Annotated in this window: 54 protein-coding genes, 3 tRNA genes and 1 pseudogene (2 of these 58 cut by a window edge); 27 read left to right on the top strand and 31 right to left on the bottom strand. The window is 69.7% G+C overall.

Annotation, left to right across the window (positions count from 1 at the left end; all coding sequences use genetic code 11):
* Window positions 1-551: the 3' portion of a nucleoside/nucleotide kinase family protein gene (locus M2266_RS10795; protein WP_277437989.1), read on the top strand. It extends 76 nt beyond the left edge of the window; 551 of the gene's 627 nt are visible here — the last part of the coding sequence; its start codon lies beyond the left edge, outside the window; the stop codon is at window positions 549-551.
* 36 nt (window positions 552-587) lie between these two features.
* On the opposite strand, the gene M2266_RS10800 is transcribed toward M2266_RS10795, so the two are convergent.
* The 3 genes from M2266_RS10800 to M2266_RS10810 form a co-directional block, all read right to left on the bottom strand.
* Complete coding sequence (locus M2266_RS10800; protein WP_277437990.1) at window positions 588-1,433, bottom strand: HAD family hydrolase; 846 nt, start codon at window positions 1,431-1,433, stop codon at window positions 588-590.
* Window positions 1,430-3,907 carry a phosphoribosyltransferase gene (locus tag M2266_RS10805; protein WP_277437991.1) on the bottom strand — a complete coding sequence of 826 codons (2,478 nt, stop codon included), beginning with the start codon at window positions 3,905-3,907 and terminating at the stop codon, window positions 1,430-1,432. The genes M2266_RS10800 and M2266_RS10805 overlap by 4 nt, the downstream gene beginning before the upstream one ends.
* 129 nt (window positions 3,908-4,036) lie before the next feature.
* Window positions 4,037-5,203: an HpcH/HpaI aldolase/citrate lyase family protein gene (locus tag M2266_RS10810; protein ID WP_277437992.1), complete on the bottom strand. Its 1,167-nt coding sequence runs from the start codon at window positions 5,201-5,203 to the stop codon at window positions 4,037-4,039.
* A 177-nt stretch (window positions 5,204-5,380) separates the two neighbouring features.
* On the opposite strand from M2266_RS10810, the gene M2266_RS10815 reads away from it, so the two are divergent.
* The gene (locus M2266_RS10815) at window positions 5,381-6,211 is read left to right on the top strand and encodes a TerD family protein (RefSeq protein ID WP_277437993.1); all 831 of its coding nucleotides are present in this window, start codon (window positions 5,381-5,383) and stop codon (window positions 6,209-6,211) included.
* A 25-nt stretch (window positions 6,212-6,236) separates the two neighbouring features.
* Here M2266_RS10815 and M2266_RS10820 read toward each other — a convergent pair whose 3' ends face one another.
* From M2266_RS10820 to M2266_RS10835, 4 genes are all read right to left on the bottom strand, one after another.
* Window positions 6,237-6,971, bottom strand: a complete 735-nt coding sequence (locus tag M2266_RS10820) for a Tellurium resistance (RefSeq protein WP_277437994.1) — start codon at window positions 6,969-6,971, stop codon at window positions 6,237-6,239.
* 88 nt (window positions 6,972-7,059) lie between these two features.
* The gene (locus tag M2266_RS10825; protein ID WP_277437995.1) at window positions 7,060-8,205 is read right to left on the bottom strand and encodes a DUF475 domain-containing protein; all 1,146 of its coding nucleotides are present in this window, start codon (window positions 8,203-8,205) and stop codon (window positions 7,060-7,062) included.
* A 263-nt stretch (window positions 8,206-8,468) separates the two neighbouring features.
* Window positions 8,469-9,005 carry a hypothetical protein gene (locus M2266_RS10830; protein ID WP_277437996.1) on the bottom strand — a complete coding sequence of 179 codons (537 nt, stop codon included), beginning with the start codon at window positions 9,003-9,005 and terminating at the stop codon, window positions 8,469-8,471.
* A gap of 196 nt (window positions 9,006-9,201) precedes the next feature.
* Window positions 9,202-9,597 (bottom strand): MmcQ/YjbR family DNA-binding protein, encoded by a 396-nt coding sequence (locus M2266_RS10835; RefSeq protein WP_277437997.1) that lies wholly within the window; start codon window positions 9,595-9,597, stop codon window positions 9,202-9,204.
* A gap of 88 nt (window positions 9,598-9,685) precedes the next feature.
* Between M2266_RS10835 and M2266_RS10840 the strand changes: the two genes are divergently transcribed.
* Window positions 9,686-10,618 carry an AraC family transcriptional regulator gene (locus M2266_RS10840; protein ID WP_277437998.1) on the top strand — a complete coding sequence of 311 codons (933 nt, stop codon included), beginning with the start codon at window positions 9,686-9,688 and terminating at the stop codon, window positions 10,616-10,618.
* Window positions 10,619-10,795: 177 nt separating this feature from the next.
* Here the strand turns inward: M2266_RS10840 and M2266_RS10845 are convergent, their stop codons facing one another.
* The 6 genes from M2266_RS10845 to M2266_RS10870 all read right to left on the bottom strand — a co-directional run bounded on the left by M2266_RS10845 (window position 10,796) and on the right by M2266_RS10870 (window position 16,858).
* Window positions 10,796-11,818, bottom strand: coding sequence for a zinc-binding dehydrogenase (locus tag M2266_RS10845; protein WP_277437999.1), 1,023 nt, complete (start codon window positions 11,816-11,818; stop codon window positions 10,796-10,798).
* A 190-nt stretch (window positions 11,819-12,008) separates the two neighbouring features.
* Window positions 12,009-13,733 (bottom strand): IS1634 family transposase, encoded by a 1,725-nt coding sequence (locus M2266_RS10850; protein ID WP_277438000.1) that lies wholly within the window; start codon window positions 13,731-13,733, stop codon window positions 12,009-12,011.
* 729 nt (window positions 13,734-14,462) lie between these two features.
* Window positions 14,463-15,038, bottom strand: coding sequence for a TerD family protein (locus M2266_RS10855; RefSeq protein WP_277438001.1), 576 nt, complete (start codon window positions 15,036-15,038; stop codon window positions 14,463-14,465).
* 85 nt (window positions 15,039-15,123) lie between these two features.
* On the bottom strand, window positions 15,124-15,699 hold the full coding sequence (locus tag M2266_RS10860; RefSeq protein WP_138356774.1) for a TerD family protein: 576 nt from the start codon (window positions 15,697-15,699) through the stop codon (window positions 15,124-15,126).
* A 114-nt stretch (window positions 15,700-15,813) separates the two neighbouring features.
* Entirely contained in the window at window positions 15,814-16,272 is a 459-nt protein-coding gene (locus M2266_RS10865; RefSeq protein ID WP_277438002.1) for a peroxiredoxin, read from the bottom strand.
* 145 nt (window positions 16,273-16,417) lie between these two features.
* Window positions 16,418-16,858: a DUF3052 domain-containing protein gene (locus M2266_RS10870; protein WP_138356772.1), complete on the bottom strand. Its 441-nt coding sequence runs from the start codon at window positions 16,856-16,858 to the stop codon at window positions 16,418-16,420.
* Between the two features lie 381 nt (window positions 16,859-17,239).
* Here M2266_RS10870 and aceE point away from each other — a divergent pair, with 381 nt between their 5' ends.
* Window positions 17,240-19,972, top strand: a complete 2,733-nt coding sequence (gene aceE, locus M2266_RS10875; RefSeq protein WP_277438003.1) for a pyruvate dehydrogenase (acetyl-transferring), homodimeric type — start codon at window positions 17,240-17,242, stop codon at window positions 19,970-19,972.
* 88 nt (window positions 19,973-20,060) lie between these two features.
* On the opposite strand, the gene M2266_RS10880 is transcribed toward aceE, so the two are convergent.
* Both M2266_RS10880 and M2266_RS10885 read right to left on the bottom strand, forming a co-directional pair.
* Window positions 20,061-20,306, bottom strand: coding sequence for a small hydrophobic protein (locus M2266_RS10880; RefSeq protein WP_277441154.1), 246 nt, complete (start codon window positions 20,304-20,306; stop codon window positions 20,061-20,063).
* 105 nt (window positions 20,307-20,411) lie between these two features.
* Window positions 20,412-20,834: a peptidase inhibitor family I36 protein gene (locus M2266_RS10885; RefSeq protein WP_277438004.1), complete on the bottom strand. Its 423-nt coding sequence runs from the start codon at window positions 20,832-20,834 to the stop codon at window positions 20,412-20,414.
* Window positions 20,835-21,138: 304 nt separating this feature from the next.
* Here M2266_RS10885 and M2266_RS10890 point away from each other — a divergent pair, with 304 nt between their 5' ends.
* Window positions 21,139-22,344, top strand: a complete 1,206-nt coding sequence (locus tag M2266_RS10890) for an alpha/beta hydrolase (RefSeq protein WP_277438005.1) — start codon at window positions 21,139-21,141, stop codon at window positions 22,342-22,344.
* Window positions 22,345-22,503: 159 nt separating this feature from the next.
* Window positions 22,504-23,238, top strand: coding sequence for a DUF4429 domain-containing protein (locus tag M2266_RS10895; RefSeq protein ID WP_277438006.1), 735 nt, complete (start codon window positions 22,504-22,506; stop codon window positions 23,236-23,238).
* On the opposite strand, the gene M2266_RS10900 is transcribed toward M2266_RS10895, so the two are convergent.
* Window positions 23,216-24,244, bottom strand: coding sequence for an aldo/keto reductase (locus M2266_RS10900; RefSeq protein WP_277438007.1), 1,029 nt, complete (start codon window positions 24,242-24,244; stop codon window positions 23,216-23,218). The two genes, M2266_RS10895 and M2266_RS10900, sit on opposite strands and share 23 nt — an antisense overlap.
* A 5-nt stretch (window positions 24,245-24,249) precedes the next feature.
* Window positions 24,250-24,726 carry a MerR family transcriptional regulator gene (locus M2266_RS10905; RefSeq protein WP_277438008.1) on the bottom strand — a complete coding sequence of 159 codons (477 nt, stop codon included), beginning with the start codon at window positions 24,724-24,726 and terminating at the stop codon, window positions 24,250-24,252.
* Between the two features lie 78 nt (window positions 24,727-24,804).
* Here M2266_RS10905 and M2266_RS10910 point away from each other — a divergent pair, with 78 nt between their 5' ends.
* The gene (locus tag M2266_RS10910) at window positions 24,805-25,620 is read left to right on the top strand and encodes a serine hydrolase domain-containing protein (protein ID WP_277438009.1); all 816 of its coding nucleotides are present in this window, start codon (window positions 24,805-24,807) and stop codon (window positions 25,618-25,620) included.
* Here M2266_RS10910 and M2266_RS10915 read toward each other — a convergent pair.
* Window positions 25,617-26,270, bottom strand: coding sequence for a pirin family protein (locus tag M2266_RS10915; protein ID WP_277438010.1), 654 nt, complete (start codon window positions 26,268-26,270; stop codon window positions 25,617-25,619). The genes M2266_RS10910 and M2266_RS10915 overlap by 4 nt on opposite strands.
* Window positions 26,271-26,476: 206 nt before the next feature.
* Here M2266_RS10915 and M2266_RS10920 point away from each other — a divergent pair, with 206 nt between their 5' ends.
* From M2266_RS10920 to M2266_RS10940, 5 genes are all read left to right on the top strand, one after another.
* Window positions 26,477-27,673 carry a helix-turn-helix domain-containing protein gene (locus M2266_RS10920; RefSeq protein ID WP_277438011.1) on the top strand — a complete coding sequence of 399 codons (1,197 nt, stop codon included), beginning with the start codon at window positions 26,477-26,479 and terminating at the stop codon, window positions 27,671-27,673.
* Between the two features lie 89 nt (window positions 27,674-27,762).
* Window positions 27,763-28,755 (top strand): ACP S-malonyltransferase, encoded by a 993-nt coding sequence (locus tag M2266_RS10925; RefSeq protein ID WP_277438012.1) that lies wholly within the window; start codon window positions 27,763-27,765, stop codon window positions 28,753-28,755.
* On the top strand, window positions 28,752-29,765 hold the full coding sequence (locus M2266_RS10930; RefSeq protein WP_277438013.1) for a ketoacyl-ACP synthase III: 1,014 nt from the start codon (window positions 28,752-28,754) through the stop codon (window positions 29,763-29,765). The genes M2266_RS10925 and M2266_RS10930 overlap by 4 nt, the downstream gene beginning before the upstream one ends.
* Window positions 29,766-29,833: 68 nt before the next feature.
* Complete coding sequence (locus tag M2266_RS10935; RefSeq protein WP_138356760.1) at window positions 29,834-30,082, top strand: acyl carrier protein; 249 nt, start codon at window positions 29,834-29,836, stop codon at window positions 30,080-30,082.
* A 60-nt stretch (window positions 30,083-30,142) separates the two neighbouring features.
* Window positions 30,143-31,405, top strand: a complete 1,263-nt coding sequence (locus M2266_RS10940) for a beta-ketoacyl-[acyl-carrier-protein] synthase family protein (RefSeq protein ID WP_277438014.1) — start codon at window positions 30,143-30,145, stop codon at window positions 31,403-31,405.
* A 284-nt stretch (window positions 31,406-31,689) separates the two neighbouring features.
* Here M2266_RS10940 and M2266_RS10945 read toward each other — a convergent pair.
* Both M2266_RS10945 and M2266_RS10950 read right to left on the bottom strand, forming a co-directional pair.
* A pseudogene (locus tag M2266_RS10945) lies at window positions 31,690-32,566 on the bottom strand (NAD(P)-dependent oxidoreductase).
* Between the two features lie 66 nt (window positions 32,567-32,632).
* On the bottom strand, window positions 32,633-33,127 hold the full coding sequence (locus M2266_RS10950) for a DUF3145 domain-containing protein (RefSeq protein WP_277438015.1): 495 nt from the start codon (window positions 33,125-33,127) through the stop codon (window positions 32,633-32,635).
* A 257-nt stretch (window positions 33,128-33,384) separates the two neighbouring features.
* On the opposite strand from M2266_RS10950, the gene M2266_RS10955 reads away from it, so the two are divergent.
* Both M2266_RS10955 and M2266_RS10960 read left to right on the top strand, forming a co-directional pair.
* The gene (locus M2266_RS10955) at window positions 33,385-34,263 is read left to right on the top strand and encodes an SGNH/GDSL hydrolase family protein (RefSeq protein ID WP_277438016.1); all 879 of its coding nucleotides are present in this window, start codon (window positions 33,385-33,387) and stop codon (window positions 34,261-34,263) included.
* 78 nt (window positions 34,264-34,341) lie between these two features.
* Window positions 34,342-35,835: an MFS transporter gene (locus M2266_RS10960; protein WP_277438017.1), complete on the top strand. Its 1,494-nt coding sequence runs from the start codon at window positions 34,342-34,344 to the stop codon at window positions 35,833-35,835.
* 227 nt (window positions 35,836-36,062) lie between these two features.
* Here the strand turns inward: M2266_RS10960 and M2266_RS10965 are convergent, their stop codons facing one another.
* From M2266_RS10965 to M2266_RS10975, 3 genes are all read right to left on the bottom strand, one after another.
* On the bottom strand, window positions 36,063-36,884 hold the full coding sequence (locus M2266_RS10965; protein ID WP_277438018.1) for an EI24 domain-containing protein: 822 nt from the start codon (window positions 36,882-36,884) through the stop codon (window positions 36,063-36,065).
* Between the two features lie 193 nt (window positions 36,885-37,077).
* Window positions 37,078-37,506 carry an organic hydroperoxide resistance protein gene (locus M2266_RS10970; RefSeq protein ID WP_277438019.1) on the bottom strand — a complete coding sequence of 143 codons (429 nt, stop codon included), beginning with the start codon at window positions 37,504-37,506 and terminating at the stop codon, window positions 37,078-37,080.
* Window positions 37,507-37,584: 78 nt separating this feature from the next.
* Window positions 37,585-38,592, bottom strand: coding sequence for an NADP-dependent oxidoreductase (locus M2266_RS10975; protein WP_277438020.1), 1,008 nt, complete (start codon window positions 38,590-38,592; stop codon window positions 37,585-37,587).
* A 110-nt stretch (window positions 38,593-38,702) separates the two neighbouring features.
* Between M2266_RS10975 and M2266_RS10980 the strand changes: the two genes are divergently transcribed.
* Complete coding sequence (locus M2266_RS10980; RefSeq protein ID WP_277438021.1) at window positions 38,703-39,143, top strand: MarR family transcriptional regulator; 441 nt, start codon at window positions 38,703-38,705, stop codon at window positions 39,141-39,143.
* A 50-nt stretch (window positions 39,144-39,193) separates the two neighbouring features.
* A complete protein-coding gene (locus M2266_RS10985; protein WP_277438022.1) occupies window positions 39,194-39,760 on the top strand; it encodes a hypothetical protein in 567 nt (188 codons plus the stop codon).
* 186 nt (window positions 39,761-39,946) lie between these two features.
* Here the strand turns inward: M2266_RS10985 and M2266_RS10990 are convergent, their stop codons facing one another.
* The 4 genes from M2266_RS10990 to M2266_RS11005 all read right to left on the bottom strand — a co-directional run bounded on the left by M2266_RS10990 (window position 39,947) and on the right by M2266_RS11005 (window position 45,495).
* Window positions 39,947-41,866 carry an ABC transporter ATP-binding protein gene (locus M2266_RS10990; protein ID WP_277441155.1) on the bottom strand — a complete coding sequence of 640 codons (1,920 nt, stop codon included), beginning with the start codon at window positions 41,864-41,866 and terminating at the stop codon, window positions 39,947-39,949.
* A gap of 41 nt (window positions 41,867-41,907) precedes the next feature.
* Window positions 41,908-43,641 carry an ABC transporter ATP-binding protein gene (locus M2266_RS10995; RefSeq protein ID WP_277438023.1) on the bottom strand — a complete coding sequence of 578 codons (1,734 nt, stop codon included), beginning with the start codon at window positions 43,639-43,641 and terminating at the stop codon, window positions 41,908-41,910.
* 72 nt (window positions 43,642-43,713) lie between these two features.
* Entirely contained in the window at window positions 43,714-45,171 is a 1,458-nt protein-coding gene (locus M2266_RS11000; protein ID WP_277438024.1) for an FGGY family carbohydrate kinase, read from the bottom strand.
* A 27-nt stretch (window positions 45,172-45,198) separates the two neighbouring features.
* Complete coding sequence (locus tag M2266_RS11005; protein WP_277438025.1) at window positions 45,199-45,495, bottom strand: YtxH domain-containing protein; 297 nt, start codon at window positions 45,493-45,495, stop codon at window positions 45,199-45,201.
* A gap of 209 nt (window positions 45,496-45,704) precedes the next feature.
* On the opposite strand from M2266_RS11005, the gene M2266_RS11010 reads away from it, so the two are divergent.
* The 3 genes from M2266_RS11010 to M2266_RS11020 all read left to right on the top strand — a co-directional run bounded on the left by M2266_RS11010 (window position 45,705) and on the right by M2266_RS11020 (window position 46,085).
* Window positions 45,705-45,777: transfer RNA gene (locus M2266_RS11010), tRNA-Asn, on the top strand.
* Window positions 45,778-45,782: 5 nt separating this feature from the next.
* Window positions 45,783-45,858 (top strand) — tRNA-Asn (locus M2266_RS11015).
* A gap of 153 nt (window positions 45,859-46,011) precedes the next feature.
* Window positions 46,012-46,085, top strand: a tRNA-Ile gene (locus M2266_RS11020).
* Window positions 46,086-46,211: 126 nt separating this feature from the next.
* Here the strand turns inward: M2266_RS11020 and M2266_RS11025 are convergent.
* Window positions 46,212-46,628: a tyrosine-type recombinase/integrase gene (locus M2266_RS11025; protein WP_277438026.1), complete on the bottom strand. Its 417-nt coding sequence runs from the start codon at window positions 46,626-46,628 to the stop codon at window positions 46,212-46,214.
* Complete coding sequence (locus M2266_RS11030; RefSeq protein WP_277438027.1) at window positions 46,576-47,802, bottom strand: Arm DNA-binding domain-containing protein; 1,227 nt, start codon at window positions 47,800-47,802, stop codon at window positions 46,576-46,578. The genes M2266_RS11025 and M2266_RS11030 overlap by 53 nt, the downstream gene beginning before the upstream one ends.
* A gap of 500 nt (window positions 47,803-48,302) precedes the next feature.
* On the opposite strand from M2266_RS11030, the gene M2266_RS11035 reads away from it, so the two are divergent.
* The gene (locus M2266_RS11035; protein ID WP_277438028.1) at window positions 48,303-49,265 is read left to right on the top strand and encodes a recombinase family protein; all 963 of its coding nucleotides are present in this window, start codon (window positions 48,303-48,305) and stop codon (window positions 49,263-49,265) included.
* On the opposite strand, the gene M2266_RS11040 is transcribed toward M2266_RS11035, so the two are convergent.
* Window positions 49,251-50,027, bottom strand: a complete 777-nt coding sequence (locus M2266_RS11040; protein WP_277438029.1) for a hypothetical protein — start codon at window positions 50,025-50,027, stop codon at window positions 49,251-49,253. The genes M2266_RS11035 and M2266_RS11040 overlap by 15 nt on opposite strands.
* 5 nt (window positions 50,028-50,032) lie before the next feature.
* A complete protein-coding gene (locus tag M2266_RS11045; protein WP_277438030.1) occupies window positions 50,033-50,560 on the bottom strand; it encodes a hypothetical protein in 528 nt (175 codons plus the stop codon).
* Window positions 50,561-50,904: 344 nt separating this feature from the next.
* Between M2266_RS11045 and M2266_RS11050 the strand changes: the two genes are divergently transcribed.
* The 7 genes from M2266_RS11050 to M2266_RS11080 form a co-directional block, all read left to right on the top strand.
* Entirely contained in the window at window positions 50,905-51,075 is a 171-nt protein-coding gene (locus M2266_RS11050) for a hypothetical protein (protein ID WP_269286918.1), read from the top strand.
* Window positions 51,076-51,242: 167 nt separating this feature from the next.
* On the top strand, window positions 51,243-52,412 hold the full coding sequence (locus tag M2266_RS11055; protein WP_277438031.1) for a ParB/RepB/Spo0J family partition protein: 1,170 nt from the start codon (window positions 51,243-51,245) through the stop codon (window positions 52,410-52,412).
* Window positions 52,413-52,479: 67 nt separating this feature from the next.
* On the top strand, window positions 52,480-52,818 hold the full coding sequence (locus M2266_RS11060; RefSeq protein ID WP_277438032.1) for a hypothetical protein: 339 nt from the start codon (window positions 52,480-52,482) through the stop codon (window positions 52,816-52,818).
* The gene (locus M2266_RS11065) at window positions 52,815-53,066 is read left to right on the top strand and encodes a hypothetical protein (protein WP_277438033.1); all 252 of its coding nucleotides are present in this window, start codon (window positions 52,815-52,817) and stop codon (window positions 53,064-53,066) included. The genes M2266_RS11060 and M2266_RS11065 overlap by 4 nt, the downstream gene beginning before the upstream one ends.
* Window positions 53,067-53,081: 15 nt before the next feature.
* Complete coding sequence (locus tag M2266_RS11070) at window positions 53,082-53,228, top strand: hypothetical protein (protein ID WP_277438034.1); 147 nt, start codon at window positions 53,082-53,084, stop codon at window positions 53,226-53,228.
* 66 nt (window positions 53,229-53,294) lie between these two features.
* Window positions 53,295-53,996 carry a methyltransferase gene (locus M2266_RS11075; RefSeq protein WP_277438035.1) on the top strand — a complete coding sequence of 234 codons (702 nt, stop codon included), beginning with the start codon at window positions 53,295-53,297 and terminating at the stop codon, window positions 53,994-53,996.
* Between the two features lie 1,130 nt (window positions 53,997-55,126).
* Window positions 55,127-55,752, top strand: the 5' portion of a protein-coding gene (locus M2266_RS11080) for a hypothetical protein (protein ID WP_277438036.1). 61 nt of this gene lie beyond the right edge of the window; the window shows 626 of its 687 coding nt (coding positions 1-626); its start codon is at window positions 55,127-55,129; its stop codon lies off the right edge, out of view.

The raw sequence follows: 55,752 nt of genomic DNA on the forward strand, positions 1-55,752 counted from the left end.
CCGCCGCGGGCAAGTCCACGCTCGCCCGCCGGCTGGTCGACGGCGTCAACGCGCGGCTCGGCGCGGACACGGCGGCGTACGTCCCGATGGACGGCTTCCATCTGTCCAACGCCCAGTTGGCACGGCTGGGCCGGGCCGACCGCAAGGGCGCGCCCGACACCTTCGACGTGGACGGCTACGTCCACCTGCTGCGCCGGCTGCGGTCCCGCCCCGAACGGCCCGTCTACGTGCCCGAGTTCGACCGCCGACTGGAGGAGCCGATCGCCGCGGGCCTGGTCGTGCTCCCCCAGGTGCGGCTGATCGTCACGGAGGGGAACTACCTCGCCGACGACGGGCCCGGCTGGGAGGCGGTACGCGACCTGCTCGACGAGGTGTGGTTCGTCGACGCCCCGCGGGCGGTGCGCGAGCGGCGGTTGCTGCGCCGCCACATCCGCGGCGGGCGCAGCGAATCCGAGGCGCACGCCTTCATAGCGTCCAGCGAGCGCCCCAACGCCGACCGGGTCGAGGCCGCCCGCGCCAACTGCACGCGCGTGGTGACCACCGGGGACTGACCCACGCCTCGGGGTCGGACAGACCACTCACCCGCGTCACGCGGCCGCGGCACCGTCCTGCGCGCCGGCCGCCACCCGCGCGAGCATCCGCCGCAGGATCTCCTCGCCCGCGGCGACACCCAGCGTGGCCAGCGCTGTCACGTGCGGCGCCGTCCAGCCGCTGTCCGCCAGCTCGCCGTGCCCCGGCTGCCAGCCCGCGTCGGCGGCGAGCAGCAGGTCGGCGTCGAGGAGGGAGTCGCCCGCGGCCAGCACCTCGGTGGCACCGGTACGCCGGACGACCTCCTCCAGTGCCGCGCTCTTGCGCAGCGGCTTGGGGACCGTGTAGATCTTCCGGCCCTGCAGCGACACCGTCCAGCCGCGCCCGTCGGCCCACTCGGCCAGGTCCTTCACGAAGTTCTCCGGCAGCAGCGACCGCTCCACCACGAGATACGCGAACAGGTCCTCGGCCACCCGCTCCTTGCGCAGCCACGCCGGGTCCGTCACCCGCGCCAGGTGCGCGCGCACCTCCGCCAGCGGCACCGAACCGTCCGCGAGACGCCGACGCATCTCGGCGTTCCAGTCCTGGTCGGTGCGGCCGTCGACCAGCAGATGCCCGCCGTTGGCACAGATCGCGAAGCGCGGCACCGGCCCCGGCAGGCTGATCCGTCGGTACTGCTTGCGGGTCCGGGTGGTGGCCGGCACGAACTCCGCCTCGGCGGCCAGCCGCTGCACCAGCGTGGCCGCCGTCTCCGTCATGAACGACAGCGGCTTCGCCTCGTGCACCTCGACGCAGAGCAGCCGCGGGGCGTGCTCGTCGGGCATGCCGAGCGCGAGCGCGGCGGAGGAGTAGATCAGCGTCCGGTCCAGGTCGCTGGCGGCGAGGGTACGGTGTGCGGTGCTCATCGGGCGTCCGCCTTTCCGTCGGTGGCGGTGGCGGTGGCGGTATCGGTCGAGGTGGCGGGGGTGGTGGCCGCCAGGCCGTCGGCCCCCGTGGCCCCCCGGGTGAAGCGCGGGTGGATCAGACCGACGCACGAGTACGGCAGCCCGTCCACCTCCTCCACCGGCACCCCGCGCTGCTCGGCGAGCAGCCGCACATGGTCCAGGTCCGCGCCCGCGCCGCGCTGCGCCAGGATCTTCCAGGGGACGCGGCGCAGCAGCACCCGCGTCGTCTCGCCGACACCGGGCTTGACGAGGTTCACGTCCCCGATGCCGTACTCCTCGCTGATCCGCTCGACGGCGGCCCAGCCCTCCCAGGTCGGGCTGCGGTCCTGCGACCGCAGCTCCTTCACGTCCGCGGCGACCGCGTCGGCGACCTCGTCGAAGCGGGCCGTCACCGTGTCCAGGAAGAGCCCGGAGACGTCCGACCCGGCCAGCTCCCGGTAGAACTTCCCGCCGTGGAACTCGTCGGGCCCGATCAGGTCCGCGCGCAGCACGGTGCGCGAGATGAGCCCGGAGACGGTGGAGTTGAGGCAGGCGGAGGGGATGAGGAAGTCGTCCCGGGTGCCGTAGGTGCCCACGCAACCGCCCGGGTCGGCGAGCACCGCGATGTCGGGGTTGAACTTCCCGAACGGCTTGACCGCCTCGGCCAGCTCGCGGGTGATCGCGCCCTTGCCGGTCCAGCCGTCGACGAAGACGACCTGCTCCGGGTCGTGGTGCTCGGCCAGCCAGCGCAGCGCGGTGGTGTCGATGCCCCGGCCGCGCACGATCGAGACGGCGTAGTGCGGCAGCTCCAGGCCGTGCGCGTGCCGCGCCCAGCGGCGCATCAGCACCCCGACCGGCGTGCCGGCCCGCGCCAGCGAGACGAGGACGACGTCCGGGCCGCGCTCGGTCAGCACCAGCTCGGTGACCGCGCCCACCGCCCTGGCGATCCGGTCGGCGGACGTCTCCAGCGCGGCACGGAACAGCGCCTGGTACGCCTCGCTCGGCTGGTACTCCACCGGCAGCGACTCCGCGTAGTGCGCCCCGCCGCTCTGTATTGCCTCCTCGCGCTCCTCGGTCGGCGCCTCCAGCTCGACGTCCGACAGGTCCTTCAGCAGCCACCCGACCTCGTCCGCCGCGTACGACGAGAACGCCGGACCGCGCAGGGGGGAGGGGAGCGTGGTGGTCTGGGCCATCTGCTGAACCTGTCCGTTCGGTTGGTACGCGGGCACGACCGCGAGCAGTACCCGCCCGGTGTGGGCGGCGAGGTGCGCGAGCAGCCCGTCGGGCGCGTGCAGCGCCGGGGTGTCCCCCGCCGAGTCCACGACGGCGACGATCACGTCGAAGTCGCCGCCCGCCACGTTGTAGGCGTAGCGCGGGCCGGGCCCGTCGGAGGGGTCGTCGTGGGCGGGGAAGACGATCCGGCTGCGGATCGCGTAGCCGGGGTCGTCCACGGCCAGTACGGGCGAGCGGGTGGTGGTGGAGAACCGGACGTCGGCGCCGATACCGTCCTGGATCTCCTGGGCGAGCCGCAGCGGCGCGTACATCAGCTCCTCGTTGCCGAGGACGAGGACGCGGCGCGCGTCGTCCGGGAGCGCCAGGCGCACCGCCTCGGCCATCGACGGCACCGCCGCCTCCAGCCGCTCCCGGTGCGCGGGCGTGAAACCGTGCCGCCCGCCGTCCGGCAGTCCCTCGGGCCAGCCGAGGTCCACCCGGACCACGTCGTACGCCGTCGCGGGCGCGGGCGGCGGCGTCACGCTCGCCCTGACGAGCGCCTGGCCGCGTTCCAGCACGCCCTCCGGCAGCCGGACCGTGCCGGACGCCAGCGACAGCAGGTCGATGCGCGCGCCGAGCCCGGCGGCGAACTCCGTCAGCCGCTCCCGGTCCGCCTCCGACCGCATGTCCACGAGCGCGACGACCACGTAGTGGGCGCGCGGGTGGCGGGCGTGCAGGTCCCTGATCGTGTTGAGGACGGTCTGGCCCGTCGAGAACTCGTCGTCGACCAGCACCAGCGGCCCGGCCCCGGTCAGCAGCTCCGGATCCTCCGGCAGCAGCAGATGGCCGGTCGCGTGGCTGTGCTCCTCCTCGAAACCGCCGGCCGCCGCGACCCCGGCGACCGCACGCCGCGTCGAGTGCAGATACGGGGTGAGGGCGAGCCCGTCGGCCACCGCGTGCCCGAGGCCCGTCGCGGTCTCCGCGTAACCGAGGACGACGGACCGCGCGGCCTCGTCGTCACCGAGCAGCTCCCGCACCCGGCGGCCGAGCCCGTACCCGGCGGCGTGGACGTCGAAGGGGTGCCGGGGGACGTGCTTGCCCAGCACGTTCGACACCAGCAGGTGCGCGCGCTTCGGGTTGTCCCGCAGCGCGAGCCCGAGCAGATCGGTCAGTCCCTCGCCCTCCAGGGCGATGTCCAGCCGGTCCGCGACCCACTGGCCGGTCCATGTCGGTGTTGCTGCCATGCGGTGCTTCTCACTTCTGTGCGTCGATGCGTCGATCAGACGCGGTGTGGATCAGGCGCGGTGGCGATCAGGCGCGGCGTGGCCGGGCGCGCTGCGATCGGACGCGACGTGGGTCAGACGCCCCGTGGATCAGGACGGCAGACAGGCCGCGAGCAGTTCCACGAAGCCGATGTCGGCGCGGGCCACCCCGAAGATCTCGGCGCGGCGCATGGTGCGCTCGGCCCAGGCCCGGTGCGGCTTCACCTCGTTCATCTTGTTCGTGTAGGCGGAGCGCAGGACCCCGCCGCCCGTGCGGTCCTCGTGCAGGATGTCGGCGGCGTCGCAGAACTCCTCGTGCGTGACCACGTTCAGCGCGTGCACGGGGAAGACATGGGTGGGGTGGATGCACGTCTTGCCCTGCAGGCCGTTGGCCCGGTCCAGCTCGATCTCGCGCAGCAGCCCGTCCATGTCGTGCTCGATGAGCGCGGTGCGCAGGTCCTCCGCCTCCGGGGTGAAGGGGCTGCGCCGCAGCTGCGGCTTGAACATCCGCTCGTGGTGCCGGAAGTACTCCCAGACCGGCCCGGTCACCGTGAACCCGGTCCCGTCGGCCCGCCCGAAGACGTTGACGACGTCCGCGATGACCGAGGCGACGATCTGGACGTCGTACGCCGTCATCGCGGGCGCCCTGCGCAGCGCGTACGAGGAGCAGAAGTCCGTCACGCCCAGCCTGAGGGCCAGCACCCGGTCCCGGTACTTGTCGACCGTGCGGTAGATCCCGGAGAGCGTCTCGACACGGCTCTCCAGGTGCATCAGCTGCGGGGACTCCAGGACCGGCATGGCGAAGAGCCGGTGGCCGCACGCGATCTCCGCGGCGGCGAGCGCCTCCAGGAAGGGGACGCCGCTCTCCTCGGTGAACTTCGGCAGCACGAATCCGGACAGCAGTCGCACCGTGTCACCGAGTCGTCGCACCAGGTCGACGATCTGCGCCGGGGTGCGGACCCGGACGAACAGCAGCGGCGGGTCGCCCGCGCTCTTCCGCCGGTCCAGGTCGGCGAACTGGCGGACCAGATTGGCCTCGGCGTCGACCACCTCGCGGTCGTCGATCGAGTCCTCCAGGCACAGCACCATGGACACGACACCGTGCGCGGCCTGCTTCAGTACGTCGTCGGCCAAGCGCGGCCGGGTCGCCGGACTGTAGAGGGTCGCGCCCAGGGCGACCGAGAGCGTGCGGGCGGACGAGTCCGCGGTGAATTCCTGCGGCTCGCGGTGGAACAGTTCGCTCCGCACGTCTGTCGCAAGGTGTCCGAAGTGGCGCATACGCCCCCTTCTGTACATGGCTGACCGAATAGCATCTGGCGGATTATCGTACGTGCGCGCACCCGACCGACGTTCCCCCCGTGCGTGAAAATCAGGTAACCCCCGCACGTCCGTCGTATGACCGGTCCCGGCGCGTCCAGTCCCCTGCGTTGTGGCCCGCCCACCGGGGAAGGCAGGATGACCGCCATGACGCACGCGATGGTGAAGGGCTCGAACATCCCCCTGGACGTCCTGGGGATCAGGGCGGTGCTGCGCTGGAGCCCCCGCGTGGGCGTCCCCGACGTCGACGCCTCGGCCCTGCTGCTGGGCTCGGACGGCCGGGTCCGCTCGGACGCGGACTTCGTCTTCTACAACGAGCCGAGGCATCCCTCGGGATTCGCCCGGCACCTGCCGAAGAAGCGCGTCCCCGAAGGGCTCACGGACACCGTCGAGGTGGACCTGACGTCCCTCGACCCCACCGTGGAGCGCGTCGTCATCGCCGCGTCCGCCGACGGCGGCTCCTTCAGCCAGGTCCCTGACCTGCACGTCCTGCTCTTCGACACCGGCGCCCCGGTCGGCTCGGCCCCGCTGGCGACCTTCGACGTCACCCCCGACACCGGCGACGAGACGGCGCTGATCTGCGGCGAGCTCTACCGCCGCGACACGACGTGGAAGTTCCGCGCCCTCGGCCAGGGCTACGCGACCGGCCTGGTCGGCCTCGCCACCGAATTCGGCATCGCCGTCGACGACGAGGCGGACTCCGGCACGGACCCCGCCGCGGGCTCCCGCGAGCCCGCCCACGCGCCGCCCGCCGTTCCGGAGCCCGAGGCCACCTCCGCGTACGGCTACCCGCTCCCGGACCCCGCCCCCGGCCACGTACCGGCCCAGCCCGCCTACGGGTACCCCCAGCCGCCGCAGCAGCGCCCCCAGCCGGCCGCACCGGCCTACGGGTACCCGCAGCCGGTGGCGGGCCCCCCGGGATTCGTGCTGCCACCCCAGGGGCCCCAGTTCCAGCGGGGTCGCCGCTAGGTCGTGTCCGTCTGCGGTCGGGCCGTCACACCTTGGTCTTGTACCCCCGGCCCCACTGCAGGCCCCAGCCGTACAGCCGGTCGATCTCGGCCTGGAACCCGTAGACGTACCTCACCTCGCGCCGCACGATCAGCTCGCCCTTGCGGTTCTCGATCAGCACCACCGCGCAGGACCGCGCCTGCGGCTCGCGCTCGCTCAGCGGGATCTCGATCCGCGGGCCCGAGCTGGGGAAGAGCGTGACCATGGCGTGGGTGCGGTCGAACGCCGGCGTGCCGTCGTAGATGTAGACGAAGACCAGCAGCCGGACGAACTCGTCCCGCTTGTCGAAGTTGATGTGCATCGTCTCGCCCGACGTGCCACCGAACCGGTCGTCGCCGCTGAGCTTGATGTACGGCGCCTCGTTCAGGTCGCCGAGGAAGTTGCCGAGCGGCTGGACGACGCCCTTCGTCCCGTCGGCGAGCTCGTACATGCACGCCAGGTCCAGGTCCACGTTGACCATGGCCGGCCCCGCGGCCTGCACGATCTCCGGCTTGAACAGGTGCATCCCGCGGCTGAGCAACCCGCCTGCGCCCTGTTTGTTCCAGCCGCCGGTGTCCGACGTGCGCATCTGCCAGCTGAGGTTGATCCGCAGGTTGCCGACGGCCGCGCCCTGTTTGCTCAGCGAGACCATGGGGTGCCGCTTCGTGAGCTCCACGGTGTGCGCGTTCGCCACGTCGAACTGCGAGGCCCCACTGGGCCGCAGGAACTTCCACCAGGCCATGACTACCCCTCCCCTGAACGGACACCGCCCCCCGCCGGATCGGCGGGGGGCGGGACTTCTCGCTCCGGGGTTCAGAGTGCCAGAGCTCTCAGACCCCGGAAGAGACTTCCGCCGTATCGTTCGACCCCTCTGAGTTTTCCCCGATCCGCCGGTTTCGCACCACCGACGACCAGTAGGAGGCCGCGATCAGCACGACGCCGACGAGGCCGGTGATGACCTCGTTGATCTCGTACTTGATCGTGACGAGCAGGATGACCGCCAGCGCGCCGATCGCGTAGTGCGCGCCGTGCTCCAGGTACACGTAGTCGTCCAGGGTGCCCTTGCGGACCAGGTACACCGTCAGCGACCGGATGTACATGGCGCCGATACCGAGGCCGAGCGCCATCTCGAAGATGTCGTTGGTGATCGCGAACGCGCCGATGACACCGTCGAACGAGAACGACGCGTCGATGACCTCGAGGTACAGGAACATGAAGAACGCGGCCTTGCCGGCCAGCCCGACGACCGCGGCCGTGTTGCCCTTCGACGAGGCCTCGGCCTCGGCCTCCTCGGCGGCGTCGTCCTCCGCCTCCTCCAACTGGTCCTCGAAGTAACCGGAGATCCCGCCGACGACCAGGTACGTGATGAGCCCGGCGACCCCCGACAGCAGCACCGTCGCGGTCTTGTCGATCGTGCCTTCGCCGCCGTGCACCGGAACGGCGGTGGCGACGGTGGTCGCGGCGATGAGCAGCACGACCATGGCGATCACGACGGAGAGCATGTCCAGCTTGCCGAGCTTGCCCAGCGGCTTCTCCAGCCAGCCGAGCCACCGGATGTCCCGCTCCTCGAAGATGAAGTCGAGGAAGATCATGAGCAGGAACATCCCGCCGAACGCCGCGATGGCCGGGTGCGCACCGGTGACCAGCGCCTCGTAGCGGTCGTGGTCGTTGATCGCGACGTTGACCGCTTCGATCGGGCTGAGCTTGGCGGTGATGGCGACGATGACGACCGGGAACACCAGTCGCATACCGAAGACGGCGATCAGGATGCCGACGGTCAGGAACATCTTCTGCCAGAAGGCGTTCATCTTCCGGAGGATCCCGGCGTTGATCACCGCGTTGTCGAACGACAGTGAGATCTCCAGGACCGAAAGGATCGCGACCACCGCGAGCCCCTCCACCCCCCAGAGGTACCCAGCCAGGGCAAGGCCGGCGACAGTGATGCCGAACGACCAGCCGAATGTCTTGAGGAGCACGGGCTACCCAGTCCTTCTCTACGAGAGATCCCCCGCGTAGTCCGCGGCTTTGCCAAGACTCTACCGACCCGCTTCGTCACCACCCAGTCGGTACGCCCCTTCCGAATCACGTCCTACGAGGGCACATATCACCATCATGACGAAACGTGTCGAACTTCCCGCCATTTCATGCCAACTCGGTCGTTGAGCAGGAAGTGACGTTCGATGTGCAGTTCCTCGGCGACGCGGGGCACGAGCTGGAGCGGGCGGGTGCGGTACTTCGGTCAGTCGCGTTGCCGGTGAGCGCGCAGGGCGCCCCAGTGGCGCAGGCGTTCGGTGATCTGGGCTTCGTAGCCGTTGCGGGTGGGCTGGTAGTACGTCTCGTAGTCCATGTCGTCGGGGAAGTAGTCGGCGCCGGAGAAGCCGTCGGTGGTGTCGGGGTCGTACTGGTAGTCCTTGCCATAGCCGAGGTTCTTCATGAGCCGGGTCGGGGCGTTGAGGATGTGGGCGGGTGGCATGAGTGAGCCGGTGCGGTGGGCGGCTCGGTGTGCGGCGTTGAAGCCGCGGTAGACGGCGATGGACTTGGGGGCGGTGGCGAGGTAGACGACGGCCTGGGCGATCGCCAACTCGCCCTCGGGGGAGCCGAGTCGTTCGTACACGTCCCAGGCGGCGAGCGCCTGCTGGATGGCGTGCGGGTCGGCGATACCGATGTCCTCGCTCGCGAAGCGAACCAGGCGGCGGGCCACGAACAGGGGGTCCTCGCCGCCGTCGAGCATGCGGGCGAGCCAGTACAGGGCCGCGTCCGGGTCGGAGCCGCGCATCGACTTGTGGAGCGCGGAGATGAGATTGTAGTGGCCCTCCTGCGCCTTGTCGTAGAGCCGTCGGTGACGATCAGGAACACCTTGCCCGCGACCTTGTACACGTCGAGTTGGGGGGTGAAGGGGTGTCCGTGGCTGACGTCGGGCAGCGCCGAGGCGGTCTGGCGGGCGGTGTCCTGGAGCCGGTCGCCGGCCGCGCTCACGAGGCTGCCCGCGTGCGGCTGCCGTAGGTGTGCGGGTCGACGGGCCGCTCGGCCTTGGGCAGGCGGGCGACCACGAGCCGGTAGGAGTCGGTGACGAGCTCCTTGACCAACTCCTTGTCGACGCCTTCCCCGCCCTCCAGCGTGATCCAGTGCTTCTTGTTCATGTGGTAGCCGGGGGTGATGTGGCGGTACTGCTCCCGCAGGGCGTGGGCCTCACCGGGGTCCGCCTTGAGGATCACCACGGGACGCCCCGGGACCTCGGTCATCAGCATGAACACCTTGCCGCGCACCTTGAAGACCTCCCAGCCGTCGCCGAAGGGATGCTCCAACTCGGCTCCGGGAAGCTCCTCTGCGCAGTCGGCGGCGGTCTTGTGCAGGGTCGTTCCGTTCATGGGGCGTTGCCTTCCTCACGGGGTGGTCGCGGCGGCACATCCCATCCTTCCCTCGAAGCCGACAAAAAGGGCAGTAGACTACGGACACGTGATGGTCGACAAGCGACGCCCCGGCCCGAGCAGGCAGTCCGGACCGGCCGCGGTCCCGCTCTACGGTTTCCAGCCCCCGGTCGGCACCCCGTACGGGCTGGAGGTGAGCACCGTCGAGGACTTCTTCGCCCGGCACGACGACTGGCCGTGGAACCCGCCCCGTCCGGGCCGCGCCACCTTCCACTACCTCATCGCCGTCACCGAGGGCGAGCTGCGGCACGACGTCGACCACCTCACGCGGACCGTCACCCCCGGCCAGTGGCTGTGGGTGCGACCCGGGCACACGCAGTGCTGGCATCCGCCCGGCGCCGCCCGCGGCCCGTTCATCCTGTTCGAACCGGACGTACTGCGGCCCGACCTCGCCCGCCTGCTGGCCCCACTCACCTCACACGACGCCCCGGCCGTACTGAGCCCACACCCCGACGACGCCGGCTGGCTCCACCAGACGGCACTCCAGCTCCTGGACGAACACCGCGCACTGGGGCGCCGACCCCTCGACGTCCACCACGCCCTGCGCCGCAGCCTGCTCGAATCCCTGCTGCTGCGCCTCGCCAACGCCCCCGGGATCACCCCCGCCGACACGAGTGCCGGCACGAGCCGTGGTGACACCTACGGACGATTCACGGACGCCCTGGAGCTGCACTTCCGCGAACTGCACCAGGCCGCCGATTACGCCGAGCTGCTCGGCCGCTCGGTCCGCACCCTCAGCCGCGCCGCCCGGGAAGCCACTGGCAAGGGAGTGCGTGAGCTCATCGACGAGCGGCGCCTGCTCGAGGCCCGGCGCCTGCTGGAAAGCGCCCAGTGGGACGCCCGGTCCGTGGCCGACCACCTCGGCTTCACCGATCCCGCGAACTTCGGCCGCTTCTTCCGCGACCGCACCGGCCTTACCCCGGCCGCCTTCGCGGCCCGCGACACCACGACCGGCCCGTGAGGGCGGCCGGGCTCCGGATGTTCATGCGGCGGCGGTCCGTCATCTGTTCTCGCCTTCGGAAACGACGGGAAGTGGCGGCGCTCACCGCCGGGCTGAGTACTCACTGCGCACGATGCGCGGGTGCGAGCAGCTCGAGTCGATGTGTGCGAGGGCCTGATCGCGTCCCGCGACCCGTTCTCAGTCGTCCAGGACGACGACGTGCTTGCCCGGCGTGGTGCCGGATTCGAGGTCGGCCTGGGCGTCTCGGACCTGTTCCAGGCCGCGGTAGATCTTCGCGACCGGGACCTTGAGGCGTCCTTCGGCGATGGCCTGGAGCTGGTGGGCGAAGACGTCGGCCGGAAGGTCGGCGGCCTGACCGCCGTAGGACGTCAGCCGTACCCCGCCCGGGATCATGAACGGGGTGAAGTCGGGGATCGTCCACTGGCCTGCCAGGGCTCCGGTGAAGCAGACGGTGCCGTGGCGACGGACGGTTCGGAGGGTGTCGGCGAGGACCGAGCAGCCCACCAGTTCCAGTGCGGCGTCGACGCCGTCCGGCAGCAGCTCGCGCACCTGGTCGGCGAGGGTGCCGTTGTCGACGAGGGGATGGTCGACGCCCGCGGCCCGCAGTTCCCTCGCCCTCTGTGGGCTGCGGGTGGTGGACAGCACGGTCGCTCCGAGGTCCTTCGCGATCGTGGCCGCGCTCAGCCCGACCGTGGAGGTGCCGCCGCGGATCAGCAGCGTCTGCCCGGGCTTGAGGTCCAGGCCGCGGGTCAGGGATCCATACGCGGTCTGGAACATCTCCGGGAGCGCGCCGACCACGTCCCACGGCAGGCTGGTCTCGAACGGGATGACCTGCTCCGCGGGGACGGTGACGTACTGGGCATACGCGCCGTCGTACGAGCGGCCCATGTTCCCCATCATGGTCGCCACCTGCCGGCCCGGGCGCAGCCCGCTGTCCTCGTCGGCCTCATCGACCACCCCGACACCCTCGATGCCGGGCACGCGCGGGTAGGTGACCTCCGCGTCCGACTCACCCTTGCGGGTGGTGACCTCTGACTCGTTGACGCCGAACGCCTTCACCTTGATCCGCACCCAGCCTGGCTTGCGGACGGGCACCGGCACATCCTTGATCTGAAGTGCGTCCAGGCCGCCGGGCCGGGTGACGACGACGGCCCGCATCGTCACCGGTGCGGCGTCGCCCACTGCAATGGATTGGCTCATGCCGCCTTCCTCACTCTGTGTCGCTCCCGTGGTGCGCTGTTCCATCGTTCCCCGGGATCCGACACATCGCCCTTCGGCCTGGGTTCCGCATAATTCGCGGTGCATAGAGTGTTGATTCGTGCTGTGACCTGGGGAAACACGTCTGGACACGCCGTGGGGGCGTGTCTCTAGGCGTGGGGGTTGTGGCTGGTCAGTGGGGTTCTGGGGTGAGCTCGACGATCTTCTTGGGGGCGGGGATGTCGAGCTTGTTCAGCAGGTCGCGCTGGGTGCGGGTGAGTTCGGTGAGCTGGCGGAAGGTGCCGGCGGGGCCGGTGAAGGTCCCAAGGTGGAGCCGGTCGAGTTCGCGGCGGATGGTGGGCCAGGTCGCCCGGGTGGTGGTCTCGGTGATGCGGATCAGCAGCAGGGCGAGCCAGCACAGGATGACGTGGGCGCGGATGCGTTCTTCGAGGCGGTGGTAGACCGGGCGGAGGTCGAGGATCTGCTTCATGTCGCGCCAGCCGCGCTCGACTTCGAGGAGTTGCTTGTAGCCCAGCGCGATGTCCTCGGCCGAGAGTTTCGGGTCGCTGCAGCGCAGGAGGTACTTGCCGTCCAGGTTCGCCTCGGTCTTGGCCTTGGTGGCGTCGATACGGAGCTTGCCGGCCGGGGTGGTCCGGAGGTAGCGGTTCAGGCCGGGCTTCGCGGTGATCTTGCCGCGCAGTTCGCCGCGCTTGTAGTCCGAGAGGGTGTCGCTGCCCTCGATCAGCTCGGTGAGCTGGGCGATCAGTTGGGTGCGGATCGCCGCGTCCCGGGTGGCGCCTTCGGGGTTGTGGCAGATCACGAAGCGTTCGTTCTCGGAGACCTTCACTTCCTTGACGCGCATGTTGTGCGCGATGTCCTGGTAACGGCCCTGTCGGGAGAGCGCGGCCTTGATCTCGGGGGAGTTGGAGCGGAGCTTCTCGCCGATGATGTAGTGGTGGTCGCCGGAGCGGAGGTAGCGGCGGTTGGCCGCGGAGGCGAAGCCCCGGTCGGCGACCCATACGATCTTGGACAGGGTCCAGTCCCGCATCTCGTCCTTGACCTGGCGGATCAACGCGGAATCGGCGGTGTTGCCGGGCCAGCACCACACCCGCACGGGGATCCCGTCACGGGTCACCGCCATCCCGATCACGATCTGTGGCAGGTCGTCGCGGGAGTCCTTCGACTTCCCCCAGGTCCGGAACCCGCCCTTGCTCCCGCCGTCGCCGTCGCCGTCGCCGGTTTCGGGGAGGGGGAGGCCGTGTTCGTCGCGGGCGACGGGCAGGTCGGCGTCCTCGAGTTCGAAGTAGGTGCTGGTGGTGTCGAAGAACAGCAGGTCGACTTCGAGGTTCAGCAGGTGGGCGGCCGAATCGAAGACCCGCTGTTCCAGTTTCTCGCGTATCTGGTGCAGCCAGTCCATCGACCGGTAGCAGGCGTCGTCGTCGATGCGGTCCAGGCCGTCAATGTGCACGTCGTGGTTGACCCACTCGGCGGCCGCCAGTTTCGAGGACGGGGCCAGTGCGCGGTTGGCGACCAGTGCGAACAGGACGCGTTCGGTGGCCTCGACGTTCCGTGGACGGCCTCGCCCCCGGGTGCCCAACGAGGCCACGATGCGGGGGAGTTCCAGTCGCTGCCACAGGTGGTCCAGGAGATACGCACCGCCGAAGGGACGGGACTCGACGAAGTCCAGCTCCGTGCTCGCCTCGGCGGTGGCCGCCAGCGCGGCAGCCGGATCGAGGAGCTTGGACAGTGAGCCGACCAAGCGGCGCACCGCATCGGTGTCCAGCTGGTCCTCGCGGCCGAAACCGTACAGCAGCTTCGGCACCGACCGACCCGCCGACGCGTCCCAGGTGTTGTGGGCCAGGTGCAGGTAGCGGACCGTGCCGCTCTTGGTCTTCCGGCTCGTCGTCTTCACATACATCGCTCTAGACAATACACGCCTGAGCCATGCAGTTATTGGAGAGTAAGCCAAAAGCGTTTCTCTAGGTGATTCCAGCCCGTTCGGCACCAACGAGTCTACTGACCAGGCACTTCACCGCATCGGACCCTCTAGACCCGCCGAATTACGCGGAACGCAGGTTCGGGCAGCGGTCACCCGATGGTCACCAGGCGACACTTCTCTGCAACCCTTCGTCGCGTGGCCCAGGTCGCCGCGGGCAGGCTGGGGCGACCTGCCACCCTCGCCCTGGGCGCCCGGCAGCTGGGACGCGCCTTTACCAGGTCAGCCTGGCCCGCCGGGGCAATTCGCCGGCCCCCGTGCCCGCTGTGCACCGGCACCTGGCCGTTGCGAACCTCATGCGGTCCGCCTCCGGCACTGCGGACAAGCCGGGTCGGCGGGTGCGGCAGAAGGCGGGCCTGAACCGCGCCGTCGCGGACGCCTCATGGGGAGAATTGATCCGCGCTCGGGAAGAATCCGCCGGTCGTGATCCGGCACTCCACGGATCCGCCGGTCGCTTGAGCCGTCATCGCCTCGAGTACGGACCGGCGGGCCGCCGGCCGTGCCGCCCGTGGAGCTCCGGCAGGACCGGCGAGGGTAGGGCGACCCGCACTTCGTCGACGCGGAGCGCGACCCGTCTCGTTCAGGGGCGGAGGAAGCAGGAAACCCCACCCGCGAGGGCAGGGAATCCCGGTCGGTCACGGCGGGGAGAAGTCAAGAAACGTTGACTCCGAAGTCCAGGGCGATGCCTCGCAGTCCTGACGCGTACCCCTGGCCTACTGCACGGAATTTCCACTCGCCGTTGTAGCGGTAGAGCTCTCCGAAGATCATCGCGGTTTCGCTGGAGGCGTCCTCGGAGAGGTCGTAGCGGGCCAACTCGGCCTGGTCGAACTGGTTGACGACGCGGATGTACGCGTTGCTGACCTGGCCGAAGGTCTGGCCGCGGCTGTCGGCCTCGTGGATGGAGACGGGGAAGACGACCTTGTCGACGCGCTCGGGGACCTTGGTGAGATCGACGAGAATCTCCTCGTCGTCGCCTTCGCCCTCGCCGGTGAGGTTGTCACCGGTGTGCTCGACGGAGCCCTCGGGGCTCTTGAGGTTGTTGTAGAAGACGAAGTGCTCGTCGCCGAGTACCCGGCCGTTGGCGCACAGCAGGGCGCTGGCGTCGAGGTCGAACGGCGCTCCTGTGGTGGAGCGCGCGTCCCAGCCGAGACCGATCATCACCTGGGTGAGATTCGGTGCGGCTTTGCTGAGGGAGACATTGCCCCCCTTGGCGAGCGTGACGCCCATGGTTTTCGCTTCCTCCCCGTGCGTGCTGAGGTCGGTACGTGCGCGGCGCCGCACGCCCTGCCGGGTGTGCGGCGCCGCGAGGTCGTCAGACGTTGACGCCGAAGTCCTGCGCGATGCCGCGCAGTCCGGAGGCGTAGCCCTGGCCGATGGCGCGGAACTTCCACTCCGCGCCGTTGCGGTAGAGCTCACCGAAGACCATGGCGGTCTCGGTGGAGGCGTCCTCGGTGAGGTCGTAGCGCGCCAGTTCGTTGTTGTCGGCCTGGTTCACGACGCGGATGTACGCGTTGCGGACCTGGCCGAAGCTCTGCTGGCGGCTCTCGGCCTCGTAGATCGAGACCGGGAAGACGATCTTGGCGACATCGGCCGGGACACCGGCCAGGTTCACCTTGATGACCTCGTCGTCGCCGTCGCCCGAGCCGGTGAGGTTGTCACCGAGGTGCTCGACCGAGCCGTCCGGGCTCTTGAGGTTGTTGAAGAAGACGAAGTGCGCGTCCGAGATGACCTTGCCCTCGGGGCTGGCCAGCAGCGCGCTCGCGTCCAGGTCGAAATCGGCGCCTGTGGTGGTCCGGGCGTCCCATCCCAGGGCGACGATGACGGCCGTGAGGTTCGGCGCCTCCTTCGTCAGTGAGACGTTGCCACCTTTGCTGAGGCTGACTCCCACGAGTCCCTCCCATACGGTCGTGGGGTATCAGGCAGAACCCTCGCCCCCGTCGTGCGGTACACAGATCAACGCCTTGAGCTTAGTGAGCAGTTCCCCAAGACTGCAGCCCGTCGACTACAGGTCTTCGAGGGCCTTCGCGTAGTCATTGAGGTCCCGGGCGTCCGGGAGACCGTTCACGACGGTCCAGCGGACGATGCCGTCCTTGTCGATGACGAAGGTGCCGCGGACCGCGCAGCCCTTCTCCTCGTCGAAGACGCCGTAGGCGCGGGATGCCTCGCCGTGCGGCCAGAAGTCGGAGAGCAGCGGGTAGCCGAGGCCCTCCTGGTCGGCGAAGACGCGCAGCGAGAAGGGCGCGTCGTTGGAAACCGCGAGGAGCTGGACGTCGTCGTTCTGGAACGTCGGCAGTTCGTCGCGCAGGGCGCAGAGCTCGCCGGTGCAGACGCCGGTGAAGGCGTACGGGTAGAAGAGCAGGACGACGTTCTTCTCGCCGCGGAAGTCGGAGAGCCGCACGGTCTGCCCGTGCTGGTTCTTCAGCTCGAAGTCCGGGGCCTCGCTGCCGACCTCGATCGCCATGCGGACACATCCTCGTCTCGGTACCGGAAAGGTCACGCACAGTCTGTCACCCGGGCCGGCGGCGAAACGCACCCGGATCCGGGTGAACGCACCGTGCCCCCGGCGACCGAGGTCGCCGGGGGCACGGTGCACGAGTCCGGTAGGGCTACCGCTTCGCGGCCCTGGCCGTCTTCGGGGTGACCAGGCGGCTGCCCGACCAGTCCTTGGCGGCATTGACGGTGCTGGTCTGGGCCAGCCCCGCGGTCTGCGCGGCCTCGCCGATCTCACTCGGCTCGACGTGGCCCTCACGGCCGGTCTTGGGGGTCATCAGCCAGATCGGGGCGCCGTCGTCGATCGTCGACGTGGCGTCGACCAAGGTGTCGGTGAGGTCGCCGTCGTCCTCCCTGAACCACAGCAGGACGGCGTCGGGCACGTCGTCGTAGTCCTCATCGGCGAGCTCTTCGCCCGTGAGCTCCTCGATACCTTCTCGGAGCTCCTGGTCGCAGTCGTCGTCGTACCCGAGTTCCTGGACCACCTGTCCGGGTTCGAATCCAAGCCGGCTAGCCGGGTTGGTCCGGTCCTCCGCGTGGTCCGCGGTCGCGCTCACGCTTTGCCTCCTGTCATGGGGGGAAAATCCCCGCGCCTGTGCGGGGTTATTGGCGGTAGTCCACACGGACGCGGCGGATCGCGCAAGTACCCGGCCGCCGAGACCGCCTAAACGGTGACGTGTCACCGCAAGCCGCCTGCCCAATCGTGACGTAGATCACGCCGCTTTGCCGGGGTTGTGCACGAATGAAGTCTGGGGTCGGTCGTACGTCCGAGTGGGCGTAGAGTTGCGATTTGGCCTCCCGAGGGCCTGCTTCGCTGCGCACCTCTCCGTCTCACGGAGTGGCAGTTACCGCTCAGTAGAGATGACGTTTCTTGCGACGCGGTACACGATGGAGGCGGCGCGACCCAGCAGAGCAAGACCTAGTAGCGAAGGAACAGCGTGGCTTCCGGATCCGATCGCAACCCGATCATCATTGGCGGCCTTCCCAGCCAGGTCCCGGACTTTGATCCCGAGGAAACGGCGGAATGGCTCGACTCGCTCGACGCGGCTATCGACGAACGCGGCCGTGAGCGCGCCCGCTACCTCATGCTCCGCCTCATCGAGCGCGCCCGCGAGAAGCGTGTCGCGGTGCCCGAGATGCGCAGCACGGACTACATCAACACCATCGCGACCAAGGACGAGCCCTTCTTCCCCGGCAACGAGGAGATCGAGCGCAAGGTCCTGAACGCGACCCGCTGGAACGCGGCGGTCATGGTGTCGCGCGCACAGCGCCCCGGGATCGGCGTCGGCGGCCACATCGCCACGTTCGCCTCTTCCGCCTCCCTCTACGACGTGGGCTTCAACCACTTCTTCCGGGGCAAGGACGAGGGCGACGGCGGCGACCAGATCTTCTTCCAGGGACACGCCTCCCCGGGTATCTACGCCCGCGCCTTCCTTCTGGACCGGCTTTCCGAGCAACAGCTCGACGCGTTCCGCCAGGAGAAGTCGAAGGCGCCGTACGGCCTGTCCAGCTACCCGCACCCGCGGCTCATGCCGGACTTCTGGGAGTTCCCGACCGTCTCGATGGGCCTCGGCCCGCTCGGTGCGATCTACCAGGCGCGGATGAACCGCTACATGGAGGCGCGCGGCATCGCCGACACCTCCAAGTCGCACGTATGGGCGTATCTGGGCGACGGCGAGATGGACGAACCGGAGTCGCTCGGCCAGCTGTCGATCGCCGCCCGTGAGGGCCTGGACAACCTGACCTTCGTCGTCAACTGCAACCTGCAGCGCCTCGACGGCCCGGTCCGCGGCAACGGCAAGATCATCCAGGAGCTGGAGTCGCAGTTCCGCGGCGCCGGCTGGAACGTCATCAAGCTGATCTGGGACCGCAGCTGGGACCCGCTGCTCGCCCAGGACCGCGACGGCCTGCTGGTCAACAAGATGAACACCACGCCGGACGGTCAGTTCCAGACGTACGCCACCGAGACCGGCGGCTACATCCGCGAGCACTTCTTCGGTGGCGACCAGCGGCTGCGCAAGATGGTCGAAGGCATGACCGACGAGCAGATCCTGCACCTCGGCCGTGGCGGACACGACCACAAGAAGGTCTACGCGGCGTACGCGGCGGCCAAGGCCCACAAGGGCCAGCCGACGGTGATCCTCGCCCAGACCATCAAGGGCTGGACGCTCGGTCCGAACTTCGAGGGCCGCAACGCGACCCACCAGATGAAGAAGCTCACGACCGAGGACCTCAAGCGCTTCCGCGACCGGCTGCACATCCCGATCACGGACAAGCAGCTCGACGAGGGCTACCCGCCGTACTACCACCCGGGTCGCGACTCCGAAGAGATCCAGTACATGCACGACCACCGCAAGGCGTGCGGCGGCTATGTGCCGACCCGTGTGGTGCGCGCCAAGCCGCTGGAGCTGCCGGGCGACAAGGCGTACGCGCCCGCCAAGAAGGGCTCGGGGCAGCAGTCGATCGCCACGACCATGGCGTTCGTCCGCATCCTCAAGGAGCTCATGCGGGACAAGGAGATCGGCAAGCGTTTCGTGCTGATCGCCCCGGACGAGTACCGCACCTTCGGTATGGACGCGTTCTTCCCGTCGGCGAAGATCTACAACCCGCTGGGCCAGCAGTACGAGGCGGTCGACCGCGACCTGCTCCTCGCGTACAAGGAGTCGCCGACCGGCCAGATGCTGCACGACGGCATCTCGGAGGCGGGCTGTACGGCCTCGCTGATCGCGGCGGGCTCGGCCTACGCCACGCACGGCGAGCCGCTGATCCCGGTCTACGTCTTCTACTCGATGTTCGGGTTCCAGCGGACCGGTGACCAGTTCTGGCAGATGGCGGACCAGCTGGCGCGCGGTTTCGTGCTCGGCGCGACCGCGGGCCGGACCACCCTTACGGGTGAGGGCCTGCAGCACGCGGACGGTCACTCGCAGCTGCTCGCCTCGACCAACCCGGGCGTCGTCGCGTACGACCCGGCGTTCGGCTTCGAGATCGCGCACATCGTGCAGGACGGTCTGAAGAGGATGTACGGCGAGAACGCCGAGGACGTCTTCTACTACCTGACGGTCTACAACGAGCCGATCCAGCACCCGGCCGAGCCGGCCGACGTGGACGCCGAAGGCATCCTCAAGGGCCTGTACCGGTACGCGCCGGGCACCGAGGGCACCATCCCGGCGCAGATCCTGGCGTCCGGTGTGGCGGTCCCGTGGGCCGTCGAGGCGCAGCGGATCCTCGCGGCGGACTGGGGCGTCAAGGCGGACGTCTGGTCGGCCACCTCGTGGAACGAGCTGCGGCGCGACGCCATCGCGGTGGAGGAGCACAACCTGCTCCACCCCGAGGAGGAGCAGCGCGTCCCGTTCATCACGAGCAAGCTCGCCGGTGTGCAGGGCCCGTTCGTGGCGGTCTCGGACTGGATGCGCGCGGTGCCGGACCAGATCTCGCGCTGGGTTCCGGGCACGTACCAGTCGCTGGGCGCCGACGGTTTCGGTTTCGCCGACACCCGTGGCGCGGCCCGTCGCTTCTTCCACATCGACGCGCAGTCGATCGTCCTGGCGGTGCTCACCGAGCTCGCCCGTGACGGCAAGGTGGACCGTTCGGTGCTGAAGCAGGCCGTGGACCGCTACCAGCTGCTCGACGTCGCGGCGGCCGACCCCGGCGCCGCGGGCGGCGACGCCTGAGGCGTCTCCTGAGCAATCCCGACGCCGGGCCCGCACCGCTTTCCGTGGTGCGGGCCCGGCGTTCTGCGTGGGGCGGCCGCTCCCCCGGCTACTGGGCCAGCCAGAGCAGGGCGACGACGGTGTCGAAGACGCCGAGGATGACGGCGACGACCGCGGGGATCGACTTCGCGCCACGCCAGCTGCGGCCCATGGCCAGCCAGCCGAAGATGATCGCGAGGGGTCCGAGCACGATCCCCAGGACGAAGAATCCGATGACGGCGCAGACGGCGCCGACGACGGCGATCGTCCCGAAGTCGGACCGGCCGGATCGGCCGGACCGGCTGCGGAAAGGCATACGGGTACGGGTGCGGGTTCGGGTGGCCATCGTCCCTCCGTAAGGTAGCGGTCGCCGTTCGTGTTCCCCGGCCCCGCCCGCGCATGCGGTGTCAGTTCCATGCCGTCAGTTCTCCCAGACCTTGAACGCCCGGACGGTGTAGCGGGATTCGGGCACCCAGGTGCCCGTCGGGTAGGTCTCGAACTCGGCCTCGGTGGCGCACTCCGCGCTCTGGTAGGTGGTGACCGGCCGGCCGATGCGGTTGACGAAGGACCGGGCCGGGGTGCCCGTGGGGAGCGGCACGCAGTTGTCGATGCCCGTGTCGGCGAGTTCGTGGTTCTGCCGGGCGCTGCTGTAGCCGGCCTTGCCCCACAGACACAGCTGGCCCGGATCGCAGGCGGCCTTGGAGGACACGGGCTTGGACGACGCGGGCTTGGAGGACGCGGCCTTCGACGACAGGGCCTCGGGGGGCGCGGCGGAGGCGGGGACGGGGGTGGTGACGGACAGGAGCGCGGCGGCCAGGGCGGCGGCGGTGAGGATCGTGTTCATGCGGCTCAGGCTGATGTGGCCGGCGCGGCGCTCACAAGGGCCGGGGGGCACGTTCCTCCTGATAGGGGGATTGTGCGCGGCCCGCTGCGCCGGTAGCGGCCAACCCCTTCGTCTGGCCCGTACAGTCACTTTCGAAACGTGACTTGGGTCACCCTTGGCTCGGGCATGGCCCTGCGTCTTCTACGCTGGCTCGAGTTACCGCAACCAATCGATGAACCGAGGGGCCACCAGACCCCCCGCGCACCTGCTGCCGACGGACCGGGTCGGCGTGCGCGACCGGGACGATTTCGCGAGGCAATCCTGAGTGACCCCGTTCGATGAGCGCTTCAACGCAACGTCCATCCGGGCCCTGCTGGCCCTGGCCGTCATCTTCGTCATGCTCGCCACCACCGGCTGGACGGCCATCCGGCCGCACAAGGGCGCCGAGGATCCGCGGGCGACGGCACTGACGTCGTGGCTGCACGGCTCCGTGGCCGGCCACAAACTGCCCAGCGCCTCGGCCGGTGCCGACTCGATAGCGCACTTCTTCGCGACGCTGACCGCGGACCAGACCCGGCAGCTCGCCAACGACTACCCGCTCGTCGTCGGCAACCTGGACGGCGCGCCGGTCAGCGTGCGCTACCTGGCCAACCGGGTGGCGCTGGCCCAGACGCGCGTGACGGAGCTGGCGCGCTCGCACAGCTCCCTGCTGACCCCCGCGGGCCGCAAGGACGCCGACAAGCGGGCCCACCGCTACGCCTCCCTGCTGACCGGCGGACGGCAGATCCTCGCCTTCGACCCGACCGGAGCCGGCCGCGCCGCGGAGGTCTTCGGCGATCTGGACTCCGCCGACCGGGTGGCCCTGGTCGTGCCGGGTGTGGACACCGACATCAGCACGTTCGAGCGCACCGCCAAGGCGTACGCGGCACCGGTCGGCATGGCGCGCGCCCTGTACTCGGCCGAGCGCGCCCAGGCCCCGGCCGCGCACACCGCGGTGATCGCGTGGGCGAACTACACGACGCCTTCGGGGGTCGGCCTCGACGCCTCCACGGGCGAGCTGGCGGAGAACGGCGCGGTCCGGCTGAACTCGCTGGTCGAGGCGCTGCCGACCAGGGCGCACCTCTCGCTGTTCTGCCACTCGTACGGCTCGGTGCTGTGCGGGGTGGCCGCTCCCGACCTGCCGTCGGACAAGGTCTCCGACATCACCGTCTTCGGCAGCCCGGGGATGCGGGTGAGCCGCGCCACGCAGCTGCACACCTCCGCCAACGTGTGGGCCGCCCGTGATCCGAGCGACTGGATCGGCGACGTGCCGCACCTGGAGATCGCGGGCCTCGGGCACGGCGCCGACCCGGTCTCGGAGGCCTTCGGCGCCCGGGTGGTCGGCACCGAGGGCGCCCTGGGCCACCCCGGTTACTTCGCGCCCGACACCGAGAGTCTGGCGAACTTCACCGACATCGCCCTCGGGCAGTACAGCGCCGTGCGGTGCGCGCCGGCCCGCGAGGACTGCGCGTCAGGCCTCGACCAGAGCTGAGCGCCGCCTGAGCGCCTCGGGGTCGGCGGGTGACCGCCGACCCCGGCCCCCGTCCAGCCCCGCCCCCGTCCCGGCCCCGCCCGCAATCCCAGGCGCCGCACCCACCACACGTGTGTTTTTGCGGTCGGTTCGGCGGTTGATGCCACATTCGGCCCTACGATGAGCCGTATGGGTGACGTTTTGGCCGGATCCAATGCCGTGTGGGAGTTCGACACGGATGCCGTGGTCATCCGGTACGAGCGCGGGGTGCGCAATTCGAAGTTGCTCCAGGCGCTCGGCGAGCGCCGGATCCCGCACGCCGCGCTGACCGGCGTCGAGCTCGTTCCGGGCAAGCGCGGCACGGTCGTGCTGCGGGCCCTGCCCCGGCCGGGCGCCGATCCGCTGATGGAAGCGGCGGGCGGGCAGCTGAAGGACTCCGCGGATCCCTACCGGCTGGTGCTGCCCGCCGAGCGCGAAACCCTCGCCGAGTACTACACGGACGAGCTACGGGTCGCGGTCTCCGACAGCGACACCGGCGAACCGGCCGACCGCTTCCTGGTCGCCGCGCCCGCCGGTCCGCAGTCGTTCAAGGCGTACGACGCCCGGGCCGCCTTCGACGGCCGCACGGTGTCGTTCCGCTGGTTCTGGACGGGCGCCTCGACGGCCAAGTGGAAGGCCGGCGACCAGCACTTCCCGGTCGCCGACCTCACCGGGGTCGACTGGCGCTCCCCCGAGCTGCTGCACGGCTACCTGCGGCTGCGCCCGGCCGACGGCACCCAGCGGCCGGGCGATCCCGACCAGAACCCGGCCGCGGTGGTCTTCGGGCTCGGCTACGGGCAGGTCCACGAGTCGCTGCCGTTCGCCGCGTCCGTGCTGGCCGCCGTGCAGGCGGCTACTCGCGCGCGGCGGAAGTAGAGCTCATGTCCGGGTAGCGGTCGCCCGCGACGTGCTCCGCGATCGGTTCCAGCCACTCCAGCTCGATCGGGTCGAGCGTGATCCGGGTCGCCGCGGTGTTCTCCAGCACCCGGCTCACCTTGCGGGTGCCCGGGATCGGCACCACGGCCAGGTTGTGGACCTCGGCCCGTTGCTGCACCCAGGCGAGCGCGATCTGGCCCAGGGTGGACCCGTGGGCCTTGGCGGCCTTGCGGACCGGGTCCAGCAGATCCGCGTTCCGCTTGGCGTTCTCGCCGGTGAACCGGGGCTGGCTCTGCCGGAAGTCGCCCTCGACGAGATCCTTCGTGGCATCCAGGAACGCGCCGGTCAGGAAGCCCCGCCCGAGCGGCGAGTACGGCACGAAGGCCACCCCCAGCTCGGCGGCGGCCGGCACGGCGCTGGCTTCCACATCACGGCTGAACAGCGACCACTCGGACTGCAGCGCGGCGATCGGGTGCACGGCGTGCGCCTCGCGCAGCTCCGCGCCCGTCACCTCGGACAGGCCCAGGTACCTGACCTTGCCCTCCGCCACCAGCTCGGCCATCGCGCCGACGGACTCGGCGAACGGGACGGCCGGGTCGCGGCGGTGCATGTAGTACAGGTCGATGACGTCCGTGCCCAGGCGGCGCAGGCTGGCCTCGACGGCCTGCCGGACGTACGCCCGGTCGTTGCGGACAGCGCGGTAGGTGGGGTCCTCGGCCTTGCGCTCGACGGCGAACTTGGTCGCCAGCGTGATCTCGTCCCGGTGCGCCTTCACGAACGGGGCGATGAACTCCTCGTTGGCCCCGTTGCCGTAGATGTCGGCGGTGTCGAAGAGCGTGACGCCCGCCTCCAGCGCCGCTTCCAGCGTGGCCCGCGCCGCGTCGACGTCGGTCTCGCCGTAGAACTCGCTCATGCCCATGCAGCCCAGGCCCTGGACGCCGACCAGCGGTCCTTCCGTGCCCAGCCGTACGGTGTCGATCTTCTCGGTGCTCGTGTTGTCGCTCATCAGGGTCAGGCCCTCTCCGGCGCCCGCTGGGCGCCTCCATACATGTCGATCTTGTAGTCGAGTACCACGAGGGTGTCCTGCAGCTCGGCGATCCGCCGGTGCACGTCCTCACGATGCGCGACGAGCAGCTCCCGCCGCGCGCTGAACGTCTGCTCGCCCTCACGGACCATCTCCGCGTACCTGACCATGTCCGCGACCGGCATCCCGGTCAGCCGGAGCTTGCCGACGAAGGCCAGCCAGTGCAGGTCGCGGTTGGTGTAGCGGCGCTGACCGGTGTGCGAGCGGTCGACGTGCGGCATCAGTCCGATCCGCTCGTACCAGCGCAGGGTGTGCGCGCTCAGCCCGGTCACCGTGACCACTTCGCTGATCGTGTACTGGTCCTGCCCGTCGGGCCGCAGAATCGAGGTCGGCTCCTCACAGCCGGCGATCCGGCCGCCCCTGGTCCTCGCCACCTGCGTCACAGCCGTCTGCGTTACGGTCATGCCCCTACGCTACGGACTTGGAGTGCACTCCAAGCAAGCGCCGCAGGAGATCTTTTCCGCCCGCGTTACGCTCGCCCCATGGAGAGCTTGCGCGAGATTCGGAACTGGCCCGTCCCCACGGCCGCCGCGGCCGTCGTCCGCCGGGACGGCACGGTCGCCGGGTCCGAGGGCCCGGTCGGCGAACCGTTTCGGCTCGCCTCCGTCACCAAGCCGCTGACGGCCTACGCGGCGCTCGTCGCGTGCGAGGAGGGCGTCTTCGAGCTGGACGACCCCGCCGGGCCCGAGGGCTCGACGGTACGCCACCTGCTCTCCCACACCTCGGGGCTGGCCTTCGACCAGCACCGCGTGATGGCGCCGCCCGGCGACCGCCGGCTCTACTCCAACGCCGGCTTCGAGGTGCTCGCCGACCACATCGCGAAGGCGACCGGCATCCCGTTCCCCGAGTACCTGCGGCAGGCGGTCCTGGAGCCGCTGGGGATGGCCGCCACCACGCTGCCCGGCTCGGCCGCCGCCGACGGGGTCTCCACCGTCGAGGACCTCGTCCGCTTCGCCGCCGAACTGCAGGCGCCGCGCATCCTGCACCCGTCGACCCTCGACGCGGCCACGTCCGTGGTCTTCCCCGGCCTCAAGGGCGTGCTGCCCGGCTACGGGCACCAGAACCCCAACGACTGGGGCCTGGGCTTCGAGATCCGCGACTCCAAGACCCCGCACTGGACCGGCGCCGCCTCCAGCCCGCGCACCTTCGGCCACTTCGGCCAGACCGGGACCTTCCTGTGGGTCGACCCGGACGCGGGCGCCGCGTGCGTCTGCCTCACCGACCGCGCCTGGGGTGAATGGGCGGTCCCGCTGTGGCCCGCCCTGACGGACGCGGTCCTCGCGGAGCTCACGGCCTAAGGGGCGTCCCGCGGCGCCGGGTTCATCGCCCAGACGAGGTACTCCACCGGCTCCGCGGCGTGCGCCCACAGCCCCGGCTCGCCGGTGAGGCGCGCCGCGTCGCCCTCCTTCAGCGTCTCGTCGCCCAGCCGGACACCGCCGCGCACCACGTGCACGTACACGAAGGGCGCGGCCGGCAGTTCGCCCGGGCCGCGGGCGACGGTCAGGGCCGCGTGCGGCTGCCGGAACGGGACGAAGCGCGTGCCGCGCTCGACGCCGTAGCGCGGCGCGCCACCGGACGCCGCGGGCTCCAGCCACATCTGAAGGAACCTCAGCGGGGTTTCTCCGGCGTTGCGTTCGACGTGGCGGACCCCGTCCCCCGCGCTGAGCAGCTGTGCCTCGCCGGCCCGCACCACGGTCTCGTGGCCCGCGGAGTCCCGGTGCCCCAACTCGCCCTCGATCACCCACGTCACGATCTCGACTCCCCCGTGCGGGTGTTCCGCGAAGCCGGCGCCGGGCGCCAGGTGCTCCTCGTTGCACGCCATCAGCGGCCCGAAGCGCAGGTTGTCGGGGTCGTAGTGCGCGCCGAAGGAGAACGCGTGCAGGGTCTCGATTCCCGCCGTGGGATCGCCCCCGGCGTACCGCTGCCCACCGCGCCGAACATCGATCATCCGGCCACGGTACCGGGCGCTGTCCCGGCGTGGCCCCACCCGCGAGGACCGCCCGGCGTCCCCGATGTCCGGCCCCGTCCACCTGCCCGGTACGGGCCTTCGCCGGGCGGACGGCGCTGTTCGCCGGACACGGCGCGGCGTGCCGCACGGCACCCCGGCGTGTACCCGCGCGCCGGGCACTCGTGGGGATAAGGCAGTCTTGTCCCGTGCCCGACACCCCGCAGCCCCCGAAAAAGCCCGTCCGCGCTGAGCACGCCGCGACGCTGCGCCGACTGGAGAAGTCATCCGGCCGGCTCGCGGCGAACGCCATCGCCCGAATGGATGAGCAGCTGCCGTGGTACCGGGCGATGCCGCCGGAGAACCGGTCCTGGATCGGGCTGGTGGCGCAGGCCGGCATCGCCGCGTTCACCGAGTGGTTCCGGCACCCCGAGGCGCCGCAGGCGATCAGCACGGACGTGTTCGGGACCGCGCCCAGGGAGCTGACCCGGGCGATCTCACTGCGGCAGACCGTGGAGATGGTGCGGACCACCATCGAGGTCATGGAGTCGGCCATCGACGAGGTGGCGGCGCCCGGCGACGAGTCCGTGCTGCGCGAGGCGCTGCTGGTCTACGCCCGGGAGATCGCCTTCGCCACCGCCCAGGTGTACGCCCAGGCGGCCGAGGCCCGGGGCGCGTGGGACGCGCGCCTGGAGTCGCTGGTCGTGAACGCGGTGCTGTCCGGCGAGGCGGACGAGGGCGTGCTGTCGCGCGCCGCCGCGCTGGGGTGGAGTTCGCCCGACAAGATCGTGGTGGTGCTCGGGACCGCGCCCAACGGCGACAGCGAGCTGACGGTGGAGGCCATCCGGCGGGCCGCGCGGCACGCGAAGCTGCAGGTGCTGACCGGGGTGTTCGGTGAGCGGCTGGTCGTGATCGCCGGCGGTGAGGGCGAGCCGATCAGGGTCGCGAAGTCGTTGATCGGCCCGTTCGCGGCCGGCCCCGTCGTGGCGGGACCGGTCGTCGGCGACCTGCTGTCCGCCACCCGTTCCGCACAGGCCGCGGCGGCCGGTCTCAAGGCGTGCGCCGCCTGGCCCGACGCGCCCCGGCCGGTCGTCTCCGACGACCTGCTGCCCGAGCGCGCGATGGCCGGCGACCGGTACGCGCGGGAGCAGCTGGTGGAGGAGATCTACAGACCGTTGGAGGAAGCGGGCTCCGCGCTCCTCGAAACGCTGAGTGTCTACCTCGAGCAGGCCTCGTCGCTCGAAGGGGCGGCGCGCATGTTGTTCGTTCACCCAAACACCGTCCGCTACCGGCTGCGACGTGTGACGGATGTCACCGGATGGTCACCCTCCGATGTACGTTCGGCGTTCACGCTGCGCATCGCCCTCATCCTGGGACGACTGTCCGCCGCGGATCAATCACCCTGAGTTTTTGTTGGACACCAACAAATCGTCCAGCAGTTCTTGGTCCCTGTCCCCACGGGCGGTGAGACCCGCCCGCGAGAGAGAGTGTTTACGTGCTCGTACTCGTCGCTCCCGGCCAGGGTGCCCAGACGCCCGGCTTCCTGACTCCTTGGCTCGATCTCCCCGGTGTCGCCGACCGCCTTCACTGGTGGTCCGCGGTGGCCGGGCTCGACCTCGTCCACTACGGCACGAAGGCCGACGCGGACGAGATCCGCGACACCGCCGTGGCCCAGCCGCTGCTGGTGGCCGCGGGACTGGTCTCGGCCCTGTCGCTGTTCCCGCACCCGGCCGACGGCCGGCGCGCGGTCGGCGCGGTCGCCGGACACAGCGTCGGTGAGATCACCGCCGCCGCCGGCGCCGGCGTGATCACCGCGGAGGCGGCGATGGCGCTCGTGCGGCAGCGCGGGCTTGCCATGGCCGAGGCCGCGGCCGTCACCAGCACCGGCATGTCCGCGGTGCTCGGCGGCGACCCGGACGAGGTCGTCGCGCACCTGGAGAAGCTCGGTCTGACCCCGGCGAACATCAACGGCGGCGGGCAGATCGTCGCCGCCGGCACCGCGGAGCAGTTGGCCGCGCTCGCCGAGGACAAGCCCGAGAAGGCCCGCGTCATCGCCCTGAAGGTGGCCGGCGCGTTCCACACCCGCCACATGGCTCCCGCGGTGTCCACGCTGGAGGCGTTGGTGCCCGGCGTGACCGTGCGCGACCCGGGTATCCGCTATGTGTCGAACGCCGACGGCCAGGTCGTCGGCAGCGGCGACGAGATCGTGCGGCGGCTGGTCCAGCAGGTCTCCAATCCGGTCCGCTGGGACCTGTGCATGGAGACGTTCAAGGACCTCGGCGTCACCGCGATCATCGAGATGGCACCGGCCGGCACGCTGGTCGGTCTGGCCAAGCGCGCGCTGCCGGGCGTCAAGACCCTCGCGCTGAAGACCCCGGACGACATCGAAGCGGCCCGCGCGATCGTCGCCGAGCACGGCGACCCGGACGCCGTGGCGTCACTGCCGCCCACCCATCCCGCGGCCGAAGAGGAGTCACCCCAGACATGACGGCGAAGATCAAGCCCAGCCAGGGTGCCCCCTACGCGCGGATCCGCGGTGTCGGCGGCTACCGGCCGACCCGGGTGGTCCCCAACGAGGTGATCCTGGAGACCATCGACTCCAGCGACGAGTGGATCCGCTCCCGCTCCGGCATCTCGACGCGCCACTGGGCGAACGAGACGGAGACCGTCGCCGAGATGTCGCTGGAAGCGTCCGGCAAGGCGCTCGCGGACGCCGGCCTGACGGCCGATGACATCGGCGCCGTGATCGTCGCGACCGTCTCGCACTTCAAGCAGACCCCGGCGATCGCGACGGAGATCGCGTTCCGGCTCGGCGCGGGCAAGGCCGCCGCGTTCGACATCTCCGCGGCCTGCGCCGGCTTCGCGTACGGGCTGACCCTCGCCAAGGGCATGGTCACCGACGGCAGCGCCGAGAACGTGCTGGTGATCGGCGTCGAGCGGCTGAGCGACCTGACCGACCTGACGGACCGGGCGACCGCCTTCCTGTTCGGTGACGGTGCCGGCGCGGTCGTCGTCGGCCCGTCCGACGTGCCCGCCATCGGTCCCGCCGTCTGGGGCTCGGAGGGCGACAAGTCCGACGTGATCTCCCAGACCGACTCGTGGGAGGTCTTCCGCGAGGGCGGCCAGCCCGAGACGGGGAAGTTCCCCGCCCTGCGCCAGGAGGGCCAGACGGTCTTCCGCTGGGCGGTCTTCGAGATGGCCAAGGTGGCCCAGCAGGCGCTGGACGCGGCGGGCATCACCGCCCAGGAGCTCGACGTCTTCATCCCGCACCAGGCGAACATGCGCATCATCGACTCGATGACCAAGGCGCTGAAACTGCCCGAACACGTCGCGATCGCCCGCGACATCGAGACCACCGGCAACACCTCGTCGGCCTCCATCCCGCTGGCGATGGAGCGGCTGCTGGCCACCGGCCAGGCCAAGAGCGGCGACACCGCCCTGCTCATCGGCTTCGGGGCGGGTCTCGTGTACGCCGCAACTGTGGTTACTCTCCCCTAGTCACAAACCCTTCGCGGCGCCGCAGTCCCGCACGCCGCACTCCCCCGCAACACATAAGGAGCGCCGTAATGGCCGCCACCCAGGCAGAGATCCTCGAAGGCCTCGCCGAGATCGTCAACGAGATCGCCGGCATCCCGGTCGAGGACGTCCAGACGGAGAAGTCCTTCACCGACGACCTGGACGTCGACTCCCTGTCCATGGTCGAGGTCGTCGTGGCCGCTGAAGAGCGTTTCGAGACCAAGATCCCGGACGACGCCGTCAAGGACCTGAAGACCGTCGGCGACGCCGTCGACTACATCCTCAAGAACCAGGCCTGATCCACCCCCTGGGACGACGTGTCTGTCGCCCGCCCTTCTATACGTGGAGAGACAATTCCTGTGAACTCGACCAATCGCACCGTGGTCGTCACCGGTATCGGCGCAACCACACCGCTGGGTGGCGACAGCGCGTCGACCTGGGACGGCCTGGTCGCCGGACGTTCCGGCATCAGCGCTCTGGAGCAGGAGTGGGCCGCTGAGCTGCCCGTCCGCATCGCCGGTCAGATCGCCGTCGAACCGTCGGAGATCCTGCCGCGCCCGCTGCTGCGCAAGCTGGACCGCTCCGCGCAGTTCGCGGTGATCGCGGCCCGCGAGGCGTGGGCCGACGCCGGCTTCACCGCCAAGGCCGGCGAGGACTCCTCGATCGACCCGGACCGCCTCGGCACCGTCGTCGCCTCCGGCATCGGCGGCGTCACGACGCTGCTGGGCCAGTACGACGTGCTCAAGGAGCAGGGCGTCCGCAAGGTCTCCCCGCACACCGTCCCCATGCTCATGCCGAACAGCCCGTCCGCCAACGTCGGCCTGGAGGTCAACGCCCGGGCCGGCGTGCACTCGCTGGTGAGCGCGTGCGCCTCCGGCGCCGAGGCGGTCGGCTACGCCATCGAGATGATCCGCACCGGCCGCGCCGACGTGGTCGTCGCGGGCGGCACCGAGGCGGCCATCCACCCGCTGCCGATCGTCGCCTTCGCCAACATGATGGCGATGTCGAAGAACAACGACGACCCGCACGGCGCTTCGCGCCCGTACGACAAGGGCCGTGACGGCTTCGTCCTCGGTGAGGGCGCGGGCGTCATCGTCCTGGAGTCGGCGGAGCACGCCGAGCGGCGCGGTGCCAGGGTCTACTGCGAGGCCCTGGGCCAGGGGCTGTCCGCGGACAGTCACCACATCGCCCAGCCCGAGCCGACCGGCCGCGGCATCTCCGCCGCGCTGGAGCACCTGATCGCCTCCACCGGTCTGGACACCTCCGAGATCGCGCACCTGAACGCGCACGCCACCTCGACCCCGCAGGGTGACGTCGCCGAGGTCAAGGCGCTCGCCAAGGTGCTGGGCCACGAGCTGGAGCACATCGCGATCTCCGCCACCAAGTCGATGACCGGGCACCTGCTCGGCGGCGCGGGTGGCATCGAGTCCGTCGCCACCGTTCTCGCACTCCACAACCGCCTCGCCCCGCCGACGATCAACATCACCGACCTGGACGACGAGGTCGACGCGAAGCTGGTCTCCACCAAGGCGAAGCCGCTGCCGGAGGGCCCGATCATCGCTCTCAACAACTCGTTCGGCTTCGGCGGCCACAACGTCGTCCTGGCCTTCCGCACCGTCTGACACACCCCGCGCCACAACGGCCCGCTCCCCGGTTCGACGACCGGGGGCGGGCCGTTCGCGCGTGCCGGCCGGGACCCCGCTGCTAGGCCGTGTCTGACACATACCGGCGTCCGCCCGGAGGGCGGGGCCCGGGGCGTCTGGTACGTGGGATCGCACGGCGGAGGGTCGCCCCTGTACTGGACGTACCGGGGCGGGCCCGACAACTGGGGGCCCCTCCCAGCGGTAGCTGGGGGAGAGCGCGCGTGCCAGGCGTCCCGGGCCAAGCGGGATGTGTCCGACACGGCCTAGGTGTCGAAGCTCGCGAAGTACGTGGCCGCCATGTCCTCGCCGCCGTGGCCCAGGCCGGCCGCGCGGCTGAAGCGTTCGGCGCCGGCGGCGGCCACGTCCAGTTGCAGGCCGTGGGCCTCGCCCGCGGCGACGATGAGACGGGCGTCCTTCAGGGCGCCGTCGACCGTGAAGTTCGGTGCGAAGTCGCCGCCCAGGATCGCCTCGGACTTCAGGTGCAGGTAGGGCAGGTCGAGCGGGGCCGCCGTCGAGCGCCTCGAAGAAGTGCCGCGGGTCCACGCCGAGGCCCCCGGCCAGCGCCATGGCCTCGGCCGCACCGTTGGTGACGGCCAGGACCCAGCTGTTGAGAACGAGCTTGAGGCTGCTCGCGGTTCCGCGGCCGCCGTCGTCGCCCAGCCAGAGCGACTTGCGCCCGACCGCGTCGAAGACCCGGTCAGCCACCGGCCGGGCGGCTTCGGGGCCGGCCGCCAGCACCGTCAACTGGCCGGCTTCCGCCGCCGACCGGGTGCCGAGCACCGGCGCGTCGACGAAGTGCGCGCCGCGTTCGCGGGCCAGCGCCGCCAGCGGGGCCAGTGCGTCCGGTCCCACGGTGCACATCTGCGCCCACACCACGCCCTCGCGCAGCCCCGGGGAGGCCTCCCGCATCGTCCGCAGCACGGACGGGCCGTCGAGCAGCATGGTGACGACGGCGTCGGCGCCGCGGACCGCCTCGACCACGTCGCCGGTCACGTGCACGCCCTCGGCGGCCAGCGGTTCGGCACGCGCGAGGGTGCGGTTCCAGGCGCGCACTTCGAACCCGGCGGCGGCGAGGTTGCGCGCCATGCCCGCGCCCATGAGGCCGGTGCCGAGCACCGCTACGGAAATTTTGTCGTCCATACCGGCACGGTAGTCCCCGCGACGGGACCTACGACAAGGGCGCGGGCGCCAACGCGGGAGCGGACGTCACACGACCTGGTGCAGCCAGCGCACCGGCGCGCCCTCGCCCGCGTACCGGAACGGTTCGAGCTCGTCGTCCCACGGCTTGCCGAGCAGCCTGGCGACCTCGGTCTCCAGGTCCGCCTCGCCGGTGCGGGCGCGCTGGAGCGCGGCTCGCAGCCGGTCCTCCGGGATGAGGATGTCGCCGTGCATGCCCGTGACGGCGTGGAAGATGCCGAGTTCGGGGGTGCAGCTGTATCTCTCCCCTTCGGCGGCCGCGCAGGGTTCGGCCGTGACTTCGAAGCGCAGCAGGTGCCAGCCGCGCAGGGCGGACGCCAGCTTCGAGGCCGTGCCGGGCTCCGCCTGCCAGGAGAACTCGGCCCGCCAGGTGCCCGGTGAGACGGGCTGGCGGATCCAGTCGAGGCTTACGCGCACGCCAAGGACGCCCGCGACGGCCCATTCGACGTGCGGGCACAGCGCGCGCGGTGCGGAGTGAACGTACAGAACTCCACGTGTCGTCACCGGTACCTCCAGTGTGGGACGAGGTTCGCCTTCCCCAGCGGCCTCACGCCCGAACCGGCTGCTTCCGGGGCAACATTAGATATTCTGCACCATTGATAACAAACAGGACAAGAGTGAACTTCTGCCAACTGGCCCTGTGTAAACCTCCCACGATTCTCCCGGCTGTCAGGGAAAAGCTACCGTGCGGCGTCTCCACAGGAGTGACGTACCGTCGGGCTCGAAGCAGATGTCACCCACTCGTCGGAGGGGATCACCGGATGCGACCGTTCCTGCGCGGCTGCCTGGCCGCTGCCGCCGCCTCCCTGTTGCTGGCCGGATGCTCCGGCGAAGGGGCGGCGCCGCACCCGGGCCCGGCCACCTCCGCCAGTCGCGCACCCGCTCCCAGGCCCAGCCCCACGTGGAACGCGCACCCGGCGTCGATCGCCGCGCTGGGCGACTCCATCACCCGCGGCTTCGACGCCTGTTCCCTGCTCAAGGACTGCCCCGAGGTCTCCTGGGTCACCGGCACCCGCGCCCAAGTGGACAGCATCGCCGGGCGGGTGCTCACCGCCGCCGGCGTCGCCAACAGCTGGAACCTCGCCGAGAGCGGCGCCCGGATGTCGGACCTGCCCGGCCAGGCGGCGGCCGCCGCCGCGAAGAAGCCGTCGCTCGTGACGGTCCTGATGGGCTCCAACGACGCCTGCCGGGACTCCGTCGACGACATGACGCCGGTGGCCGACTTCCGCGCCGACTTCACCCGGGCGATGGCCGGGCTGCACACCGCGCTGCCGGGGTCCCAGGTGTTCGTGGCGAGCATCCCCGACCTCAAGCGGCTGTGGGAGGTGGGCAAGGAGAACCCGCTGGGCAAGCAGATCTGGAAGCTCGGCATCTGCCCCTCCATGCTGCGCGACCCGGACTCGGTGAGCCGCAGCGCGCAGACCCGGCGGGACGCGGTCCGGGCGCGGGTGGTGGCGTACAACCGGGTCCTCAGAGAGGTCTGTGCGAAGTACGAGCACTGCCGCCACGACGGCGGAGCGGTCTTCGACTACCGCTTCACGTCGAACGAGTTGAGCAGCTGGGACTGGTTCCACCCCAACGCCCAGGGGCAGGCGCAGCTCGCCCGGATCCTCTACTCCGCGGCCTTCACCAAGCCCTGAGAAACCGCTGCGAGTCCCCTGTCCTTCCCGTTCGCTTGCGGACAGAAGCTGACCGCATGCGTCCGTAACGTACTGCTCATGGACACGAAGAACGCACTTCACCGGTACCGCTGGCTCGGGTACACCGCCGTCATCGCGGCGAGCGTCATGGACCTGCTGGACTCGACCGTCGCCAATGTGGCGGCGCCCGCGATCCGCAACGGACTTGGCGGCTCGTACGCCGATCTCCAGTGGATCGCGGCGGGCTACACCCTCGCCATGGCGGTCGCGCTGCTCACCGGTGGGCGGTTGGGCGACATGTACGGCCGCAAGCGGGTCCTGCTGACCGGGATCGCCGGGTTCACGTTCACCTCGATGGTGTGCGCGACGGCGCAGTCCCCGCAGATGCTGATCGCGGCGCGGATCGCGCAGGGGGTGTGCGGCGCGGTGATGCTGCCTCAGGGCTTCGGGCTGACCCGGGACCTGTTCCCCGCCTCCGAGATGAAGAAGGCGTGGGGGATCTTCGGTCCGCTGATGGGGCTGTCCGCGGTGATGGGCCCGATCATCGCCGGTGTGCTGATCCACGCGGACCTGTTCGGCACCGGATGGCGCATGATCTTCGGCATCAACCTGCCGATCGGCGCCTTCGCGTTCGTGATGGGCTGGAAGTACCTGCCGGACGTGGCGCCGACCGCTCGTGGCGCGCGGCTCGACCTCCCCGGCGTGCTGCTCGCCGGAGCCGGCGCCTTCCTGCTGGTCTTTCCCCTGGTGCAGGGACGTGAACTGGGCTGGCCCACCTGGGTGCTGGTGATGCTCGCCACCTCGCTGCCGGTCCTGGCCGGCTTCGCCCGCTACCAGGTGCTGCGCAAGCGGGCCGGCCGCACCCCGCTGGTGGAGCCGAGCGTCTTCCGCAAGCGCGCCTACGTCTCCGGCGTCGCGTTCGCCATCGCCTTCACCGCGTCCATGGGCGGCATGATCCTGACCCTCGGCATCTTCCTGCAGCTCGGCCTCGGCTACACGGCCCTGCACTCCAGCCTGACCACGGCGCCCTGGGCGCTGGGCGCGCTCTTCGGCTCCGCCTTCGGCGGCATCCTGATGGCCCGCCTGGGCCGCCGCATCCTGCACCTCGGCCTGATCCTGATGGGCGGCGGACTGCTCGCGCTCTACGGCGTCTTCCAGTGGGCCGGCGCGGACATCACCGACTGGGACTTCGCCGCTCCCCTGCTGGTCGGCGGCGCCGGGATGGGCATGATCTTCGTCCCGCTCTTCGACATCATCCTCAACGGCGTCGACGGCCACGAGATCGGCTCGGCCTCCGGCACCCTGCAGGCGCTCCAGCAGCTCGGCATGACGCTCGGCTTCGCCGTTCTCGGCACCGTGTTCTTCAACATCCTCAGCGACGCCCGGCCGGGTCCCGCCGGCCACATCAACGCCGCGCTGGACGCGGCCGGGACGACCGCGCTGTGCACGGTGGGACTGATCGCGCTGGCCTTCGCGCTCGGCTTCCTCCTACCGAAGACGGTCCGCTCCACGGAGGAGGACGCCCCAGCGGCAGAGGACGCGACGCCCGACCGCGAGCTCGCCCTCGCCTGAACGACCGTGTCCCCAACTGCCGGGCGGGCTGGGACCTCCAGCCCGCCCGGCACTCACGGATGCCTGAGGGCTGTCCCGTAATCCCTGGTGGATCAGCGCGCGGCGTCAGATGCGGTGCATCGCACGGCGGAGGGGCGCCCGCATACTGGATGTATTCGGGCGTTCCGACAACGCGGCGAGGTGCCGTAGCTGTCGTCGGGCGCCCGCCGGGGAATACGGGACAGCCCTTAGGGGGTGGGGACGGTTCCCGTCGCTTCCGCCTCGTCTTCGTCGTCCCGGTCGGTCTCCTCGTCGGGTTCCGGAGCGGGGTCCGGTATCGGGACGAGATCACGCACCAGCAGCGTGGCCCCCGCGACCGCGCCCGGCATCGCGAAGACGGCGACGACCGGCACCAGGAACAGCAGGACCACCGGCACGCCGAATCCGAGGGCCAGCGGGAGCCGGCCGCGCAGCAGCCGCAGCCGGGTCCGCAGCGGGACGGAACGGCGCTGCATGGCCACCGAGGTCAGTTCCGCCGTCAGGAAGAAGCCGGAGACGCAGAAGCCCACGACCGGGACGACGGTCTGGCCGATCACCGGGATGAAACCGCAGGCGAAGAGCAGCAGTCCGAAGGCCGCCACCCGCACCAGGACGGAGAGGCTGTCGCGGATCGAGGTGAGGATCTCGCGCCAGAGCGGGATGTCGGGCTTGGGCGGGGCGCCGCCCTCCATCTCCTCGACGCGCTCCGAGAGCGACTCGTAGAACGGATCGCCGATCAGCAGCGCCACGGCGGTGAAGGAGACCATCGCCAGCAGCAGCCCGCCGCAGAAGACGATGGCGGTCAGCGTCCCCCGTAGCAGCGTCCGGAAGGAGCCGTTCCAGTCGTCCGCGAACGGCGTCGCCCAGGCCGACAGGTCGTCCGCCCAGAACCCGAGGGCGACGAGCGCCGCGATGTAGAGGACCAGGGCGATCAGGCCGGGCAGCAGCCCGAATCCCCACCACCTCCGGTGCCGCGCCACCCAGCGCTGGCCTTGGAGGAAGTACTTCACGCCGGTCGTGAGATCACGCATGGGCGTCACCTTAACGACTCGGCCGGACGGTGTGCAGGGGCGGGGCGCGTCCGGACGCATCGCCCCCGATCAGGGGGTTTCCCCGCAGTCCGCGCCTTCATCGCCCTCCTGACCACGCCCGGAAACGCGTGAGGGCCGCACCCCTTGGGGTACAGCCCTCACGAACGACGATCGAACGGTGATCAGGCAGCGATCAGATGACGGTCAGCGCCACGTCTATGTTGCCGCGCGTCGCGTTGGAGTACGGGCACACCTGGTGCGCCTTCTCCACGAGTGCCTGCGCGGTGGCCGCGTCCACGTTCGGAATCGAGACCGCGAGCTCGACCTTGAGGCCGAAGCCGCCGGCCGGGGTCTTGCCGAGGCCGACCTTGGCGGTCACGCGGGAGCCGGCGATGTCCGCCTTCTCCTGGCGGGCCACCACACCGAGGGCGCCCTGGAAGCAGGCGCTGTAGCCGGCGGCGAAGAGCTGCTCCGGGTTGGTGCCGGCTCCGTTGCCGCCCATCTCCTTCGGCGGGTTGACGACGACGTCGAGCTTCCCGTCGTCGGTGGCGACCCGGCCGTCACGGCCGTTCTCGGCGGTGGCGACGGCGGTGTACAGGACCTCTACGGACTGGATGGTCATGAAACGAACCCCTCCTGGTAGGTGCACTGGCGTGCATCGCCGCGACTCGCGCCCACGATCGCAACAATTTGTTGAATCCTACTCGGGCAGGCTGACGATCATCTTTCCGGTGTTGTCGCCGCGCAGAACGCCGAGGAACGCGTCGAAGTTCTTCTCGATGCCTTCGACGACGGTCTCCCGGTAGTGCAGTTCGCCGTCCCGGATCCAACCGCCGACCTCCTGCACGAACTGCCCCTGCAGCGCCGCGTGGTCGCCCACGAGCATGCCCTGCAGCCGCAGCCGCTTGCCGATGATCTGCGCCAGGTTGCGCGGGCCACCCGAAGCCTCGGTGTCGTTGTACTGGGCGATGGCGCCGCACAGCACGGCGCGACCGCGCAGCTTCAGGGAGCTGATCGCGGCTTCCAGGTGCTCTCCGCCGACGTTGTCGAAGTAGACGTCGATCCCGTCGGGGGCCGCCTTCTTCAGCTGCTCGGCCACCGGGCCGTTCTTGTAGTTGAAGGCGGCGTCGAAGCCGTACTCCTCGACCAGGAGCTTGACCTTCTCGTCCGAGCCGGCGCTGCCGATCACCCGGGAGGCGCCCTTGAGCTTCGCGATCTGTCCCACCTGGCTGCCGACCGCACCGGCCGCGCCCGAGACGAAGACCGCGTCGCCCTCGGTGAACGAGCCGACCTCCAGCAGTCCCGCGTACGCGGTCAGACCGGGCATGCCGAGCGCGCCCAGGTAGGCGCTGAGCGGCGCCGCGTCCGGGTCGACCCGCACCGAGTGCTTGGCGTCCAGCACCGCGTACTCGCGCCAGCCGAGCCCGTGCAGCACGTGGTCGCCGACCGCGAAGCCGTCGGCGTTCGAGGCGGTGACACGGCCCACCGCGCCACCCTGCATCGGCTCGTCCAGGGCGTACGGCGGCGCGTACGACTTCACGTCGTTCATCCGGCCCCGCATGTACGGGTCCACCGACAGGCGCAGGTTGCGGACGACGATCTGGCCTGGGCCAGGTTCCGGCGTCTCGACCTCGCGCAGGGCGACGTCGTCGTTGGTCGGCCACCCGTGGGGGCGGGCCACCAGATGCCATTCACGGCTCTTCGGCATGAGGGTTGCCTCCGTCCGCCATAGCTTCACTACGGCAAAGATTGATTTCCTCAAATAACGATGGACCTTGATGTTTGAGGTTGTCAAGTAACCGGGGGTACGCTGGTGTCATGTCCCCCACGCCGCCCCCCGCGCCTCAACGTACCGACCCGCTGACCCTCGAAGTGGTCGACCTCATAGCCACCGTCGTGGCGCGCTACCACGAGGAGTACGAGGAGGCCGCCGCCAACCACCAGCTCACCGGCGCGCAGGCCCGCGTCCTGGCGCTCCTGTCCCGTGAGCCGCTGCCCATGCGGCACATCGCCCAGCAACTGAAGTGCGAGCCCTCCAACGTCACCGGGATCGTCGACCGCCTCGAGGCCCGCGGGCTGGCGGAGCGCAGGACCGACCCGGCCGACCGCCGCATCAAACTGGCCGCCGCCACCGACGAGGGCCACGAGACGGCCGCCCGGCTGCGCGGCGCGCTGCACTTCGCCCGCGCTCCGCTCGCCGGCCTGTCCGAAGCCGAGCGCACCTCGCTGCGCGACCTGCTCAAGCGCATGCTGACCTGACGGCCGGCCCCCCGCACGAGGCGCGTTACCCGCACCACCACAGGACGGGTTTGCACGTCGGGCTGTGCGACGGCTTCGGCGTCGTGGTCGGCGGGGGTGGGGTCGAGGTCGTCGGCGCCGTCGGGGGCCGGGTGGTCGGCGAGGCCGACCGCGGCGGTTTCCTGGATCCCGACGGGGACGCGGACGGCGGACCCGAAGGGGTGCCGGAGGTGCTCGCGGTGGTGGCCGGCGCCGAGCGCGTGGGCCGGGCCTTGGCGCGCTGCGGAGTCGGGCTGGACGCGGTGACCCGCGGGACGGAGTCGGCCGCGGGCGCCCGCGTCGGGCCGGTGTCGGCCTCAGGACCGTTCGCGAAGGTTCCCGACGCCAGTGCCGCGGCCGTGCAGCCGATCAGGACGAGCGCGACGCCGACACCCGTCAGCAACCGCTTCCCGCCCCGCCGCCGCGCCCTGCGCGGTGCCCGGCGCCGGGCGGCCCGGCCGGCCGTGGCGTCCGGCTCGGGCGGGGCGGCCGGTGTGCCCGTCACCGGCGCGGGTTCCGCGGGGGAGGCGAGTTGGTCCACCGGGGTGCCGCACCCGGGGCACGACAGGGCGCCGTTGAGGTGGCGACGGCATGAGTAGCAGTAATCCATTGTGGTTGGGACGTTATGCGGCCCGTAGGTCACGGGTGAATGCGATCATGTGAAACTTTCGAGAAGATCGCGGCCCCACAGGGGCGTTGCCGGACAATCCGGTCCCCCGCGCCGGACGATCCGGTCCCTCCGCGGCCGCCGGCCTTACGCCGGACGGCCGTGGAGGGGTCCCGGATCAGTCGACCTCCGCCACCGCCTGCGCGAACTGCGCCGCGTACAGCCGGGCGTAGGCGCCCTCGGCGGCCAGCAGTTCACTGTGCGTGCCCTGCTCCACGATCGAGCCGGACTCCATCACCAGGATCACGTCCGCGTCGCGGATCGTGGACAGCCGGTGGGCGATGACGAAGCTGGTCCTGCCGTGCGCCAAGGTCGCCATGGCGCGCTGGATCAGCACCTCGGTACGGGTGTCGACCGAGCTGGTCGCCTCGTCCAGGACGAGGATCACCGGGTCGGACAGGAACGCGCGCGCGATGGTGATGAGCTGCTTCTCGCCCGCGCTCACCCCCGAGCCCTCGTCGTCGATCACCGTGTCGTAGCCGTCCGGGAGGGTCCGGATGAACCGGTCGGCGTGCGCGGCGCGCGCCGCCTGCTCGATCTGCTCCTGGGTACGGCCCTCGGACCCGTAGGCGATGTTCTCGGCGATCGTGCCGCCGAACAGCCAGGTGTCCTGCAGCACCATGCCGATGCCGGAGCGCAGGTCCTCGCGCGACATCGCGGCGATGTCGACGCCGTCCAGGGTGATCCGGCCCGACGTCACCTCGTAAAACCGCATCAGCAGGTTGACCAGCGTGGTCTTGCCCGCGCCGGTCGGACCGACGATCGCGACGGTGTGGCCGGGCTCCACGCACAGCGACAGGTCCTCGATCAGCGGCTTGTCCGGCTCGTAGCGGAAGGCGACCTTTTCCAGGGCGACCCGGCCGAGCTGCTCCTTCGGCCGGACGGCGTCCACCGGGTCCGCGCCCTGCTCCGGCGCGTCCAGCAGCTCGAAGACCCGCTCGGCCGAAGCGACCCCGGACTGCACCAGGTTGGACATGCTGGCCACCTGCGTGAGCGGCTGGCTGAACTGCCGGGAGTACTGGATGAACGCCTGGACGTCGCCGATGGACAGCGCGCCGCTCGCGACCCGCAGCCCGCCGACGACCGCCACCAACACGTAGTTGATGTTCCCGATGAACATCATCGCGGGCTGGATGATCCCGCTGATGAACTGCGCCTTGAATCCCGTCCGGTAGAGCGCCTCGTTCTGCTCCCGGAACGCCTCGGCCGACTCGTCCTGCCGCCCGAACACCTTCACCAGCGAGTGGCCGGTGTACATCTCCTCGATGTGCGCGTTGAGTTTGCCGGTCGTCTTCCACTGCTGGACGAACTGCGGCTGCGCGCGCTTGCCGACCGCGGTCGCCACGACCACCGAGACCGGCACCGTCACCAGTGCGACCAGCGCCAGCAGCGGCGAGATCCAGAACATCATCACCAGCACACCGACGATCGTGAGCAGCGAGTTCACGATCTGACCCATGGTCTGCTGCAGGGTCTGCGCGATGTTGTCGATGTCGTTGGTGGCCCGGCTGAGCACCTCACCGCGCGGCTGCTGGTCGAAGTACGACAGCGGCAGCCGCGACAGCTTCGCCTCGATGTCCTCGCGCAGCCGGTAGACGGTGCGCTGGATGATGCCGGTGGCGGTGCGCATCTGCACGAGGCTGAACAGCCCGGCGGCCACGTAGATCCCCAGGACGGTCAGCAGCACGCTGCCCACCGCCCCGAAGTCGATGCCCTGGCCCGGGGTGAAGTCCACCGCGGAGAGCAGGTCGGCCACCTGGCCCTGGCCGTGCTGCCGCATGCCCTCGATCGCCTGCGCCTTGGTGGTGCCGGGCTCGAACTGCCCGCCGATCACCCCGGCGAAGATCAGGTCGGTGGCGTGGCCCAGGATCTTGGGGCCCAGCACGGAGAGCGTCACGCTCGCGGTGCCCAGCAGCAGCACCAGGGAGAGGAAGAGCCGGTCCGGGTGCATCAGGCGGATCAATCGCCGGAACGAGCCCTTGAAGTCCATCGACCGCTCGACCGGCCCGCCGCCCATGAAGCGCGCGGGCCCGGCCATCGGCGCGGGACCGCGGCGGGGCGCGGATTTCGCCGGGGTGGTCATGCTGCCTCCTGCTCGGTGAGCTGGGAGAGCACGATCTCCCGGTAGGTCGGGTTCCCCGACATGAGTTCGCTGTGCGTTCCGGTGCCCACCACCTGGCCCTCGTCGAGGACGATGATGCGGTCGGCGTCCCGGATGGTGCTCACGCGCTGCGCGACGATCACGACGGTGGCCTCGGCGGTCTCCCGGCCGAGCGCCGAGCGCAGTGCCGCGTCCGTCGCGTAGTCGAGCGCGGAGAAGGAGTCGTCGAAGAGGTATATCTCCGGCCGGCGCACCAGCACCCGCGCGATGGCGAGCCGCTGCCGCTGCCCGCCGGAGACGTTGGTGCCGCCCTGCGCGATCGGGGCGTCCAGGCCGCCTTCGAGGTTCTCCACGAAGTCACGGGCCTGCGCCACCTCCAGCGCGTGCCACAGCTCCTCGTCGGTCGCGTCGGGCTTCCCGTAGCGCAGGTTGCTCGCGACGGTCCCGGAGAACAGGTACGGCTTCTGCGGTACGAGGCCGACGGTCTCGGCGAGCAGCGCCGGGGCCAGGTCCCGGACGGAGGTCCCGTCGACGAGCACCTCGCCGCCGGTCGCGTCGTAGAGCCGTGGGACGAGCCCCAGCAGGGTGCTCTTGCCGCTGCCCGTCGACCCGATCACCGCGGTCGTCTCCCCCGGTCTGGCGACCAGGTCGACACCGCGCAGTACCGCCGCCTCGGCGCCCGGGTAGCTGAAGTCGGCGCCGCGCAGCTCCAGATGGCCGTGCCGCAGCAGCTTCGTCACGGGCTTCAGCGGCGGGACGACGCTGGACTCGGTCGCGAGGACCTCCTCGATGCGCTCCGCGCAGACCTCGGCGCGCGGCACCATCATGAACATGAAGGTGGCCATCATGACGGACATCAGGATCTGCATGAGGTAGCTGAGGAACGCGGTCAGGGCGCCGATCTGCATGCCGCCGCTCGCGATCCGGTGGGCGCCGAACCACATCACCGCGACGCTGGAGACGTTCACCACCGTCATGACGACGGGGAACATCAGCGCCATCAGCCGTCCGGTCTGCAGCGACACGTCCGTCAGCTCGTCGTTCGCGCCGGCGAAGCGCCGCTTCTCGTAGTCGTCCTTCACGAATGCCCGGATCACCCGGATGCCGGTGATCTGCTCACGCAGCACGCGGTTCACCGTGTCGACGCGCACCTGCATGGTGCGGAAGAGCGGCCGCATCCGGCGGACGATCAGCCCGATGAGGACGCCGAGCACCGGGACCACGGCCAGCAGCAGCGAGGACAGCGGTACGTCCTGGCCGAGCGCCATGATGATCCCGCCGACGCACATGATCGGCGCCGACACCATCAGGGTGAACGTCATCAGCACCAGCATCTGGACCTGCTGGACGTCGTTGGTGGTGCGGGTGATCAGCGAGGGGGCACCGAACTGCCCGACCTCGCGCGCGGAGAAGCTCTGGACCTGGTCGAAGATGGACGCCCTGATGTCCCGGCCGACGGCCATGGCCGTCCTGGCGCCGTAGAACACGGCGCCGACCGCGCACACCACCTGGAGCACGGTCACCGCGATCATGATGCCGCCGAGCCGCAGGATGTAACCGGTGTCGCCCTTGACGACACCGTTGTCAATGATGTCGGCGTTGAGGGTGGGGAGGTACAGCGTGGCGATGGTCTGCACGAGCTGGAGCAGCACGAGCAGGGTGATGGGCCGCTGGTAGGGGCGCAGGTGGGTGCGCAGGATTCGGATCAGCACACGGAGTCTCTCAGGGTCGTCGGCTTGATCGGCGAGCGATCCTATCTTCCGACATCCGTCGACCGCATTCGTTTAAACCTCGGCAAAGGCGCCTGGGTGGGTCTGCTCCCGAACGGTTGTGTACTGCCGGCGCACCGCCTGCCCCGTCGCCAGGTCGTCGCCCGGCTCCAGCACCTGGTGCGCGCCGCCGCGCCAGGCCGGCGGCTCCTGCGCCGACCCGGATCCGAGCACCCTGCCCAGCGACCACGCGGCCTGCCGGGCCGCGCCCACCGCCGCGTAGGCCCCCGGCTCCGGCACGACCACCTGCGCCTCGAAGAGCGGCGGCGCGATCACCCGCACGGCGGGCAGCTCGGCGGCGGCCCCCAGCAGGAAGATCCGCCGCACCGCGACCCCGCGCCCGCGCAGCACGTCCAGCGCGTCGGCGAGCCCGCACAGCATGCCCTCGAACGCGGCCCGCGCCAGGTGCTCCGGCTTCATGCTCTCGCGCCGCAGCCCGGTCAGCGTGCCCGCGCTGTGCGGCAGGCTCGGCGTGCTCTCGCCCTCCAGGTACGGCAGCAGCACCAGGCCGTACGCACCCGGGCTGGAGCTCAGCGCCAGGTCCGACAGCCCCGCGAGGTCCGTGCCCAGCAGCTCCGCCGTCGCCCGCAGCACGCGCACCGCGTTGCGGGTCTTGAGCAGCGGCAGATGGCGCCCGGTGGCGTCCGCGAAGGAGGTGATCGTCCCCGACGGGTCCGTCAGCGGTTCACCGTGCACCGCGAAGACGGTGCTGGAGGCGCCCAGCGAGACCACCGCGTCACCGGGGCCGACGCCCAGGCCGAGCGCGGCCGCCATCGTGTCGCCGGTCCCGGCCGAGATGAGCAGCCCCTCGGGGGTCTGCCCGGCCGGCTCCGCGGGACCCAGTACGTGCGGCAGCGCGACCCGGTGCCCCAGCGCCAGCTCCACGAGATCGTGCCGGTACTCCCCCGCGGCCGCCGACCAGTACCCCGTGCCGGACGCGTCGCCGCGGTCGGTCGTGCGCCGCTGCGGGCGGCCCAGCAGCTGCCAGACCAGCCAGTCGTGCGGCAGCAGCACCTCGGCGGTGCGCTGCGCGGCCGCCGGTTCGTGCTGGGCCAGCCAGCGCAGCTTCGCCACCGGGTACGCGGCCTGCGGCACCGACTGGACGGACTGCGCCCACTCCGCCGGGCCGCCGAGCTCCGCGGTCAGATCCGCGGCCTGCGCCTGGGCCCGTTTGTCACCGCGCAGCACCGCCGGGCGGACCAGCACCCCGCCGGCGTCGAGCGCCAGCAGGCCCTGCTGCTGCCCGGATATACCGATCGCCAGGACGCCCTCGAGCAGGCCGTCCTTGGCCGCCTCGCCGAGCGACAGCAGCCAGGTCTGGGGATCGCTCTCGGTCGCCTTGCCCGACGTCGCGGCCTCACCCTCGACCGGATGGGGCGCGTACCCCTGCCGGAGCACCTCGCCGGTGTCCGTGTCGCACACGACGACGGTGGTCCCTGCGGCCGAGCTGTCGATGCCCGCGACTTTCCCCATAGGGGGAGATGATGCCGCACGGCCCCGTCAGGTGTTCGAGGTACCCCAGTCGTCCTCGGAGTGGCCCCGCTCGCGCAACGCCTTGACCCGCGCGGTCACCGATTCGGGCAACTTGTCGCCGACCTTGGATCCGACGGTGTCGGCGGCCTTCACCGCGACCCCGCGCCCGGTCTGCGCTGCGCTCTCGGCGGCGTTGCGCACCGCCGGGTTCTGCGCGATCCGCTGGGCGCTCTTCCGCAACTGCTCGTACCGCTCCCGCCCGGCCCGCGCTCCCAGCACGTACCCGACGACGGCTCCGGTGATGAACGACAGCCGGTAGCGCATGGGCTCCACCCTTCCTCGTACTCGTACCGAGTCCGGCCCCGCGGGCCGTCCTGTGGACTGTGCTTCGCGCCTACCCGCTGTAGCCGGACGACAACCCCGCCGATAGGGGTTGGCGGAGCACCCCCCCACTTGCGCTAATGTATGTCTCGCAGCGAGCACGCGCCGCCCGGCTGGTCCGGACGTGGCGTACCTCGGTGCACGCAGTGCAATCCCCTGTAGCTCAATTGGCAGAGCAGCCGGCTGTTAACCGGCAGGTTACTGGTTCGAGTCCAGTCGGGGGAGCGCGGTCCCCTGTAGCTCAATTGGCAGAGCATTCGGCTGTTAACCGGAGGGTTACTGGTTCGAGTCCAGTCGGGGGAGCCAACGACAAGAGGACCCCGTTGGGGTCCTTTTTCGTTTTCCGGGAACCACTCGCCCCCTGATCGAAGTCCACTCAGTGATGCGTCTGTGACCCGCGAGGGCGACAGATCGTATGAGCGGCTATGCTGCGGCAGACGGCGCGTAAGACTGTCGTACGGGGCGGTAGCTCAGCCGGTTAGAGCAGCGGACTCATAATCCGTCGGTCGTGGGTTCGAGTCCCACCCGCCCCACCCCAAGTACGGTTCAAAGAATCGTTCTGACCAGGCACTTAGCAGGTCAGGGGCATGAGCAGAAGGATCTTGGCGGCCCGTCCCGATCGCGTTTTCATGATCGACAGGACAAATTCGGGACGCAGGTCAAGCGGCGGGACGTAGTCCCTCGTCCGGTCCATCTTCACCAGACTCGGGGACCTCTTCAGTGCCCCCTTCTTCCTGGCTCTCCGGATCGCTGCGCTCGTCGTCCGGAGGGACCTCCTTCTGCTGAGACCGGGGCACGACGGCGCTCGTTGACTCGGCCTCGGCAGTCATGAGCTGAGGCAGGACGCTCGTGTACGTGTCCGAAGTGATCTGGCGCGAACTGTGCCCCAGCCGCTCCTGGACGACCTTGATGTCCGCCCCGCCGAGGAGTGCCAGCGTTGCCGACAGGTGGCGGGTGTCGTGCAGACGGACCGGGGGAAGCCCAGACAGCTCCACGAGCCGGTTGAACCGTCGACTGATCCAGTCAGGGTGCAGCGGTTCGCCGTTCTCGTGCGTCCATACTCGGCTGCTCTCCACCCAGGGCCGCTTCGCCGGACCACTGCTCACGCTCATTGGCCTGAGTGGTCTGCCAGCCCTGCCAGTGGTCACGAGTCAGAGAGTCGAGGGTGACGGTACGGACGCTGTCCTGCTTCGGAGCCTCGTCGTACAGCCGGTACGCGACCTCAACGACCTGCGCGGAGATCCGGAACCACGAGCCGGACAGACTGACCTCCGTCCAGGGCAGGGCCGCCATCTCACCGCGCCGAGGACCACGGAAAATGAACCCGTGCCACATGCCGTACAGCCGGTCATCGCAGATGAAGTCGAGGAACTGGCCGGTCTGCTCCGGCGTCCAGACCATGACGGGGCTGGGCTTCTGGCCCGTCCGCTTCCACTCTTCGACCCGCTCCGGTGTCCAGACCAGAGCCTTGGGCCGCTTGACCGCCGGCAGTTCGACCATCGCGGACCAGTTCGTCGCGTATTCGCCGCGCTTGATGCCAGCGCCCAGGAACGAGCTGAGGGTGGCGTTGATGCGATGCATCGTCGCTGCGCTGGTGATCTTCCGCTTGCCCTTGCTTCCCTCGCGGAACGCGGCGTTGGCTTCGAGGTAGAGCCGACGGGTGAGGCGGCGTGCCGTCTTCTTCCCCGCCGTACGGACCCAGGCTGTGTAGGCGGCGTCGCGTGCCTCCTTCAACTCGACCACCTTGGCATGGTGAAGCAGCCGCTCGGCGTTCTCCCGCTCGATCGCGTCGTACATGGCCTCGACGTGGCGCAGTCTGAGGTCACGGCGCTTGATATGCCCGAGATGCGGTTCGAGGTAGAGATTGATGTGCTCTTCGTACCCATGTCGAGTCGTGCGGGCCAGCCGCCTCTTCCTCTTGAGCCAGGCGGTCAGGTCCTCCCCGACGGTGGTGTTGCTGAGCACGTCCGCGCCGCCGATGACGTCGCGGTAGACCTCGGCCGACTTGGCTTTCGCCTCATCCTTCGTGGCGAATCCACCTCGGCGCACCCGTCGGCGCTTCCCGCCCTCGCCGGCTTCGAGCTCGAAGTAGAAGTACCAGGTGCCATGACCCTTTTGCGTCAGCTTGGGGCAGCTCGCGCCGAGTTTGCGCATCTTCGGCGCGCCGTCAGCGTCGATTATCGGAGTGCCGTCGTCCTCGACGATGGGCTCCTGGCAGGCACAGCGCCGCTGGTAGCTGGGATCGAACACGTGTATCCCCTTCGTGGCTTCGCTTGTGGATCTTCTGTGTCGGTCCTTGTCGAACCGATGCTCTATCTTGCCCCAACACTCCAGTGTTGGCGTATCCTTAAACCACGTTGGCGCGGGGGAGAACGCGACAACGGGAAATGACAACGAAGGACGCCTCCGCAACTACGGACTCCGGGGCCGCCAGCCCGATGACCCTGGAGGAACTGCTCGCACTGCCGCCGACGGTGAACGTCACTACGGCCGCGCGAGTCCTGGGGATCGGTGTGCACAAGGCTTACAACTTGATCAAGGGGGGATCTTTCCCCGTGCAGACGCTCACACTGGGCAGCACGGTGAGGGTCCCTACGGCTGCGCTCTGGCGAGTGCTCGGAGTGACGCCGCCTCGCAGTGATCATTCGTAGCTTTGGCGTATCGAGACCGAGGTCACGGCCCTGTTCCTAGGGCCGTGACCTAGGATCAGGCGGCTACGGGAGGCGCATTAGAGAAGAACGGACGACCGCATGCCACGGCTCTACGGTTTCGAGGACGCGTCGAGGCGTCGCCTACGCGACGACGAAGTGGACCCGCTTCGCCAGATGGCGAGCCGGGCGCTGGAAGGCCAGTCCAACGCGGACGTCGCTGTCTGGGCGAATGGCGCAGGCTACCGGGGCACGCTCGGCGGGGAGTGGAAGGACGCCTCGGTCGGACGCCTCTTCCGCAACCCCGCCATCGCCGGACTGCGCTACGACGATGACGGCGAACTCGTCGACGCCGGCCACCCGGGCGCCATCACGCGTGAGGAGTTCGTGCGGCTCCAGGAGAGGGACCAGAGCCGCAAGAAGGCTGACGCGGCACCGCCCTACGACTATCTCCTGGTGGACGGCGCGTGCACGTGCGGGAAGTGCACCTGGGCTCTCCAGGGCGCACGGACTAACGCTGGCACTCCCGGTTACCGCTGTCGCCCCAAGGACAAGGACGGCCGCGGTGGATGCGGCGAGGTCCGCATGGGCGCGGAGCTGCTAGAGGACTACGTCGGTGAGAACGTCGTTGCGGAACTCCTCAAGCCGGGCATCCGCAAGCAGATCCTCAAGGCTCAAGAAGCCGTCCGAGCCCAGGTCGAGAAGATGAAGACCTCGATCGAGGACCTTGGGGGCCGCCGGATCGAAGCGGCGACCCTCTACGGCCAGCGCCAGATCAGCAGCGACGCGTTCGTGACCGCTGAGCGCGAGATCACGGCCAGCCTCAAGGACATCCGAAACCGTCTGCGGTATGCAGAGCAGATGGCGAACTTCTCCCTCGGCGATGCCAAGGACCTTGTGCGCTGGTGGAACACCGCGCCGTCCGCGTCGAAGAGGGCGATCACGAGGCTGTTCTTCGAGAACATCGAGGTCTTCCCTGCAAGTGCACGGGGCATCCGCACCGTTGAGCCCGGCAGGGTGGTCCTCCACTGGCGCAAGCTGCCTGGCCTCTCAGATGGCCTGTGACGCAAGGACCTCGCGTGATGCACGTCGCCTGCCGACCATGGCGAGGGTCAGTCCCGTGATCAGCGCGACCACGGCGAGCCCGGCCAAGGCTGGGGAAATGATCTCTTCGGCGTCCAGCGACCACGGGTGGCCGAGGTAGTGAGTTACCAGGTATGACCCCTTGCTGGCCGCGTAGGCGACCCCGAGGACGGCCGCGAACGCCGACATGCCGAGACCCTTCGCGGTCCAGGCATGGCCAGTCTGCCTCGCGGACAGAGCCATGCCGGAGCAGAGGAAGGCGATCTCCCCGCAGGTGATCGCCACGTAGGCCAGATAGACCATGAGGTAGACGGTGACGCCCGGAGCCGTCGCGTACTCGGTCGTGAACTCAACGCTCTCGTCTGTCGTTGCGATGAACAGCGGCAGCATCGCGGCGAGGACACACACGGCGAAGGCGATGCGCGCGAACACGCTGGCTCTCAGCACCTCGTGGTTGTAGGACCAGTCGACAAGCATGAGCTGAAGGCTGCCGCACCACAGCACGGCGCAGAAGTGCGCTCCGAGCTTGGCCGCGTTGTTCATCCCGGTCGCGGACTCAACGAGATCTTCGACCGGAGGCACGGCGAGGATGACGCCGACCGTACAGACTCCGAAGGCGGCGGCGCGGGCGAAGCGGGCGATGCGGTATTCGTTCCGGTCGCGCTGACGCCAGGCTTCACGGGCGGAGAGCACTGTGCCCGCTATGCCGAACAGGGCGCAGAGGCCGAAGACGAGGCCGTCCATGTGGTTCAGGTCCCTTCCAGGTCAGCGACGGCACGTTCGGCCGCCTCTGTGAAGCTGAGCCGTCTCCGCCGGCCTGGCCGTGGTGGTTCGGCGACAGGCGGCAGTGGATCGGGCACTTCGGGGACCGCGCGATCCGTACGTCCATGTCTTGTACGGATCTCACGTGCGGCCTCCAGAAGTTCGGCGACCCCGCCTTGGCCCAGGTCGTGGACCAGTCGGAGCGCCTCGCGAGCGTCTTGGTGCTCCTCGTAGACCGACAGCGAGGTCAAACCGTTGTACCCAGGAAGGAGATAAGCTACCGGACAGTCGAATGCGCGTGCGAGGCCCAGTAGTTGAGAGATTGACGGATTGGCCTTGATCCCGTTCAGGAGGTCGTTCACTACCTGATGGGTCATCGCCGGCCTGCCGCCGGGCGTCTCGGCGGTCGCGGCGGCGATGGCACGCGTGCTCGGGGTCTTCCCGTCGGCTCCGCGCTTCCTGCTGAGCAGCACGGCGAGCTTGCTGGCGAGCGGGGTATCCGGGCCGGGCCGCATGGGTCTGACTACTCCTCGGGTACGCGTCAGGTTCGCTCACGGGCCCGCAGAGGCGACCCGCTGGGCATGTTCAGTGGCGATCATGGGGCGGGTGAGATTCCTGGGGCAGCCTAATGTCTATGTTGGTTGACAATGAGTGTTGCCCCCGCGCAAGATCGGTAACGGCAATTTGTGGATTGTGCACTCAGCATGCAGGCCGCCACCCTCCTCTGCTCTCCAAGCTGCGAGATCGTGACCGGCTCCCCCCTGCCGCCTGATGTGTGCCGACATTTTGCCTGTGTGGGGATCTAAGCGTGTCGTCACTCGTTAGGAGGGCGGAACGCTGCAACGCGGGAGGGATGCGGGTGGGGATCGAGCTGGGACGAGTGCTGGCCCGGTTGGAAGAGTCTGGTGGCGTGGAGAATGTCGCCCTGAATGACGAGTCGGCTCACGAGGTGCTGGGGGCCCTGTCGATCGTCGACCCGAAGCATGTCGGGTGCGAGGCTGAACGTCTGAGCGGCAACGCCGCACGCTGATCACCGAGGCGGTAATGGGACGCGGAACCCTGGACGGGGTTCCGCGTCCACGCGTTTGACCTGCAAAAACTTCTCGAAAATTGTGGACCCCTCCCCTTAATGCATATAGAATAGAACTACAAGGAAGGGGGAGAGAAGAAACCCCCACCGACCTCTTGGAGACCGGAATGCCGCACAAGTACGCGACCTTGAAGATGCGCCAGATCCGCCGCAACCCGAACCAGCCCCGCGAGACCTTCAACGAGGAGGCCCTGACCGAGCTTGCCAACTCGATCAAGGAGCACGGCCTCCTCCAGCCGATCGTCGTCCGCAAGCTCACGGTAGAGCTGGTCAACAGCAAGCCCCAGCCGATCGTTTACGAGCTGGTCGCCGGCGAGCGCCGCTTCCGTGCCAACGAGCTGGCGGGCAACATCACCATCGAGACGAAGATCCTCCTGTCCGAGGGCGACGCCGAGATCAGCGACATGGACTCCTTCAAGAAGGCCATGGCCGAGAACCTGAACCGCGAGGACATGCTTCCGCTGGAGGAGGCGCGCGGCTTCAAGAAGGTCCTCGACGAAGAGGAGGACGCCACCCCCGCGACCGTCGCGAAGATCTTCTCCAAGTCGGTCCAGTACGTCACGCAGCGCCTGGCGTTGCTCTCCCTGCGCCCCGAGATCCAGATGGCCGTTGACCTCGGGCACATCGGCACCCAGGCCGCAGTCCAGATCGCCGCCCTGTCCAGGGACAACCAGAAGGCCGTCTTCGAGGACTGGAAGAAGGGCGACAAGAGCGACAACCAGCTCGTCCACATCGCCTACGCCATGCGCAAGCAGGAGAAGGCGGCTCAGCAGGACTCGATGGTCGACGTCGAGGAGATCACCCCCGAGGAGAAGACCGAGCGCACTCGTGCCCAGGCCAAGACCAAGAGCGACCTCGACGAGATTGAGCGCATGTGCGACCTGCTGGACGGCATCGGCAAGGCGGACCCGATGGAGCTGGCCCGCGCGCTGGAGGGACAGGTGGGCAAGCGGCTGGAGCAGATGGACCGGGTCGCCAACTTCGTTCAGAAGGCCCGCTTCCAGCTCCGTCAGGCCAAGGCTCACGCCGACGCCAGCGAGATCATGGTCAACCCCGCGGCGGCTGCCCCCGACCTGGTCGCGGAGGCCGACGCCGCACTCGTCCGCCTGGAGCCCGCCGCCGACGCCACCCCGCAGGCGGAGGCCGCTGCCGAGGTGGAGGCGGAGCCCACTCCCGCCCCGCAGGCCCCGGCTGTCACCGACGACGCGGAGCCGGAGAACGCCCCGCAGTCGGAGGAGTCCGACGCGAACGCCGAGCTCGTCGCCGTCGCCGCCTGATCCACTCACTCAACGGGGGCGGCTCCCAGCGGGCCGCCCCCTCCTTCTCTGCCTGGAGTCCCTAGTGATGAACGACATCCACACCATGCGCAACATCAACCGCAACCTGTTCGAGGGAGTGCCGGCCACGGCCGACGCCCTTGAGGAGTACGACTCCGACGCGGCCCGACTCGTCCGCGAGGCCGCTCAGCATCTGGTCAAGGCCTGGCGCGACAACGACCCGGAGGCCCTGAAGGAGGCCAGCAACGCGACCTTCCTCGCCGCAGGCGAACTTCTCAACGGGGCCGGGCGCTCCGTCTACGTCCGCTTCCCCATCATGGTCGCGGCGCGCCTGGTGGAACTCGAAGCGGCGCTTCTCACCGCCGGTACCCGGACCGCCAACGAGGCGGAGGGGCGTACGGCGTGAAGCGGCCCGAGCGCATCGACGGTCTCAAGACCTGGCCCGAGGACGGCACCCTGCCGCCCGAAGCGTGCCGCCTCTGCGACGCCGACCTGGCCAACACCTTCAACCAGTTGGCCTCAGCGATCTGCGTCGTCTGCGGCTACTGGGTCTGCGAACTCTGCGACGGCGGCACGGACCCCACTACCGGCGACGCCGTCTGCGCCGACCACAAGAGCCACCCCCTCGCCGTCAACTGCACCCAGTACGCCTGATCAGGAGCCCCAACCATGAAGATAGATCCCGACGTTCTCGACGTACTCCGGGCGGCCACGGTCGACGGTCCGGCGCTCCGACTGAACGGCCAACTCGAACGCAAGCTGTACGAGCGCGTCAACCTCGCCCTTCACGCGCTGGGCGGCGTCTGGCACCGCTAAAGGAAGGCCCACATCTTCACCATCGACGCCGCAGACGCCGTAGCAGGGCTGCTCGCCACGGGCGAGGTGATCACCGACGTCGACCGGGGGTTCTTCCCGACGCCGGAGCCCACGGTCGAACGTCTCCTGGACCTGGCCGAACTCGAACCTGGATGCGAGGTGCTGGAGCCCTCGGCGGGGCGCGGCGCCATCGCCGAGGCGGTAGCCGCCCGCGGGGCCGTCGTGGATTGCGTCGAACTCGACACCGCTCGCGCCGAGCACATCCGCGCCGGCGGGTACGCCCGCCAGGTCACGAACGCCGACTTCTTCAGCGTGCAGGTGGAGCGCCGCTACCAACGGGTCATCATGAACCCGCCGTTCGCCGGACGTCAGGACATCCGGCACGTGGAGCGGGCGCTGCGCTTCATCCGGCCCGGCGGCCTTCTCGTCGCGATCATGTACGGCAGCCTCACCTACCGGGGCGACAGCCGGACCAAGGACTTCCACGCCCGGATATGGGAGGCGCGGGGCAGCCTCTGGGAGCTGCCCGCAGATGCGTTCCCGGCGGTAGGGGTGGCCACGGTGATCGCGGTCATCCCGGTCCGTGACGTCACTCCTCCTCGCGGCATGCGGCAGATCACGCTCAGGCCCGAGGACTTCACCGCTCGGCCCCGCGCGGTGCAGCAGGACCTGTTCCTCACCGACGAGCCAACCGCTCATCGCGCAGCGACTCTTGACGGGCTCGGGTACGGAGCGCCGCACGACGGACGGGATCACACCGAACGATAGATAGATCCCAACACTTAAGAGTGATACGGTCTATTTCGTTGGCGGGAACGGCCACATCCGAGGAACCGGCCCACCAGCACGCCGTGGCATGCGGCATCCCCTCGGTGCCTGGCGGGTGGCCAATCCCCCGCGCCCTACCCGCCAGGCACCGGCTTCGCGCCGAAGCGAAACCACCGGGAACGCAGTGCCACGAACACGACCGGACCCGCCCCCGCCACGCCGGGGGCGGGTCCCGTGCACTCCGGAGCGACATGAGCGCAGAGGACTTCAACGGGAATCCCGCCGATCGCGAGCTGTACCTACGTCTCCTCAGAGAACGAGACGGCCCCCCGCAGAAGGCCGCCGACGAGCGCGACCCAGGCCGAAGGGTTCGCAGAGTTCCCGATCAAGACGCCGCACGGCGCAGCGCAGAACTCGAAGCAGCCATCACGCCCAGACGACGACCCAGGAGAACAGCGGCATGAACGAGGACCAAACGCCCAGGCAGACCGGGCGCGGCGAGCCACCCGTGCCAGGCGCGGAGTGGTGCAACGCCTGCGACGGATGGTGCCTGCCGTCAGGCATCTGCCGCTGCAACAACCGCTGAGCTCGGCCCTTGTGGGCTTTGCCTTCCGGACAGAGCCCACAAGGACGCGGGGGCAGGTTGCCCCGGCCATCGTCTTGACCTTTGGAGTCCTACCGTCCAGGTTCGTCGGTGCATGGAGCTCCAAATGCTGATATAAGCACCACGGAGCCCAGGGCCGACGTGACGCCGGCCCGCCGGACGGTGCCTCAGGGTTCGCTCAAATCCGTTACCTCACAAGCGAGTTCGCATCACCATGTGAGGACCCATCCGACACGAAGGTGAATGGCTCTCATCCCGGGGACGAATGCCGATCGCAACGGTAGTGAGGCTGCAACAGAAGTGGTCAGGACGACGCTTCTTCCGTCGCCGTGGATCCGCCCGCGAACGGCGTATCGGCCTATCCGCATACGGAGTGGCTATCGGGCTCCCCGTCATCCTCGCCAGCATTGACGGGTTCTCAGCGACCTCCTCTACATTTTTTCTTGTTTCGCCCGTGTTGGCATGGCAGGCAACTTGCCTACTTTTCGTGGTGCCGCCTTGGTGGAATAGGGTCCTTGCGTGGGTCATGAACCGGGCAGCCGTCGGCATGTTCCTCGCACTCTGCATTGCGTTTGGCGCTTTCGCTATCCAAGAGGGTGTCGCTGGGGACAACGTCAGCATGGGCGCCTCAGCGATGCTGCTTGCCCTCACCTCGCGCACGATGGCCTCGATGGCAGAGCCCACGGTCGCGTTCATGGACAAGAAGACTCTGCACTGGCGGATTCAGCGAGCAACATGGATCCACTCGTCGTTCATGGTCATCTTCTCATTTGGCACGCTCGTGACCCTCAGCTCCATACTCAAGTCGACGCACTCGGCTATGCCGATTTCAGTTCCAGTGGCTACCGTAATTGCTACAGCTGCATTCGTGTTCAAGGTCCACCAACGAGTACGTCGGACTTGCACATTGCTCGTGCAGCGAATCGGTCGTGTGCAACGTCTAACAGCTGGCCTGGGTGTGGGCACGGCGGACCGTGACGACATGCAGGAGGCGATACTCGACCTTGAGCTGGCGTTGCGCACACCACTCCAGACTGGTCATCGCACCTGGGGCACTCCGGTTGTGCCGCTAGAGACCCGGCACGCCCTACTCGGCTGGCTGCATAAGAAGTCCTCCGAGCCGGGGGTGCCGGCACTCAGCACGGACGAAGA

This window comes from Streptomyces sp. SPB162, assembly GCF_029504575.1.
Taxonomy (GTDB): Bacteria; Actinomycetota; Actinomycetes; order Streptomycetales; family Streptomycetaceae; genus Actinacidiphila.

Coding starts and splice junctions, on each gene's coding strand:
- M2266_RS10800 (WP_277437990.1), bottom strand. CDS start 1,433: ATGAGCACCGCACACCGTACCCTCGCCGCCAGCGACCTGGACCGGACG.
- M2266_RS10805 (WP_277437991.1), bottom strand. CDS start 3,907: ATGGCAGCAACACCGACATGGACCGGCCAGTGGGTCGCGGACCGGCTG.
- M2266_RS10810 (WP_277437992.1), bottom strand. CDS start 5,203: ATGCGCCACTTCGGACACCTTGCGACAGACGTGCGGAGCGAACTGTTC.
- M2266_RS10815 (WP_277437993.1), top strand. CDS start 5,381: ATGACCGCCATGACGCACGCGATGGTGAAGGGCTCGAACATCCCCCTG.
- M2266_RS10820 (WP_277437994.1), bottom strand. CDS start 6,971: ATGGCCTGGTGGAAGTTCCTGCGGCCCAGTGGGGCCTCGCAGTTCGAC.
- M2266_RS10830 (WP_277437996.1), bottom strand. CDS start 9,005: ATGCGCGGCTCCGACCCGGACGCGGCCCTGTACTGGCTCGCCCGCATG.
- M2266_RS10835 (WP_277437997.1), bottom strand. CDS start 9,597: ATGAACGGAACGACCCTGCACAAGACCGCCGCCGACTGCGCAGAGGAG.
- M2266_RS10845 (WP_277437999.1), bottom strand. CDS start 11,818: ATGAGCCAATCCATTGCAGTGGGCGACGCCGCACCGGTGACGATGCGG.
- M2266_RS10850 (WP_277438000.1), bottom strand. CDS start 13,733: ATGTATGTGAAGACGACGAGCCGGAAGACCAAGAGCGGCACGGTCCGC.
- M2266_RS10855 (WP_277438001.1), bottom strand. CDS start 15,038: ATGGGCGTCACGCTCGCCAAGGGGGGCAATGTCTCCCTCAGCAAAGCC.
- M2266_RS10865 (WP_277438002.1), bottom strand. CDS start 16,272: ATGGCGATCGAGGTCGGCAGCGAGGCCCCGGACTTCGAGCTGAAGAAC.
- M2266_RS10880 (WP_277441154.1), bottom strand. CDS start 20,306: ATGCCTTTCCGCAGCCGGTCCGGCCGATCCGGCCGGTCCGACTTCGGG.
- M2266_RS10885 (WP_277438004.1), bottom strand. CDS start 20,834: ATGAACACGATCCTCACCGCCGCCGCCCTGGCCGCCGCGCTCCTGTCC.
- M2266_RS10895 (WP_277438006.1), top strand. CDS start 22,504: ATGAGCCGTATGGGTGACGTTTTGGCCGGATCCAATGCCGTGTGGGAG.
- M2266_RS10900 (WP_277438007.1), bottom strand. CDS start 24,244: ATGAGCGACAACACGAGCACCGAGAAGATCGACACCGTACGGCTGGGC.
- M2266_RS10905 (WP_277438008.1), bottom strand. CDS start 24,726: ATGACCGTAACGCAGACGGCTGTGACGCAGGTGGCGAGGACCAGGGGC.
- M2266_RS10910 (WP_277438009.1), top strand. CDS start 24,805: ATGGAGAGCTTGCGCGAGATTCGGAACTGGCCCGTCCCCACGGCCGCC.
- M2266_RS10915 (WP_277438010.1), bottom strand. CDS start 26,270: ATGATCGATGTTCGGCGCGGTGGGCAGCGGTACGCCGGGGGCGATCCC.
- M2266_RS10930 (WP_277438013.1), top strand. CDS start 28,752: ATGACGGCGAAGATCAAGCCCAGCCAGGGTGCCCCCTACGCGCGGATC.
- M2266_RS10935 (WP_138356760.1), top strand. CDS start 29,834: ATGGCCGCCACCCAGGCAGAGATCCTCGAAGGCCTCGCCGAGATCGTC.
- M2266_RS10955 (WP_277438016.1), top strand. CDS start 33,385: ATGCGACCGTTCCTGCGCGGCTGCCTGGCCGCTGCCGCCGCCTCCCTG.
- M2266_RS10960 (WP_277438017.1), top strand. CDS start 34,342: ATGGACACGAAGAACGCACTTCACCGGTACCGCTGGCTCGGGTACACC.
- M2266_RS10965 (WP_277438018.1), bottom strand. CDS start 36,884: ATGCGTGATCTCACGACCGGCGTGAAGTACTTCCTCCAAGGCCAGCGC.
- M2266_RS10970 (WP_277438019.1), bottom strand. CDS start 37,506: ATGACCATCCAGTCCGTAGAGGTCCTGTACACCGCCGTCGCCACCGCC.
- M2266_RS10975 (WP_277438020.1), bottom strand. CDS start 38,592: ATGCCGAAGAGCCGTGAATGGCATCTGGTGGCCCGCCCCCACGGGTGG.
- M2266_RS10980 (WP_277438021.1), top strand. CDS start 38,703: ATGTCCCCCACGCCGCCCCCCGCGCCTCAACGTACCGACCCGCTGACC.
- M2266_RS10990 (WP_277441155.1), bottom strand. CDS start 41,866: ATGGCCGGGCCCGCGCGCTTCATGGGCGGCGGGCCGGTCGAGCGGTCG.
- M2266_RS11000 (WP_277438024.1), bottom strand. CDS start 45,171: ATGGGGAAAGTCGCGGGCATCGACAGCTCGGCCGCAGGGACCACCGTC.
- M2266_RS11005 (WP_277438025.1), bottom strand. CDS start 45,495: ATGCGCTACCGGCTGTCGTTCATCACCGGAGCCGTCGTCGGGTACGTG.
- M2266_RS11035 (WP_277438028.1), top strand. CDS start 48,303: ATGCCACGGCTCTACGGTTTCGAGGACGCGTCGAGGCGTCGCCTACGC.
- M2266_RS11040 (WP_277438029.1), bottom strand. CDS start 50,027: ATGGACGGCCTCGTCTTCGGCCTCTGCGCCCTGTTCGGCATAGCGGGC.
- M2266_RS11045 (WP_277438030.1), bottom strand. CDS start 50,560: ATGCGGCCCGGCCCGGATACCCCGCTCGCCAGCAAGCTCGCCGTGCTG.
- M2266_RS11055 (WP_277438031.1), top strand. CDS start 51,243: ATGCCGCACAAGTACGCGACCTTGAAGATGCGCCAGATCCGCCGCAAC.
- M2266_RS11060 (WP_277438032.1), top strand. CDS start 52,480: ATGAACGACATCCACACCATGCGCAACATCAACCGCAACCTGTTCGAG.
- M2266_RS11070 (WP_277438034.1), top strand. CDS start 53,082: ATGAAGATAGATCCCGACGTTCTCGACGTACTCCGGGCGGCCACGGTC.